This is a genomic window from Citrobacter sp. Cpo091, from assembly GCF_030332645.1.
GTDB lineage: Bacteria > Pseudomonadota > Gammaproteobacteria > Enterobacterales > Enterobacteriaceae > Citrobacter > Citrobacter portucalensis.
The window spans coordinates 259,689-316,671 of sequence record NZ_JAOWHL010000039.1 but is presented as its reverse complement, the minus strand read 5'-3'; the positions used below and the strand labels follow the sequence as shown (position 1 = coordinate 316,671).

Sequence of the window (56,983 nt, the reverse complement as noted above, 5' to 3'; positions counted from 1 at the left end):
GCGCTATTTGGATGGTGCCGTCAATACTTATTTGAAATAAACACCAAGGATAACAATTCACCCCGCTTATTGTTCGGAGTATTTTCCTGTGAGTTAAGATTATTAATCCTCCCGGGAGAATTTAATTAAGTACGATTGCGGACTGGTGAGTGTGGAGGGGATATGTTGCCAGGACGCTGCAAAAACGCAATTATTATTAGTAAATCACCGATTATACAAACTGGGCTTAAAGGTATAATGCAGGGAAAGTTCTCCGATTACGAACTTACCTACTGTCGTTCTGTTGAAGAGCTGACGTTATTACAGCTACGGTGTGCTGATTTGGTAATTGCTGACTTAACCGGAGACTGCAATCATCCACGTGCAGTTTGCGAACAATATTATTCTTTATTATCTCAATACCGTGATATTCACTGGGTATTTCTCGTATCTCGTATCTTTTATCCTCTGGCGGTTGAACTACTGATGTGTCCTGTCAGCTCGCTGCTCTCTGACGCCGAGCCGATTGAAAGTTTAGTGAATGTCATTCACGCGGGAAATACACGAGCAGAGAGAATAAGCAAGGCGCTGCTCTCTCCGCCTGCTATGCCGCAATTGTTAGACCATAGCGCACGATCTATCGTTCTCACTCTCTCTGAAAGAAAAGTATTGCGCCTCCTTGGGAAAGGATGGGGGATTAACCAGATTGCGGCGTTGCTGAAAAAAAGCAATAAAACAATCAGTGCCCAAAAGAATAGCGCTATGCGTCGCTTGTCGATAAATAGCAATGCAGAAATGTATGCCTGGATAAATAGTTCTCAAGGATCGCGAGAACTTAATTTACCTTCAGTTTATGGAGAAACCACGGAATGGAAAGCAGAATCATCAAAAGAAACGTTGCACTGGTAGAAAAGTGCACGATGAGCAGCGTGGGTATTAAGAGTTTATTTAATACCATGCCGGATGACCAATATAAACTTCATCTCTTTTCAAACCAGCCCGCTTTTAGCCAGGCAATGTTAAAGATGTCGTTTTCGGCAGTTATTTTTTCCCTCTCTGCAATCAGAACCGATCGAAGAGCAGGGTTGACCTATTTAACGGAGCTGGCGATAAATTATCCGCGGATTCGCCGTGTGGTGATTGCCGATGATGACGCTGAAGCGCGTTTAATTGGTTCCCTATCCCCCTTGCCGTTAGATGGCGTTGTGAGTAAAGCTTCTTCGTTAACGGTGTTGCAGGACGCGTTATTTACGGCGTTAAGCAGCCCTGGCCGGGGAACCGAAGGTACGAAAAACCATTGGTATATTAATCAAAGCCGTATGCTCAGCCCGACAGAACGAGAAATACTGCGCTTTATGTCGAATGGTTATTCGATGCCACAGATTGCTGTTCAGCTTGAACGGAACATCAAAACCATTCGGGCACACAAATTTAATGTGATGTCCAAACTGGGGGTCAGCTCGGATGCCGGGTTATTGGATGCCGCCGACATCCTGTTGTATCTGCGTGCCGGCGAGCCAGCGCCTTTTATGCAGGCGGTTTCGTGACGGGCAACGTTGACGTGTTTCTTGCCGGGCTTGGCAGCCGGTTTAGCGCGTGGAACATTACTGACACACGTCAACCCAGGTGGCAGAAGTCAGTTCAGCCATCCTTTCAGGCGTGATGCGAACCGCGCTGTGGATGGCACCAGCGGCAGGCAGCACTTCAGCGTAGTGTTTCAGAGAAACATCACAGTACACTGATATCGGTGTTTCTAATCCGAAGGGGCAAACGCCGCCAACGGGGTGCCCCGTCGCGTTCACGACCTCATCACTACTTAACATTCGGGCTTTGGCGCCGAACGTACTCTTTAGCTTTTTATTATCCAGTCGGGCATCGCCTTTTGCCACGACCAGGATGATATCGTTCTTCACCTTTAGTGAAAGTGTTTTAGCTATTTGGCCAGGTTCAACGTTATGGGCTTTTGCTGCCAGATCAACGGTTGCTGTGCTCTGGTTTAATTCGATGATCTCGATATCTGGTGCATGTTGCGCCAGGAATTGGCGTACTGATTGCAAACTCATTCTTCTCTCCCTATCGCTTACAGATAGCCCTGCACAGCAGAAAACTGCAGGATGTAATTTGTCATAGGGGCAACCACACTGTAAATATTTTATTGTAACAACATAGCAACATTAACAGTTTTTCGATCGTCTTCACAATCAAAGAAACCGGTTACAGTAACCGGTTGCAGAATGCTGAAATGACGATTAATACTGAAGTTGTCACTTCCTCTGTATCACATAATAAGAGCCATCTATGAAACTTAACTCGAAAAGCGGTAGCGCTGGTGTTCCTCCCGGCACGGTTGCGAAAAGTGGTAATGGGCTTTACGTGGTGGCGGTGTTGATGCCAGCGCGGTTGCAGGGTTTTGCACAACGGGAGAACGGCTATGTCTACTAACCATGCTGTGTTTAACGTGATTTTCCGCTTTGTTGAAAATTACGTCAGCCCTGTTGCCGGGCGCATCTCTTCACAACGACATGTAATGGCCATTCGCGACGGTTTTATTTCGGCGATGCCTTTTATGATTGTAGGCTCTTTTCTGCTGGTTTTTGCCTATCCGCCGTTTTCTCCGGATACCACCTGGGGATTCGCCCGCGCGTGGCTGGATCTGGCAAAACAGTTTGAAGGCCAAATCCTCACACCGTTTGATATGACGATGGGGATTATGTCGGTCTACATATGTGCGGCTATTGCTTATAACCTGGGTAAGCACTATGTGAAGTCGCATCAGTTAGATCCGTTTATGTGTGCGATGCTATCAATCATGGCTTTTTTGCTGATTGCCGCGCCAAAAACCAAAGGCACAATGCCGGTTGATAGTCTGGGAGGAACGGGGATTTTCACCGCCATCCTGGTGGCCATTTACTGTGTTGAAATGATGCGCTTCCTGAAGGCGCACAACATCGGCATCCGTTTACCCGATCAGGTGCCGCCGATGATCAAAAACTCTTTCGATCTGCTGATCCCGGTGCTGGTGGTAGTACTGACGCTGTACCCGCTGAGTCTGGTGATACAGTCGCAGTTTGACATGCTGATCCCGCAGGCCATTATGGCCATCTTTAAACCACTGGTGTCGGCTGCAGATTCTCTCCCGGCGATACTTCTGGCGGTATTGATTGGACACCTATTGTGGTTTGCGGGTATTCACGGTGCGGCAATTGTGTCTGGAATGCTGCAAATGTTCTGGCTAACTAATCTTGGGATGAACCAGTCGGCGCTGGCGCAGGGCGCGCCGTTACCGCATATCTTTATGGAAGCGTTCTGGACGTTCTTTATTGTGGTCGGAGGGTCAGGTGCAACGATGGGGTTGGTGATTTGCTATCTGCGTAGTCGTTCGGCTCATCTACGCTCGATTGGGCGTCTGAGCGTAGTCCCCAGCATTTTTAATATTAACGAACCGGTGATTTTTGGTACGCCGATTGTCATGAACCCGGTGTTTTTTATCCCCTTCCTGCTGGCCCCAATGGTGAATGCGGTACTGGCCTGGGCGGCGATGAAACTGGATTTAATTGGGCGGGTCATTTCAGTGGTTCCCTGGACAGCACCGGCACCGGTTGGCGCGGCATGGGCATTAGGCTGGGATTATCGTGCGGCTATTCTGGTGGTGCTGTTGGCGCTGGTGTCGGCCGTTATCTACTTCCCATTCTTTAAGGTCTACGAAAAGCAGCTATTGGCGCAGGAAAAAGAAGAAGCGCAGCGTATGGAAGAGGAAAACCAGCAGGTTGCATAAATATCTGGCGAGGGGCTACGGCTCCTCGCTTACTTCAGCGTGCAGTCTCCGCATTGCTGAACGTCAGGCAGGCGATAGCGTTGGCAGCAGGTTCTGCGTACTAACAGCCCCTCGCGCGGAACAACGGTTCGCCACAGAGGGTTATCCTGACCGCAGGAGAGTTGTTTCTCAAAAAAGCAGGTCTGGCGCAGCGTGGTCAGCAGTTCCTCACCTAGCAACGGCTTCATTTCCGTTAAATACCAGTGAATTAAATATCCGGTGTTGCTCCAGATAAGCTTCGCGTTGATCTCGCCTGTCGCTTCCAGCGCCTGCACAACCGGCGTCAGCGCTGAGAGAATCAGCGTTTCCATGCGTTGTTGAGGGGACAGAGCTGTTGCCTGGTGATCCTGATGGACGTCGATCCAGAAGCAGGCCGCACGGCCCGTTTCGTGAAACTCTACGCGCATATGTTCAGGAGAGACGTCGATAGCCTCTTTTTGCGTCAGTAGGGCCAGCATTAACGGAGGCATCATCAGGCCGATATACCATTGCGCCCAAAGAGAAATCAGGGGCTTATTTTCGCGGGGTAGCGTGGGCTGGTTGCGATAGATATGGTCTGAATAAACGGCCAGCAGCGAGCTAAGCGTCGCCGGTTGCGTCCATTCATGCAGCGTCATTGCACCTGGCACAGGCGTTTCGTCAAGACGAATGAAGTCCAGCAGGTGCTCGCGAGTTTTGGCTATCGTTGCGCGTACGGCAGCAGCCAGCGAGGGCATCTCTGAGGGGAGATGGCTACGCCAGATGACATCTTCAACGATCGGTGCGGAACGATAAGCCATGTCGATATAAGGATGTTAATCTTAATGATAATGATTGCTAATCCTATAATTGACATTGAGCGATGGCAAGATCTTTGTCGCCATCCCGAGCGGCAGCGCACAGAAAGCTCAGGTTGAGGGGCAGTTTACCCGCAGCTCATCGCTGACCAGCGTATTGTTACGTCCAAGATTCTTGGCCTCGTAAAGGGCTTTATCCGCTTTGGCGATAGCAGCATCAATATCCTGTTCTACCAGAGGTGCAATGCCGATACTGACGGTTACGTTGGTTGCCACGCTCTCATTAAACATGTGAGGGATTTTAAGATCGTACACTTTCTGGCGGATACGTTCGGCGGCAGCCTGGGCCTGCTGTGGATCGACCGCGGTCAGCAAAATCATAAACTCTTCACCGCCAAAACGCGCCACCACGTCCCGGGAGCGTACGGAGTCTCGGATGGCGGCAGAAACACGGATCAACGCCTGGTCGCCCATCATATGTCCGTAATGATCGTTATAGGATTTGAAATGGTCGATATCCAGCAGCAGAACGAAGTGCCTCGAATTACTCAGAGCCAACAGCGTATCGAGCCGGTGTTGCAGCCCCCGGCGATTATACAAACCGGTTAGCGGGTCGAGCATGCTGAGCCCGTTCAGGGTTTCCCTTTCCTCCAGCAGTTTGTACATCAGTTGCTGAGCGAATCCATCGTAGCGCTTTTGTATCACATGCTGAATGGCGATACCGGCCATAGGCAGCGCCATAAAATAGAAAATCCGCAAACCATGTTCGCTGCCGTTAAGCCATAAACAAACGGCGACGGAGGGGAGTGAGTGGAGCGTAAACGCGATGATATTATTGGCAAAAGCGATAGAGCCAATAAACAGTACGCTGAGCAGCGCTATTAACAGGAAATAATAATCATTCTGACCTAGATCATTATATTTCAAGAATATATGTAACGCCCATAACAAGCCAAAAACGATTGAAATAAAAGGGAGATTAATTCTTTTATCCGCGTATTTCCCATGCCATACCAGCAGCAGTGTACTCATCACCAGCATCAGCAACGCCGGTACTGATAAGGCTTTGACCGCAAACAGTGGGAAAAAAAGCGTAAACAGCGCGGAGACTGCGTTGAGCAGCAGAAACAGTCGTAAAGAGAGTTGGTATTTTTTTGTGCGCAGAGTTCGCCAGGATTGTACTGTCATAGGTAAATATTGTTAGTTATCTGCAATGTACGAAGGTGTGTTGGTAAATAAAACAAATAACGAACGGGGTATCATTCGCAGAGGTTTTTATTGTTTTTAGTTGAAGAGCAAACCGCTGAGCAATTTATCACCTTGGATTATTCATGTCATCAATCGTTAAGTAAAACTCATATAATTGATAGTGCTTCACGGCTGACAAATGAGAAATTTTATCATATGATATTGGTTATCATTATCAATGTCATAGGTGAAATCATGTTGCAACGTACGCTGGGCAGTGGATGGGGTGTTCTGCTGCCGGGAATGTTGATTGCCGGGATGGCATATAGCGACCTGTCGGTCTACGTATGGAAGGTGATGATTGTATTAGGATTACTGCTGACTTCGCTCATGCTGTACCACAAACGTTTACGGCACTTTGTTTTGTTACCTTCATGCGCGGCACTGATTGGTGGCATTGTTTTGGTAATGATGAACTGGAATCAGGGATGAACAAAACAGAGAAGGAAATCGAGAGGGAAATAAGATAATTGGTGCGAGGGGGGGGACTCGAACCCCCACATCCTAAGGACACTAACACCTGAAGCTAGCGCGTCTACCAATTCCGCCACCTTCGCACAGTCATCTTATTTTTTTGATATCGCCTCGTTGGTGCGAGGGGGGGGACTCGAACCCCCACATCCTAAGGACACTAACACCTGAAGCTAGCGCGTCTACCAATTCCGCCACCTTCGCCCAGTGCGAGCAATATCAACGTGGATTATGGTGCGAGGGGGGGGACTTGAACCCCCACGTCCGAAAGGACACTAACACCTGAAGCTAGCGCGTCTACCAATTCCGCCACCTTCGCATACCATCGACACTCAAAAAGTATCGTTACCACGGGGGCGAATTCTAGAGATTTTATGCAGGGCGTCAACAGTTAATTTTCGAACTTAACGTGATTGCCGAAAAAAAAGGCGTTTCTTCGGTTTTTGGCGTTTTATGCAGGCCGGATAAGCGATAGCGCCATCCGGCGTTGCTCGGTATCACGCCGGATGGCGGCGTAAACGCCTTATCTGGCCTACAGCCGTTAGACTTTTTTCGCCTGGCGCGTCATCACGGTGCGATAGACCTTGAAACGTCCGGTCTGCGCGATAACTTCATGGAAGCCAAACACTTCATCCAGTACCTTCGGATAAGGCAGGAAGGCGTTCGCCACAATACGCAGTTCACCACCGCTGTTGAGATGACGCACTGCGCCACGAATCAGCGTTTGTGCGGCATCAAGGCTGGTCTGCATACCGTCGTGGAACGGCGGGTTGGAGATGATCATATCAAAACGACCCGTTACGTCAGAAAAGACGTTACTGGCGATGACGTCACCTTCAATGCCGTTGGCTGCAAGCGTTGCGCGGCTGGCTTCAACGGCGGCGGCGCTAACATCGCACAGGGTTAAGCGCACTTTCGGCGAGTGGCTGGCTAAGGCGACGGAGAGAACGCCTGCGCCACAGCCGACATCCAGCACTTTGCCTTTGGTGTGCGGCGTCAGCGTGGAGAGTAGCAGTTGGCTGCCAACATCCAGACCGTCACGGCTGAAGACGCCCGGCAGCGTTTTGATGGTCAGATTTTCTGTCTGGTATTCATCCCAGTATTTTTCTGCATCAAAGACCGGCTGTTTTTCCAGACGACCGTGGTACAGGCCACAGCGACGTGCGCTGTCGACTTTGTTTAACGGTGCGTATTCGGCCAGCATCTGCTCTGCGCTACGTACGCCGCTGCGATTCTCGCCGACAACAAAAATATCGGTGCCCACCGGTAACAGCGACAGAATGTTCATCAACTGGAACTGGGCTTCTGGCTTATTCTTCGGCCAGTAGTAGATCAGCGTATCGCTATCGGCAACGTCATCGGCCTGCGCGACGAGGCTGAAACGGACGTTGTCGCCCATCTGGCGGTTAAGCACCTGCCAGTGGTGAAGTTGCTGGGTGTGCGCACGGCTGGCGGCGCTTTCAAAATGGGCAGGCAGGTCATCCTGCAAATCACCGGCAAACAGAATACGGCTTTGTTCGAAATCATCACTGTGGCGCAGCAAGACTTCACTTGCCGGGGTAAAAGCAGACATGGAATGCTCCTTAAATTGTACAGCGGGGGATTATAGTTGTTTGATGGCACGGATTCGACAAATTTGCTATATTTGCGCCCCTGATAGACAGGAGTGTTTCGCTATGACATCCCGACGAGACTGGCAGTTACAGCAACTGGGCATTACGCAGTGGTCCTTGCGTCGTCCTGGCGCACTGCAGGGCGAGATCGCGATTTCCATTCCTGCGCATGTCCGTTTGGTGATGGTTGCTGCACAGTTACCCGCGCTAACCGAACCGTTGATCAGCGATATTTTACGCGCATTAACCGTTAGCCCGGATCAGGTTTTACAACTGACGCCTGACCGTGTCGCCATGCTGCCGCAAGGCAGTCGCTGTAATAGCTGGCGGCTGGGAACCGAAGAGCCGCTGCTGCTGGAGGGCGCTCAGGTCGAGAGTCCTGCGTTTAATGAATTACGGGAAAACCCAGCGGCACGCGCCGCGTTATGGCAACAAATCTGCGCATATGAACACGATTTCTTCCCTCGAGCCGACTGATTTACCCGCAGCATTTCAGATTGAAAAACGCGCCCACGCTTTTCCGTGGAGTGAAAAAACATTTGCCAGCAACCAGGGCGATCGCTACCTCAATTTTCAGCTGAGGGTTGACGACGTGATGGCCGCCTTTGCAATTACGCAGGTCGTACTGGATGAAGCGACGTTGTTCAATATCGCCGTCGATCCTGACTTTCAGCGCCGGGGCCTGGGGCGTGAGCTGCTGGAGCATCTGATCGATGAGCTGGAAAAGCGTGGCATTTTGACCCTGTGGCTTGAAGTGCGCGCCTCGAATGCGGCCGCTATCGCGCTGTACGAAAGCTTAGGCTTTAACGAGGCGACGATCCGTCGCAACTACTATCCAACGGCCGATGGTCACGAAGACGCCATCATCATGGCGTTGCCAATCAGCATGTAAGATAAGGTGTAATGATGAAGAAGTGGGACTGGATTTTCTTTGATGCCGACGAAACGCTGTTTACGTTTGACTCGTTTACCGGCTTACAGCGGATGTTTCTCGACTATAGCATTACCTTTACCGCTGAAGATTTTCAGGACTACCAGGCCGTGAATAAACCGCTGTGGGTGGATTATCAAAACGGCGCGATTACCTCATTACAACTGCAGCATGCCCGTTTTCAGAGCTGGGCCGAACGCCTGAAGGTTGAACCGGGCCAGCTTAATGACGCATTCATCAATGCGATGGCGGAGATCTGCTCACCGTTGCCGGGGGCGGTTTCTCTGCTCAATGCGATTCGCGATAAAACGAAAATCGGCATCATTACTAACGGCTTTACCGCGTTGCAGCAAATCCGCCTTGAGCGGACGGGGCTGCGCGACTATTTCGACCTGCTGGTGATTTCTGAGCAGGTTGGGGTGGCAAAACCCGACCCCCGTATTTTTGACCATGCGCTGGAGCAGGCGGGTAATCCTGACCGTTCTCGCGTGCTGATGGTGGGTGACACCGCAGAGTCCGATATTCTTGGCGGCATTAACGCCGGGCTATCCACCTGCTGGCTAAATACGCACCACCGCGAGCAGCCAGCGGGCATTCAGCCGACCTGGACCGTAGCGTCATTAAGCGAACTGGAGCAGCTCCTGTGTAAACACTGATTGCCTCCCCCCCGTTGATGGGTAAAATAGCCGCAATTTTTCGTATTCAACTTGCCCGGCCTGTTGCCGTGCTTACCTAAGAAGATTTGACTATGACGTTGTCTCCTTATTTGCAAGAGGTGGCCAAACGCCGCACTTTTGCCATTATTTCTCACCCGGATGCCGGTAAAACGACAATTACTGAAAAGGTACTGTTATTCGGACAGGCCATTCAGACCGCCGGTACGGTAAAAGGCCGTGGCTCCAGCCAGCATGCAAAATCTGACTGGATGGAAATGGAAAAGCAGCGTGGTATCTCCATTACCACCTCTGTGATGCAGTTTCCGTATCATGACTGCCTGGTGAACCTGCTGGACACCCCGGGGCACGAAGACTTCTCCGAAGATACCTATCGTACTCTGACGGCGGTGGACTGCTGCCTGATGGTTATCGATGCCGCAAAAGGCGTCGAGGATCGTACCCGTAAGCTGATGGAAGTTACCCGTCTGCGCGATACGCCGATCCTGACCTTTATGAACAAACTCGACCGTGACATCCGCGATCCGATGGAGCTGCTGGATGAAGTCGAGAACGAACTGAAAATCGGCTGTGCGCCAATCACCTGGCCGATTGGCTGCGGTAAGTTGTTCAAAGGTGTCTATCACCTTTATAAAGATGAAACTTACCTGTATCAGACCGGTAAAGGACACACCATTCAGGAAGTGCGTGTTGTTAAAGGTCTGAACAACCCGGAACTTGATGCTGCCGTGGGTGAAGACCTGGCACAGCAGCTGCGCGACGAGCTGGAGCTGGTGCAGGGCGCGTCCAACGAGTTCGACCATGAGCTGTTCCTCGCGGGCGAAATCACCCCGGTCTTCTTCGGTACCGCGCTGGGTAACTTCGGCGTTGACCATATGCTGGACGGCCTAGTGGAGTGGGCGCCTGCGCCGATGCCGCGTAAAACCGACACCCGCGTCGTCGAAGCCTCAGAAGAGAAGTTCACCGGTTTCGTGTTTAAAATTCAGGCCAACATGGACCCGAAACACCGTGACCGCGTGGCGTTCATGCGTGTGGTATCCGGCAAGTATGAGAAAGGCATGAAAATGCGCCAGGTGCGCATTGGTAAAGACGTGGTGATCTCCGACGCACTCACCTTTATGGCCGGTGACCGTTCTCATGTGGAAGAAGCGTATCCGGGCGATATTCTCGGTCTGCATAACCACGGCACTATCCAGATCGGCGATACCTTTACCCAGGGCGAAATGATGAAGTTCACCGGTATTCCGAACTTCGCACCGGAGCTGTTCCGTCGTATTCGCCTGAAGGATCCATTGAAGCAGAAACAGCTGCTGAAAGGGCTGGTTCAGCTGTCAGAAGAGGGCGCAGTGCAGGTATTCCGTCCGATCGCCAATAACGATTTGATCGTGGGCGCTGTCGGTGTGCTGCAGTTTGACGTGGTGGTTTCACGTCTGAAGAGCGAGTACAACGTTGAAGCGATTTATGAATCCGTCAACGTGGCGACTGCGCGCTGGGTAGAATGTTCTGACGTGAAGAAATTCGAAGAGTTTAAGCGTAAGAACGAAATTCAGCTGGCGCTGGATGGCGGCGATAACCTCACCTATATCGCACCAACCATGGTTAACCTGAATCTCACCCAGGAACGTTACCCGGACGTTCAGTTCCGTAAAACACGCGAACACTAATCGACCTTCCAGGGCACGGTATCCGCCGTGTCCTGCAACTTTTCCTGTCTTTTAAATCCCTTGCGGAATGTTCTTAAAACCTCGCGTTTTTCTTTTGTTTGCCTGTTTTTTAATCAATTCTGACTGCGATCACGAAATCGTGAACTATATTTAACAATGTGATGACATAAATATCGGCGTTAAATGCTTTTTAGGCTGCCTGTTGCAGCGTCTATTGCTGATATTTATTCCACTTACAAGATTAGTTGCTGGTTCAGGCCGTGTAACGGCAGAGCATAGCTTTTAGCAAAACATACAGGAATACATCGATGACAATGACAGGACTTAAGATTTCTAAAACGCTGCTGGCCGTGATGCTGACCTCCGCTGTTGCAACGGGTTCTGCTTATGCAGAAAACGCCACGATGGATAAAGCGCAATCCGGCGTCGAAAGTGCGGGGCAGAAAGTCGATAGCTCTATGAACAAAGTCGGTAATTTCATGGATGACAGCACCATCACCGCGAAAGTAAAAGCCGCGCTGGTGGACCACGAAAGTATTAAGAGCACCGATATTTCCGTCAAAACAGATCAAAAGGTGGTGACACTAAGCGGGTTTGTTGAAAGCCAGGCACAGGCCGAAGAAGCGGTGAAAGTGGCGAAAGGCGTTGAGGGTGTGACCTCCGTTAGCGACAAACTGCACGTGCGTGATAGTAAAGAAACCTCCGTTAAAGGCTATGCGGGCGATACGGCAATCACCAGTGAGGTAAAAGCCAAGCTGCTGGCCGATGATATCGTCCCTTCCCGGAAGGTGAAAGTTGAGACCACCGAGGGCGTAGTGCAACTTTCAGGCACCGTCGATTCACAGGCTCAAAGCGATCGTGCTGAGAGCATCGCCAAAGCGATTGATGGCGTGAAAAGCGTCAAAAACGATCTCAAAACTCAGTAATTAGACTTAATTCGTCCTCCTGACGTTTGTCGGGAGGCGTGTTGTGCACCACACTGAAAATATCGCCGATGGGCAGCCTGAGCGCTCATATCAAGCGGTGAAATTAACTATGGTAAAGGAGAAGCATATGTTTCGATGGGGCATCATATTTCTGGTTATCGCGTTAATTGCCGCCGCACTCGGTTTTGGTGGACTGGCGGGTACTGCAGCCGGCGCAGCGAAAATTGTGTTTGTGGTGGGGATCATTCTGTTTTTGGTCAGCCTGTTTACCGGGCGTAAACGACCCTAGCCCATAGCCGTAAAGAAAAATTGCTACTAAGCCAGTCCATTGGACTGGCTTTTACGGTTTTAGCGTCAGGCAATTTGCGTTACTTTGTTGCTCTATTACAAAAACAACAGGAAGGCAGAGGTGGGGCAGAGAATACCCGTCACGCTCGGTAATATTGCGCCGTTATCGTTACGTCCGTTTCAACCAGGCAATATGGCGCTGGTGTGCGAGGGTGGGGGACAAAGAGGTATCTTTACCGCTGGCGTACTGGATGAATTCATGCGCGCGCAGTTTAATCCTTTTGAGCTCTTCTACGGGACGTCCGCTGGCGCGCAAAACCTTTCAGCCTATCTCTGTAACCAGCCCGGTTACGGCCGCAAAGTTATTATGCGATACACTACCCGACGCGAATTTTTTGACCCGGTGCGCTTTGTGCGCGGGGGAAACTTAATCGATCTCGACTGGCTGGTGGATTCGACTGCGTCCCAGATGCCGCTGGCAATGGATAACGCCGAGCGTCTGTTTGCCGCAGGGAAAGCGTTTTATATGTGCGCCTGTCGGGGCGATGATTACACGCCCGGCTATTTTTCGCCGAACCGGCAAAACTGGCTCGACCTCATTCGAGCCTCCAGCGCGATTCCCGGGTTCTACCGCACAGGGGTTGTATTGGACGGCGTGAACTATCTGGATGGAGGAGTTAGTGATGCCATACCTGTGCAGGAGGCAGCGAAGCAGGGGGCAAAAACGTTGGTAGTGATTCGCACTGTGCCTTCGCAAATGTACTACACCCCGCAGTGGTTCAAACGTATGGAGCGCTGGTTGGGTGAAAGTAGCCTGCAACCGTTTCTGAATCTGGTGCAGCATCATGAGACCAGCTATCGTGCTATCCAGAGTTTTATTGAGAAGCCGCCGGGCAAGCTGCGTATTTTTGAGATCTATCCGCCAAAACCACTCCATAGCATGGCGTTGGGCAGCCGTATTCCGGCACTGAGGGAAGATTACAAAACCGGACGCCTGTGCGGTCGTTACTTTCTGGCGACAGTCGGCAAACTGCTGGCGAAAAATGCGCCGCTGCCTCGTCAGACGCCGAAGATTGTGGTGCCGGGGCCGGTGGTAGTTCCTCCCGCGCCGGTGGCCAACGATGCCCATGTGCCAGTGGTGACCGATGCGCCTCAGGCGAACGACACAACGTTTGATAATGAGGATTTGGCGTGAGTTATCGTTTTATCGATACGCATTGTCACTTTGATTTCCCGCCGTTTACCGGCGATGAATCTGCCAGCATTCAGCGCGCGGCGGAGGTTGGTGTACAGAGCATTATCGTTCCGGCCACCCAGGCGGCGAATTTTCCCCGCGTACTGGCGTTAGTGAAAAATTATCCTCCATTGTTTTCCGCGCTTGGTCTGCATCCCATTGTTATTGAACAACATAGCGATGACTGCCTGGACCAGTTGCAACAGGAGCTGGATAAGCGCCCACAAAAGCTGGTGGCGGTAGGCGAGATTGGATTGGATCTGTATCGGGACGATCCGCAATTCGAAAAGCAAGAGCGGGTGCTGGAAGCGCAGCTAAAGCTGGCGAAGCGGTATGAATTGCCGGTGATCCTGCATTCGCGGCGTACCCATGACAAGCTGGCGATGCACCTGAAACGTCATACTTTGCCACGAACTGGCGTGGTGCATGGTTTTTCCGGGAGCGTGCAGCAGGCAGAGCGCTTTGTGCAACTGGGATACAAAATTGGCGTGGGAGGCACTATTACCTATCCGCGCGCCAGTAAAACCCGCGAGGTAATAGCGCAACTGCCGCTGGAATCGCTGTTGCTGGAAACCGACGCGCCGGATATGCCGCTCAACGGCTTTCAGGGGCAGCCCAATCGCCCGGAGCAGGTAGTCAGAGTCTTTGACGTCTTATGCGAACTGCGCCCGGAACCTGCGGACGTGATCGCTGACGCGCTGTATCGTAATGCCACGGCGTTGTTTAACATGTGATTGGATGGCGTACCCAGCCAACAAAAGTGTCCGCTTCGTAGGCCTGATAAGCAAAGCGCATCAGGCATATTTTTGCCGGATGGCGGCTGCGCCTTATCCGGCCTACAAAAGTATGCGCTCCGTAGGCCTGATAAGCGAAGCGCATCAGGCATAACTTCGTCGGATGGCAGCTGCGCCTTATCCGGCCTACAAAAGTGTGCGCTTCGTAGGCCTGATAAGCAAAGCGCATCAGGCATAACTTCGCCGGATCGCGGCTGCGTCTTATCCGGCCTACAAAAGTAGGCGCTCCGTAGGCCTGATAAGCAAAGCGCATCAGGTATAACTTTGCCGGATGGTGGCTGTGTTTTCTCCGGCCTGCAAATGATGTAGCCGCATCCGGCAATCACAGGTACAGCGCCGGGAAGATCAAATTATCCACCCCGCGCTCGCGCAATCTTTGCGCCAGGTGTTCCACATCCTTCGGCGTGGCGCTCGGCCAGTCCTTCGCTTCGCCATACACCCCGTGCGCATGAAAGGCATTCAGCCGTACCGGTACGTCACCGGTGCGTTTGATAAACGCCGCCAGCGCATCGATATGCTGTAGATAATCTTCCTGACCAGGAATAACCAGCAGGCGGAGTTCCGCCAGTTTTCGCTGCCCGGACAAAAAGGTAATGCTTTGTTTAATCAGCGTGTTATCGCGGCCGGTAAGCTGCCGATGACACGTGCTGTCCCAGGCTTTTAAATCCAGCATTACGCCGTCGCACACCGGCAGCAGCTTCTGCCAGCCGGTTTCGCTCAGCATGCCGTTGCTGTCGACCATGCAGGTCAGGTGTTGCAACTGCGGATCGGTTTTTATCGCGGTAAATAGCGCCACAATAAAGGGGAGCTGGGTAGTCGCTTCACCGCCACTAACGGTTATCCCTTCGATAAACAGTGACGCTTTACGAATATGTTGCAGCACTTCATCAACGCTCATACTCTGCGCCATCGGCGTGGCCTGCTGGGGGCACATGTGCAGGCAGGTGTCACACAGCTGACACACATCGGACTGCCACCACACTTTCCCCGCGCTCAGGTTCAGCGCCTCATGCGGGCAATGCAGCACACACTCCCCGCAGTCGTTGCAGCGTCCCATCGTCCACGGATTGTGGCAATTTTTACAGCGCAGATTACATCCTTGCAGAAACAGAGCCAGACGACTGCCCGGCCCATCGACGCAGGAGAAAGGAATCAGCCTACTGACTAAAGCGCATCTGCTGTTCATGGCTAATCACGCGAGGTTGTCGTTCCAGAATGCGCGTATTGCGCGCGGCTTCTTCGCCAAGCCAGGTGGTGTTGGTTCGTGACCCTTCGGCGCGATACTTTTCCAGATCTGACAGGCGCACCATGTAACCCGTAACGCGAACCAGATCGTTGCCGCTCACGTTGGCGGTAAACTCGCGCATTCCGGCTTTAAACGCCCCGAGGCACAACTGCACCAGCGCCTGAGGATTACGCTTGATGGTTTCATCCAGAGTGAGAATGTCGCTGATCCCGGCGTGATAAAACGCGTGATGTGGCGCGACGGTTTGCAGATGGGTGATCGGGTCCGGCTCATCGCCGTAAGGCAGGCGTGCCCCTGGCGTGGTGCCGATGTCAGAACTGATGCCCGACTGTGCATGCAGCATCGCGCGCTGCTTCCAGCCATATTTCACCGGGGTGTTTTCGACAAACTCCGCCAGGTAGGCGCTAATACGATAGCCGAGCTGATTGGCGAACTCATCTTTCCCATAGCGCGCATTCTGTCCCGACTTATCGCACAGCAGGTTAACCGCCTCCGCCAGTCCATACATCCCGAACATAGGCACAAAACGTTCGGGATCAATCAACCCTTCCTGCACGAGGAAGCTATTCTCAAAGAAATGTGATTTCTCATAGAGGAATTCACATCGTGAATCAATGATGGCGATTTGCTGCTGGCAGTAGTGCGGTAGGGTGCGCGTAAAGAAGTCATCGACAGAGGTGCTGCGCTCTGCGATGGCTTTCAGATTAAGCCTGACCAGCGTGCTTCCCCCCCCGGCGAGCGGCAAAGAGTTGTAACAACTGACGACGCCATACTGACCTTTTGTGAAAATTTTATCATTCTCAGGGCCGTTGGAAATATGCGGCTTACTGCACTCGCAGATATTTTGCGCCACGTTGAGCAGCAGATCGTCAGGTGTGATTTGCGGGTCATAAATGAATGTCAGATTAGGCGAAACCTGCTTTAACTCTGCATCTGCGCGTAAAATTGCACGAGTAACTGGTGTATCGGCGGGGCCGATATTGGCATGCATAAACGCGTCTGGCAGGGTTCTGTCGAGATAACGCCAGAAACGTTTTATTCGAATATCGATCTCGTCTTGTGTTAGAATTCTAACATACGGTTGCAGCAAGGCATCGAGCTGGCCGAGATAAACCGGCATCGACGTCACTGACGGAACATGGTGGTAAAGAATAGTGAGTAAGGATAATGCGTCATCAAGATCCCTGGCGCCTTCCAGCTCCAGCCACGATGAGCCATTGGCCAGAAAACGCGCGTAATCGGGTAAAACATAGCGCGGTTTGAACGGGGCATGACCTTCGTACATATCGCAGATTACCCCATCATCCAGCGCCTGACGTGCCTGTGCAGGCAGTTGCGGGTAAGGCAGCGCGTTCTCAGCTTCCAGCGCCAGAAAGTGGCGTTTCTGCTCAGGGCTGAGCACTGGGCTGGTCACGATTTGTTGGCAACGCTGTTGCAGCGCGAGTTCGCTTGAAGTGGGCATCGTTGATTCCTTTTTATCCCGAAGGTGTAACGCCATTGTAGAAAGCAACGCCGCCGCAACCTTTGATCCGGATGCGCCTGATGCCACCGCATCCCTTTAGAAAAGGTGATTTATTTGAAGTAGATCTCATTAGAGTAATGCAAATCTGTATGTGGTTTTCATTAACTGTGATGTATATCGAAGTGTAATAGCGAGCGGATGTTAGAATACTAACAAACTCGCAAGGTGAAATTTTATACGGCGATGCCGTTGGAGAATGTTATGACCGATTTAACAGCAAGCAGCCTGCGTGCACTGAAACTGATGGACCTGACTACCCTGAATGACGACGACACCAATGAAAAAGTGATCGCGCTGTGTCATCAGGCGAAGACCCCGGTTGGCAACACTGCCGCAATCTGTATCTATCCGCGTTTCATCCCTATTGCGCGTAAGACCCTGAAAGAGCAGGGCACGCCGGACATCCGCATTGCAACCGTAACCAACTTCCCGCACGGCAACGACGACATCGAGATTGCGCTGGCTGAAACCCGCGCGGCGATTGCTTACGGCGCAGATGAAGTTGACGTGGTGTTCCCGTACCGTGCGCTGATCGCCGGTAACGAGCAGATTGGTTTCGATCTGGTTAAAGCCTGCAAAGACGCGTGTGCGGCGGCAAACGTGCTGCTGAAAGTCATCATCGAAACCGGTGAGCTGAAAGAAGAAGCACTGATTCGCAAAGCGTCTGAAATCTCCATCAAAGCCGGTGCTGATTTCATCAAAACTTCTACCGGTAAAGTGCCGGTCAATGCGACGCCGGAAAGCGCACGCATCATGATGGAAGTGATCCGCGACATGGGTGTTTCTAAAACTGTAGGTTTCAAACCGGCTGGTGGCGTGCGCACTGCAGAAGATGCACAGCAGTTCCTGGCGATTGCCGATGAACTGTTTGGCGCTGACTGGGCTGATTCTCGTCACTACCGTTTTGGCGCATCCAGCCTGCTGGCGAGCCTGCTGAAAGCGCTGGGTCACGGCGACGGCAAGAGCGCAAGCAGCTACTAAGCCTTATATTGCCGGAGCTGTAGCGACGTAGGCCGGATAAGGCGTAGCCGCCATCCGGCATTAAGACGACTGCCGGGTGGCGCGTTGCTTACCCGGCCTACAACGGCCTTCTACTCTTTTCCCCTGGGGGTTACCGTGTTTCTCGCACAAGAAATTATTCGTAAAAAACGTGATGGTCATGCGCTGAGCGATGAAGAAATTCGTTTCTTTATCAATGGTATTCGCGACAACACCATCTCTGAAGGGCAAATCGCCGCCCTGGCGATGACCATTTTCTTCCACGATATGACAATGCCTGAGCGAGTTTCGCTGACCATGGCAATGCGTGATTCAGGAACCGTGCTGGACTGGAAAAGCCTGCAGCTGAACGGCCCGATTGTGGATAAACACTCTACCGGCGGTGTGGGTGACGTAACGTCACTGATGTTAGGCCCGATGGTCGCAGCGTGCGGCGGCTATATTCCGATGATCTCCGGGCGTGGCCTGGGGCATACCGGCGGTACGCTCGATAAACTGGAAGCGATTCCTGGATTTGACATCTTCCCGGACGACGCGCGCTTCCGTGAAATTATTAAAGACGTGGGTGTGGCGATTATTGGGCAAACCAGCTCGCTCGCACCGGCGGATAAACGTTTTTATGCCACCCGCGATATTACCGCGACGGTGGATTCCATCCCGTTGATTACCGGTTCCATTCTGGCGAAAAAACTGGCGGAAGGGCTGGATGCGTTGGTGATGGATGTGAAAGTGGGCAGCGGCGCCTTTATGCCGACCTACGAGCTTTCTGAAGCTCTTGCTGAAGCGATTGTCGGTGTGGCAAACGGCGCGGGTGTACGTACCACTGCGCTGTTAACCGATATGAACCAGGTGCTGGCCTCCAGCGCAGGTAACGCGGTCGAAGTTCGCGAAGCGGTGCAGTTCCTGACCGGTGAATACCGCAATCCACGTCTGTTAGACGTCACCATGGCGCTGTGCGTGGAAATGCTGATCTCCGGTAATCTGGCGAAAGATGACGCCGAAGCCCGTGCGAAATTGCAGACCGTGCTGGACAACGGTAAAGCGGCAGAGATTTTTGGTCGCATGGTTGCGGCGCAAAAAGGCCCGACCGATTTCGTCGAAAATTATGCGAAGTATCTGCCGACGGCAATGCTCAGCAAAGCGGTATATGCTGATACCGAAGGCTTTGTCAGTGCGATGGATACCCGCGCGCTGGGGATGGCGGTCGTTTCCATGGGCGGCGGTCGTCGTCAGGCTTCGGACACCATTGATTACAGCGTTGGCTTTAGCGATATGGCGCGTCTGGGCGACAGCGTAGACGGACAACGCCCGCTGGCGGTGATCCACGCGAAAGACGAAGCCAGCTGGCAGGAAGCGGCGAAAGCGGTCAAAGCGGCAATTAGCCTTGACGATAAAGCGCCAGAAATTACACCGACAGTCTATCGTCGTATTACCGAATAACTGTATACTGATCTGATCGCTTTTTTGCGGCGCAGATGTATGGAGAACAAGATGAAACGTGCATTTATTATGGTGCTGGACTCCTTTGGTATTGGTGCGACTGAAGATGCGGATCGCTTTGGCGACGTAGGTTCAGACACTATGGGACACATTGCAGAAGCCTGTGCGAAAGGTGAGGCTGACAATGGTCGCAAAGGTCCACTGAATCTGCCTAACCTGACCCGTCTGGGCCTGGTGAAAGCTCACGAAGGTTCTACCGGTAAAATTGCTGCTGGTATGAACGGTAACGCGGAAGTGATTGGTGCCTACGCATGGGCGCATGAACTTTCTTCCGGGAAAGACACGCCGTCCGGCCACTGGGAAATCGCGGGTGTCCCGGTTCTGTTTGACTGGGGATATTTCTCCGATCATGAAAACAGCTTCCCGCAGGAACTGCTGGATAAACTGGTAAAACGTGCCAACCTGCCAGGCTACCTCGGCAACTGCCACTCTTCCGGTACCGTGATCCTGGATCAGCTGGGTGAAGAGCATATGAAAACCGGCAAGCCGATTTTCTATACCTCCGCTGACTCCGTGTTCCAGATTGCTTGCCACGAAGAGACGTTTGGCCTGGATAAACTCTACGAGCTGTGTGAAATCGCACGTGAAGAGCTGACCGAAGGTGGTTACAACATCGGTCGTGTTATTGCACGTCCGTTTATCGGTGATAAAGCCGGTAACTTCCAGCGTACCGGTAACCGTCACGACCTGGCCGTTGAGCCGCCAGCACCGACCGTGCTGCAGAAACTGGTCGACGAAAAAGACGGTCACGTGGTTTCCGTCGGTAAAATCGCGGATATCTACGCTAACTGCGGCATCACCAAAAAAGTGAAAGCCACCGGTCTGGACGCGCTGTTCGACGCCACCATCAAAGAGATGAAAGAAGCAGGTGATAAGACCATCGTCTTCACCAACTTCGTTGATTTCGACTCTTCCTGGGGACATCGTCGCGATATCGCCGGTTATGCTGCGGGCCTGGAACTGTTCGACCGCCGTCTGCCTGAGCTGATGGAGCTGGTGGGTGAAGATGACATTCTGATCCTAACCGCTGACCACGGCTGCGACCCAAGCTGGACCGGCACTGACCACACCCGTGAACACATCCCGGTACTGGTCTACGGCCCGAAAGTGAAACCAGGTTCTTTAGGTCACCGTGAAACCTTCGCGGATATCGGTCAGACGCTGGCGAGCTACTTTGGTACGTCACCGATGGACTACGGTAAAAACATGCTGTAATACCCGTTGTCTTTCGCGCTGTAGATGCGTTGACTTCATTCGCTCACCCCGGTCACATAGTGAATCTATGCTCCCGGGGATTCACGAATTCGTCGCCTTCCTACAACGCGAAATCCTTAGGGTATTTCACTGTTTTGCATACGTTTTGTAGGCCTGATAAGGCGTAGCCGCCATCAGGCAATAACAACGAAATAAGGACAAAAAATGGCAACTCCACATATTAATGCAGAAATGGGTGATTTCGCTGACGTCGTATTGATGCCGGGCGACCCGCTGCGTGCAAAGCATATTGCTGAAACTTTCCTCGAAGATGTTCGTGAAGTGAACAACGTTCGCGGCATGTTAGGTTTTACCGGTACTTACAAAGGCCGTAAGATCTCCGTTATGGGTCACGGTATGGGTATCCCGTCCTGCTCCATCTACACCAAAGAGCTGATCACCGATTTCGGCGTGAAGAAAATCATTCGCGTAGGCTCCTGCGGCGCTGTGCGTATGGACGTTAAACTGCGTGACGTGGTTATCGGTATGGGCGCCTGCACCGACTCCAAGGTGAACCGTATCCGTTTTAAAGATCATGACTTTGCGGCTATCGCTGACTTTGACATGGTACGTAACGCGGTTGATGCGGCAAAAGCACTGGGTGTAGACGCGCGCGTAGGTAACCTGTTCTCCGCAGACCTGTTCTACTCTCCGGACGGTGAAATGTTCGACGTGATGGAAAAATACGGCGTGCTGGGCGTGGAAATGGAAGCGGCGGGCATCTACGGTGTTGCTGCGGAATTTGGTGCAAAAGCGCTGACCATCTGCACCGTTTCCGACCATATCCGTACTCACGAGCAGACCACTGCCGCTGAACGTCAGACGACCTTCAACGACATGATCAAAATCGCGCTGGAATCCGTTCTGCTGGGCGATAAAGAGTAAGGGTTGTTGTGGCCCGGTGGCGCTTCGCTTACCGGGCCTACGGAAATGCCGCTATTAATGCCTGATGGCGCTTCGCTTGTCAGGCCTACAGGAGCGGTCTTGTAGGCCGGATAAGGCGCAGCCGCCATCCGGCAATTCGCCACTAATCGCTTAACGCACGGCCTTCGCCACCCACGCTGCCAGTTCACGCAGCTCGTTTTCCTGATCCGCATATTCCGTAACCAGCGCTTCGCAAGTCTGCTGTAAAACATCGGCGCGATACTGGCAGCCCTGTAGCCGCTCCGTCAGCGCTTCTAACGGCGCGGGATTGAGACTGTCGGTAAACACCTGTGTGCGCGTGATATGACCTTTTTCGACGTCGAAATGCAGCTCAACGCCACCCCAGGTGAAACGCTCGTCCAGCAGATGCGAGAAAGCAGGTGCCTGACCAAAATTCCATTCCCAACTGCTCTGGCGGGCAAAGGTTTCGGCAAAATTTGGCAGGTCCGGCGTTTTATCTGGTGAGATCACTTCCGCTTCAACGCGTTCGCCATAATGAGCAAAAAAGGCTTCCGTGATGGCCTGACAGACCTGTTCATGGGTGATGCCCGGTAACAGCTCCGTCAAATTCGCCACCCGTGAACGGACAGAGGTGATCCCCTTTGCCGCGAGTTTCTTTTTGTCGGGATTGAGATAATTTGCCAGGCGGCTGAGATCGGCATTTAGCAGCAGCGTGCCGTGGTGGAAGCCGCGATCTTTCGTTTCCCGATAAGCAGAGCCTGAAACCTTGCGATCGCCGTCTGGCGTTTTCACAACCAGATCGTTACGCCCGGAGGCGTCCGCCGTCACACCCAGAGAATTCAATGCGTTGAGGACAATCGCGGTGGAAATGGTTTTGTCGTACTCCGGTTTACCGGCCATAAAGGTAAAGCAGGTATTACCTAAGTCATGGAACACCGCGCCGCCGCCGCTGCTACGGCGGGCGAGCCGCACGTTGTCTTCCTCCATACGGCGGGTATTACACTCTTTCCACGGGTTTTGCGCCCGGCCAATCACCACCGTATCGGCGTTACGCCACAAGAACAGGACGCGCTGCGTGGCGGGCATCTGGCGAAAAATGCACTCTTCGACCGCGAGGTTAAACCACGGATCGTAAGAGTCTGAGATAAGCAGGCGTAGTGTAGTCATGGTTGATTTCCCTTCTGTTTTACAGTTTTTACTGCTTTTACTCTTTTTTCTCGTTGTCTTCTTCCTGCACCGGTTTGTTGGCGGTCAGCAGGAAAGGGGATTGCTGCCAGCGGGTACGCTTGCCTTGCAATAAGGTACGGGTGAGCACGACGCCAATCGCCAGCGCCAGCAGCAGCATCAGGCGTAAGATATTGGTGGTGTTATCTACCTGCTTCGCCTCGGTGGCGAGGGTGTGGGTATCCAGCGTCAGACGCAAATAGCCCAGCGGACCATTTTTCCCCTGAATGGGTTCGACAATCTGCTGGTTAAAATAACCCCCGGCTTTTTTGCCGTCGAGCGCCAGTCGGTCACGAACGTTGACGCTCTCGCCGGTACGCGTAATCAGGTCTCCCTGTTCATCGTACACGCCAGCGTCCAGAATACGGCTACTTTCCGTCAGCTGTGTGAGTACCGCTTTGATGCGTTTTTCATCCGGCGTTTCGGTACGCATTAGCGGAGCAACATTTAGCGCCACCTGGCGGGCCAGCGTACGGGCCAGCTCTTCGAGCTGCGGATTACGCTGCTGCTGGTGACTTTGACTAAACCAGGATGCGCCCTGCATCAGGGCGACAAGCAGCGCAAGACAGAACAATACAATCACTGCACGATGAAGTCGGAATTTCAGTTTTGCGCGAGCCATATTCCACCTGCTGAAAATTTGAGACTTAATGTTGCCAGAAGCGCTGGTTACAGGGTAGCCTCATGCGTTATTTTCCCCTGATGATTCCGACCCGAACGATTTTACAGGAGCTTTAATGCCTAACATAACCTGGTGCGATCTACCTGAAGATGTTTCTCTGTGGCCAGGTCTGCCTCTCTCTTTAAGTGGCGATGAAGTCATGCCGCTGGACTACCACGCGGGCCGCAGTGGCTGGCTGCTGTACGGTCGTGGGCTGGATAAACAACGTTTAACGCAATACCAGAGCAAACTGGGCGCGGCGATGGTGATTGTTGCTGCCTGGTGCGTCGAGGATTATCAGGTGATTCGCCTGGCGGGTTCGTTAACGCCGCGCGCGGCAAAACTGGCGCATGATGCCAAACTGGATGTTGCGCCACTAGGTAAAATTCCGCATCTGCGCACACCGGGTTTACTGGTGATGGACATGGACTCAACGGCAATCCAGATCGAATGCATTGATGAAATTGCTAAACTGGCTGGAACCGGTGAGATGGTTGCGGAAGTCACGGAACGCGCAATGCGCGGCGAACTGGACTTTACCGCCAGCCTGCGTAGTCGCGTGGCGACGCTGAAGGGTGCTGATGCCAATATTCTGCACCAGGTGCGCGAAACGCTGCCGCTGATGCCAGGCCTGACACAGCTGGTGTTAAAACTGGAAACGCTCGGCTGGAAAGTGGCTATTGCCTCTGGCGGCTTTACCTTCTTTGCCGATTACCTGCGTAATAAACTGCGTCTGACGGCGGCTGTGGCAAACGAGCTGGAGATCATGGACGGTAAATTTACCGGCAACGTGATCGGCGATATCGTCGATGCCCAGTACAAAGCCAATACCCTGACCCGCCTGGCACAAGAATATGAGATCCCGATGGCGCAGACGGTGGCGATCGGCGACGGTGCTAACGATCTGCCGATGATCAAAACGGCCGGGCTGGGTATTGCGTATCATGCTAAACCGAAAGTGAATGAAAAGACGGAGATTACTATCCGCCACGCTGACCTGATGGGCGTGTTCTGCATTCTCTCCGGCAGCATGAACCAGAAATGATTAAATTGCCTGATGGCAGGGTGTCCGTATGCCGGATAAGCGCCTGCGCCATCCGGCAAAAGCGTTAACGAAAGAGGTAAAACGTGGCCAAAGCTCCAAAACGCGCCTTTGTTTGTAATGAATGCGGGGCCGATTACCCGCGCTGGCAGGGGCAATGCAGCGCCTGTCAGGCCTGGAATACCATTACCGAGGTGCGCCTTGCCGCATCGCCAACGGTGGCGCGTAACGAGCGGCTCAGTGGCTATGCCGGGAATGCGGGCGTGGCAAAAGTGCAGAAGCTGTCTGACATCAGCCTTGAAGAACTGCCGCGTTTTTCCACTGGATTTAAAGAGTTTGACCGCGTGCTGGGCGGTGGTGTGGTACCCGGCAGCGCTATTCTGATTGGCGGTAACCCCGGCGCGGGGAAATCAACGCTGCTGCTGCAAACGCTGTGCAAGCTTGCTGAGCAGATGAAAACTCTGTACGTCACCGGTGAAGAGTCACTGCAGCAGGTGGCGATGCGTGCGCACCGGCTCGGTTTGCCGACAGCGAATCTGAATATGCTGTCGGAAACCAGTATCGAACAAATTTGCCTGATTGCCGAAGAAGAACAGCCGAAGCTGATGGTGATCGACTCCATTCAGGTAATGCACATGGCGGATATTCAGTCTTCGCCGGGCAGCGTGGCGCAGGTGCGTGAAACGGCGGCTTACCTGACGCGCTTTGCCAAAACGCGCGGCGTGGCGATTGTCATGGTCGGCCACGTCACCAAAGACGGCTCGCTGGCCGGGCCGAAGGTGCTCGAACACTGTATTGACTGTTCGGTACTGCTCGACGGTGACGCCGATTCCCGTTTCCGTACTCTGCGTAGCCATAAAAACCGCTTTGGCGCGGTGAACGAACTGGGCGTCTTTGCTATGACCGAACAGGGCCTGCGTGAAGTCAGCAACCCTTCCGCTATCTTCTTAAGCCGTGGCGATGAGGTCACCTCCGGCAGTTCGGTGATGGTGGTCTGGGAAGGCACGCGCCCGCTGCTGGTAGAGATTCAGGCGCTGGTCGATCATTCGATGATGGCGAACCCGCGTCGCGTGGCGGTCGGTCTGGAACAGAACCGTCTGGCGATTCTGCTGGCGGTGCTGCATCGTCACGGTGGCTTGCAGATGGCGGATCAGGACGTGTTCGTTAACGTAGTCGGCGGCGTAAAAGTCACCGAAACCAGCGCCGACCTGGCGTTGCTGCTGGCAATGGTCTCCAGCCTGCGTGACAGACCGCTGCCACAGGATTTAGTGGTCTTTGGCGAAGTGGGGCTGGCGGGCGAAATCCGTCCGGTACCCAGCGGCCAAGAGCGTATTTCGGAAGCGGCGAAGCACGGCTTTCGCCGGGCGATTGTCCCTGCCGCTAACGTACCGAAAAAAATACCGGAAGGCATGCAGGTCTTTGGCGTTAAGAAGCTTGCGGATGCGTTAAGCGTGTTTGACGACCTATAATCAAATACCCGTACATACTGATTTTGTAGGCCTGATAAGCGAAGCGCCATCAGGCAGTGTTACGCGATTTTTCCAGCAGGAGGCTCTTGTGTCATTTGAATATCTGAAAACCGCCATAAAGCAAAAGGGCTGTACCCTGCAACAGGTGGCGGATGCCAGTGGCATGACCAAGGGATACCTAAGCCAACTGCTGAATGCCAAAATCAAAAGCCCCAGCGCGCAGAAGCTGGAGGCGTTGCACCGCTTTCTCGGTCTGGAGTTTCCGCGCCAGCAGAAAAATATCGGTGTGGTATTCGGCAAGTTTTATCCGCTGCACACCGGCCATATTTATCTTATCCAGCGCGCCTGTAGTCAGGTCGATGAACTGCATATCATCATGGGTTATGACGACACGCGCGATCGCAGCCTGTTTGAAGACAGTGCCATGTCGCAACAGCCTACGGTGCCCGATCGTTTACGCTGGCTGTTGCAAACCTTTAAGTATCAGAAAAATATCCGTATTCATGCCTTCAACGAAGAAGGCATGGAGCCGTATCCGCACGGCTGGGACGTGTGGAGCAACGGGATCAAAACGTTTATGCAGGAGAAAGGGATCCAGCCAAACTGGATCTACACCTCTGAAGAATCAGATGCCCCGCAGTATCTCGAACATTTGGGGATCGAAACCGTGCTGGTGGATCCTAAGCGGACGTTCATGAGCATCAGCGGCGGGCAAATCCGTGAAAACCCGTTTCGCTACTGGGAGTACATTCCGACCGAAGTGAAGCCGTTCTTCGTGCGCACCGTGGCGATCCTCGGCGGGGAGTCGAGCGGTAAATCGACGCTGGTGAACAAGCTCGCCAATATTTTTAATACCACCAGTGCGTGGGAATACGGGCGTGATTATGTCTTCTCCCATTTGGGCGGCGATGAGATGGCGTTGCAGTATTCTGACTACGATAAAATCGCCTTAGGACAAGCGCAATACATTGATTTTGCTGTTAAGTACGCCAATAAAGTGGCGTTCATCGACACCGATTTCGTGACCACTCAGGCCTTCTGTAAAAAGTATGAAGGGCGTGAACACCCGTTTGTGCAAGCGCTTATTGATGAGTATCGCTTCGACCTGGTGATCCTGTTGGAAAACAACACCCCGTGGGTGGCGGATGGCTTACGCAGCCTTGGAAGCTCAGTTGACAGAAAAGCGTTTCAGACGCTGCTGGTCGAGATGCTGCAGGAAAACAATATCAATTTTGTGCACGTTCAGGAGCCTGACTACGACGGCCGCTTCCTGCGCTGCGTGGAACTGGTGAAAGAGTTGATGGGCGAGCAGAGGTAGGTTTTAATGCCGGATGCGCTGCGCTTATCCGGCCTACAAGTCGCACTAACCTCATAGACAGGATGGCGCTGCGCTTGTCCGGCCTACAAGTCGCACTAACCTCATAGACAGGATGGCGCTGCGCTTTTCCGACCTACAAGTCGCACTAACCTCGTAGGCCGGATAAGGCGTTAAGCCGCCATCCGGCGCTTAACGCTAATTACTTAGAAATACGCTTGTACTTAATACGTTTCGGCTCCAGCGCATCGGCGCCCAGCGTACGTTTCTTGTACTCTTCGTATTCGGTAAAGTTACCTTCGAAGAACTCAACCTTACCTTCATCCTGGTAATCCAGAATGTGGGTGGCGATACGGTCGAGGAACCAACGGTCGTGTGAGATAACCATCGCGCAGCCCGGGAATTCCAGCAGGGCGTTTTCCAGCGCGCGCAGGGTTTCGATATCCAGGTCGTTGGTTGGTTCATCGAGCAGCAGCATGTTGCCGCCAACCTGCAGCAGCTTCGCCAGGTGCAGACGACCACGCTCACCACCGGACAGCTCGCCGACGCGTTTGCCCTGATCCACACCTTTGAAGTTGAAGCGGCCCACGTAGGCACGGCTTGGCATCTCGGTGTTGCCGATTCGCATGATATCCAGCCCGCCGGAAACTTCTTCCCACACGGTTTTGCTGTTGTCCATGGCGTCACGGAACTGGTCAACGGAGGCCAGTTTGACGGTTTCACCCAGCGTGATGGTGCCGCTGTCAGGCTGTTCCTGACCGGACATCATACGGAACAGGGTAGATTTACCCGCGCCGTTCGGACCGATGATGCCGACAATTGCGCCTTTCGGTACGGAGAAACTCAGATCGTCGATCAGAACGCGATCGCCGTAGGATTTACGCAGATTGGTGACTTCAACGACTTTATCGCCCAGACGTGCTCCAGGTGGAATAAACAGTTCGTTGGTTTCGTTACGTTTCTGGTATTCGGTGTTGTTCAGCTCTTCAAAGCGTGCCAGACGGGCTTTACCCTTAGACTGACGACCTTTAGCGCCCTGACGCACCCACTCCAGCTCTTTCTCAATGGATTTACGGCGAGCCGCTTCCTGAGAGGCTTCCTGGGCCAGACGCTGATCTTTCTGCTCCAGCCAGGAAGAGTAGTTACCTTCCCACGGAATACCTTCACCACGGTCCAGCTCCAGGATCCAGCCCGCAACGTTGTCGAGGAAGTAACGGTCGTGGGTAATCGCCACTACGGTGCCTTCGAAATCGTGCAGGAAGCGTTCCAGCCACGCGACGGATTCCGCATCCAGGTGGTTGGTCGGTTCGTCGAGCAGCAGCATGTCTGGTTTTTCCAGCAACAGGCGGCACAGCGCAACGCGGCGGCGTTCACCACCGGAGAGATTCTCAATTTTAGCGTCCCAGTCCGGCAGACGCAGGGCGTCAGCGGCACGCTCAAGCTGCACGTTCAGGTTATGGCCGTCGTGCGCCTGGATAATTTCTTCAAACTTGCCCTGTTGTGCGGCCAGTTTATCGAAGTCGGCGTCCGGCTCGGCGTACTTGGCGTAAACTTCATCCAGACCTTTCAGTGCACTAACCACTTCGGCAACCGCTTCTTCAACGGATTCACGAACGGTATGTTCTGGGTTCAGTTTTGGTTCCTGCGGCAGGTAACCGATTTTAATGCCTGGCTGTGGGCGAGCTTCACCTTCGATATCGGTATCAATACCGGCCATGATGCGCAGCAGGGTAGATTTACCCGCACCGTTCAGACCGAGAACACCGATTTTGGCGCCAGGGAAGAAGCTCAGTGAGATGTTTTTAAGAATATGACGTTTCGGCGGAACGACCTTGCCGACACGATGCATGGTATAAACGAATTGGGCCACGTTGGACTCGCCTCTATGTTTATCCCGTCATACTTCAAGCCGCAGATGCGTTGGCTGTGTCGTTCACCCCAGTCACGTATTTTTGTACGCTCAGGGGATTCACTTCCTCGCCGCCTTGGTGCAACTTGAATTATTTAGGGCTAATTATTGGTAAATAGTTATCAAAGGCGAAGTGTAGCCTTTTTCATTGCCCAATCCCAGCCAGCAGATCCCACTCGCAACAAAAGTAAAAAAGTGTCCGTGACGTGGCGCATTCTGCAATGTCTGGTTAGCATGAATTAATTAAGCGGCATGATGCTGCACAGACGTAACATGAGAAGAGGAAGAGCTTGTGGACAAAGCCAATCAATTTACCTGGCGCCTCCTGGCAGCCAGCGTATGTCTGCTGACGGTCAGTCAGGTGGCGCGAGCCGACTCCCTGGATGAGCAGCGCAATCGCTATGCGCAAATTAAGCAGGCCTGGGATAACCGACAGATGGATGTCGTAGAGCAGATGATGCCCGGCCTGAAGAACTATCCTCTGTATCCCTATCTGGAATATCGTCAGATCACTGACGATCTGATGAATCAGCCGACCATTACCGTCACCAATTTTGTGCGCGCCAACCCGACGCTGCCCCCGGCGCGTACTCTGCAATCGCGTTTTGTGAATGAACTGGCGCGCCGCGAAGACTGGCGTGGACTGCTGGCGTTCAGCCCGGAAAAACCGGGCACCACGGAAGCGCAATGCAACTATTACTTCGCGAAATGGAGTACCGGGCAAATCGAAGAAGCCTGGCGGGGCGCGAAAGATCTGTGGCTGACCGGGAAAAGTCAGCCGAACGCCTGTGACAAATTATTCGGCGTGTGGCGCGCCTCAGGCACTCAGGATCCGCTGGCGTATCTGGAGCGTATTCGTCTGGCGATGAAAGCCGGGAATACCGGTCTGGTGACGGCGCTGGCCGGACAGATGCCCGCACAATACCAAACCATTGCCTCTGCGATCATCTCGCTGGCCAACGATCCGAATTCGGTGATGACTTTTGCTCGCACCACTGGTGCCACGGATTTCACCCGACAGATGGCGGCGGTCGCCTTTGCCAGCGTGGCGCGTCAGGATGTGGAAAACGCCCGCCTGATGATCCCGTCCCTGGTACAGGCGCAACAGCTTAATGACGAGCAAACCCAGGAGCTACGCGATATTGTTGCCTGGCGTCTGATGGGCAATGACGTCACCGACGAGCAGGCCAAATGGCGTGATGATGCGATTATGCGCTCCAATTCCACCTCGCTTGTGGAGCGTCGCGTGCGCATGGCGCTGGGAACCGGCGATCGTCGTGGCCTTAATACGTGGCTGGCACGTCTGCCAATGGAAGCAAAAGAAAAAGACGAGTGGCGCTACTGGCAGGCTGATCTGCTGCTGGAGCGCGGACGTGATGCGGAAGCCAAAGAGATCCTGCACCAGCTCATGCAGCAGCGTGGTTTCTATCCGATGGTGGCGGCACAGCGCCTGGGCGAAGAGTACGAGCTGAAAGTGGATAAAGCGCCAGCGAACGTTGATTCTGCGCTGACTCAGGGGCCAGAAATGGCACGCGTACGCGAGCTAATGTACTGGAACATGGATAATACCGCGCGCAGTGAATGGGCGAATCTGGTAACCAGCCGTACCAAGTCCGAGCAGGCTCAGTTGGCACGTTACGCGTTCAACAATCACTGGTGGGATCTGAGCGTTCAGGCGACGATCGCCGGTAAGCTGTGGGATCATCTGGAAGAGCGCTTCCCATTGGCCTATAAAGATCTGTTTACCCGTTACACCAGCGACAAAGATATTCAGCCAAGCTATGCGATGGCGATAGCGCGTCAGGAAAGCGCCTGGAACCCGAAAGTGAAATCACCGGTCGGCGCCAGCGGGCTGATGCAGATTATGCCAGGCACGGCGACGCATACGGTGAAAATGTTCTCGATTCCAGGTTACAGCAGTCCGAGCCAGCTACTGGATCCTGATACCAACATCAACATTGGTACCAGCTATTTGCAGTACGTATATCAGCAATTCGGCAATAACCGCATCTTTGCGTCGGCAGCCTATAACGCCGGTCCGGGGCGCGTTCGCACCTGGCTTGGCAATAGCGCTGGCCGCATTGATGCTGTGGCGTTTGTCGAAAGTATTCCATTCTCAGAGACGCGTGGTTACGTGAAGAATGTGCTGGCTTATGATGCGTACTATCGCTATTTCCTCGGCGATAAACCGGAGTTGATGAGCGACGCAGAATGGCAACGTCGTTACTGATCGTGTCGATTGTGTTATGCTATCGTACTCGTTAAAGAGTACAAAAGGGGGGAGCAAGCACGCTTCCCCCGCAACGATGGCGATATCTTATGACTCAGCAATCACCCTATTCAGCAGAGATGGCAGAACAACGTCACCAGGAGTGGTTACGTTTTGTCGATCTACTTAAACACGCCTACGAACAAGATTTACACCTGCCGCTGCTCAATTTGATGTTAACGCCGGATGAGCGTGAAGCGTTGGGCACGCGTGTGCGTATCATTGAAGAGCTGCTGCGCGGCGAGATGAGCCAGCGTGAGCTTAAAAACGAGCTCGGGGCGGGAATTGCCACTATTACGCGGGGGTCGAACAGCCTCAAATCCGCACCGGTGGATTTGCGTCAGTGGCTGGAGCAGGTACTGCTAAAAAGTGTCTGATTCTCTCGTAGGCCGGATAAGGCGAAGCCGCCATCCGGCAATGGTGCGCGCTGCTTGCCTGATGGCGCTACGCTTATCAGGCCTACAAATTACAATGACTCATCGTATATCGCGTTATGAAACGGGGTGAGCGCCAGAATCACCGCCTGGTGATAGACGCTTGAGCGCGTCAGCTTGCCCGCGGTAAAAACGCCGATTGCGCCTTCTTTACGGCCAATTTCATCAATACCCGTATAGTCCGACATCACCGGGCCGAGAGCTTCACCTTTACGGACTCTGTCGAGAATGACAGTCGGCAATGGCAGCGTGGCTGAACGGGCTTCACCGCGCTGAATGCCGTTATCAATCACCACCCAACTAAAGGTGGCATCGTCGTCAATTCCTGCTTCAATGGCGACCCAGAAATCAGCCTGCGGGTGCAGGCGGCGAGCGTTATCAACGCGATTTCGTGCGCCAGTGCGCGTTTCCTGGTTTCCGAAAGGTTGTTCCGGCACGCCACTCTCGACGGCGACGGGTTCAATATGGCAGGATCCTTCCCCGAAAATCTCTTCAAATGCCCGCAGAATTGCCTGAATTTTGGCAGGATTGGTGGTCGCAGAGATAACCTTGTGCATAATTAAGCTCAGTTTGAAAATTCATCGCAGAGTCTACTCAAAGTATGACGAGTATATAACGGAAAAAAAGCATGTTACAGGTATACCTTGTTCGCCATGGCGAAACGCAGTGGAACGCCGAGCGACGTATTCAAGGCCAGTCAGACAGCCCACTAACCGCTAAAGGTGAACAACAAGCCATGCAGGTGGGAGAACGCGCCCGCTCGTTTGGTATTACGCATGTCATCAGTAGCGATCTTGGTCGTACACGACGCACCGCAGAAATCATCGCCCAGGCCTGCGGCTGTGATATCACCTATGATTCTCGTCTGCGTGAGCTGAATATGGGGGTGCTGGAAAAACGTCACATCGATACGCTGACGCCAGAGGAAGAGGGCTGGCGTCGCCAGTTGGTGAACGGCACGGTGGATGGTCGTATTCCGGAAGGGGAATCGATGCAGGAGCTGAGCGATCGCGTCAATGCGGCGCTGGCATCCTGTCTGGAGCTGCCGCCGGGAAGTCGTCCACTGCTGGTCAGCCACGGTATCGCGCTGGGTTGCCTGGTGAGCACAATTCTGGGATTACCGGCATGGGCTGAACGTCGCTTGCGTCTGCGCAACTGTTCAATTTCTCGCGTTGATTACCAGGAAAGCTTATGGCTGGCGCCGGGATGGGTCGTTGAAACGGCAGGGGACATCTCACATCTGGACGCCCCTGCGTTGGATGAACTACAGCGCTAGCGGCGAATCGGAATCAGGAATTCGCAGCGCAGGTTGATCGGGCGATCTCCCGCTTTGGCATCTTCTGCCGGGTAGTATCGCTCGATATCCTGTCCTTTACGGCGCGTCAGGTTCAGCATCGGCATGCATGTGCCGTAAACCGTCAGGATAAACTCTTGCACGCCGGTTCCCAGCCCTTCGTAGGTAAACATCACGTACTCGCCACCCTGTAACAGGATAGGCTGCGCCGACGGCACATAGCCATTGGCCTGTTCCGGCGTCAGTGCTGTGGTGTAAAACACTTCCTGTTCGTCGTCTTTTTCAATGCTCGGACGCGTTTCGTTAAGCCCGTACAGCACTGGCGGGATCGCCGGAGCCTGAGCAAGGAAGTCGCGCCAGAACTGAATACGCATTTCATGACGGAAATCTGAAATCTGTTCCAGCGAGCAGGAATAGCTTTGCGTGGTGCCGAGCAGTTGCGTATCTTCCAGCGTAACGAACTCGTGCGCAGGCATTGTAAATTCACCCAGTCGCATTGGCGGGCGAATACCGAATGCGCTCCATTCCGGTGAACGGCGATACAGCGCTGGTGTCTGCGAAAATTGTTTCTTGAATGCGCGAGTAAAAGTTTGTTGAGAGTCGAAGCGATATTGCAGCGCAATATCCAAAATTGGACGCGCAGTCAGGCGCAGCGCCACTGCGGATTTCGATAAACGACGGGCGCGGATATAGGCGCCAATAGCATGGCCCGTCACGTCCTTAAACATTCTCTGCAGGTGCCACTTGGAATAGCCCGCTTTTGCCGCCACATTGTCAAGCGACAAAGGCTGATCCAGATGACCTTCCAGCCAGATTAATAGGTCGCGAATAATGCCAGCCTGATCCATAAAATATCCTCATCCTTTCAACAACGAGTACCTGACGTCAGGTATGAGGATAATAGCATTTTTTGCTGTTTTAGCATTCAGTGTTTTTTTTGCTCATAAGTGCTTTTTTCGGACATACGAAAGCGTGATTATTGTAATCCTGTGATCTGTATACATTTTATCTTAGAATGTTTAATAATTACGCAGAACAACTTTTAAGAATGGTAACAATATGAAATATAAGAGCTTAGTCATTTCCTCAATTCTGCTGATGTTGGCGCAGGTCGCCCATGCGGAGCAGATTGGATCTGTCGATACGGTGTTCAAAATGTTTGGGCCGGATCATAAAATTGTGGTCGAAGCGTTTGACGATCCGGATGTTACCAATGTGACCTGCTACGTGAGTCGTGCGAAGACCGGCGGCATCAAAGGTGGACTGGGGCTGGCGGAAGATACCTCCGATGCCGCCATCTCTTGCCAGCAGGTTGGGCCGGTAGAACTGAGCGACAGAATCAAGAACGGTAAAGCTCAGGGCGAAGTGGTATTTAAGAAACGTACCTCGCTGGTGTTTAAATCTTTACAGGTCGTGCGTTTTTACGATGCGAAACGTAATGCGCTGGCCTATCTGGCCTATTCAGATAAAGTGGTCGATGGATCGCCCAAAAATGCCATTAGCGCGGTACCCATCATGCCGTGGCGGCAATAACAAGGAAGCACAATGCAACAGCCGTTGATCTGGTTGGTTGAGGATGAGCAGGGAATCGCTGATACGCTTATCTACATGCTGCAACAGGAAGGGTTTAGTGTAGAGGCGTTTGAGCGCGGATTTCCCGTGCTGGAGAAATCTCGCCAGCAATGCCCTGATGCCATCATTCTGGATGTCGGGCTACCGGATATCAGCGGTTTTGAACTGTGCCGACGTTTACTGGAACGCCACCCGGCGTTGCCGATCCTCTTTCTGACCGCGCGCAGCGATGAAGTGGATCGCCTGTTGGGGCTGGAAATTGGCGCAGATGACTATGTTGCCAAGCCTTTCTCGCCGCGCGAGGTGTGCGCTCGTGTGCGTACGCTGCTGCGGCGGGTGCAAAAATTCTCCACGCCTTCATCGATGACCCGCTGTGGGGATTTTGAACTTAATGAGCTGGCCGCGCAGATTACCTGGTTCAGCATACCGTTGAACCTGACGCGTTATGAATTCCTGCTGCTGAAAACATTGCTGATGTCGCCGGGACGTATTTACTCTCGCCAGCAACTGATGGATTTAGTCTGGGCAGACGCACAGGATACCTTTGACAGAACGGTTGATACTCACATCAAAACGCTGCGCGCCAAGCTGCGGGCTATCAATCCGGAGCTTTCCCCCATCAATACACATCGCGGTATGGGATACAGCCTGAGGAATTGCTGATGCGCATTGGCATGCGTTTGCTGCTCGGCTATTTTCTGATTGTCGCGGTCGCCGCCTGGTTTGTTCTGTCGATCTTTGTGCAGGAAATTAAGCCAGGCGTTCGTCGGGCGACCGAAGGTACTCTAATTGATACCGCCACGCTGCTGGCTGCACTGGCGCGTGATGACGTGCTCTCTGACTCACCGGCTAACGGCAAGCTGGCGCAGGCATTTGCGCAGCTGCATAACCGCCCATTTAACGCCAACATCAGCGGCATTAACAAAGTGCGTAATGAATACCATGTCTACATGACGGACGCGCAGGGCAAGGTGTTGTTTGATTCAGCTAACCAGGCCGTCGGTCAGGACTACTCCCGCTGGAACGATGTGTGGTTAACGCTGCGTGGGCAGTATGGTGCCCGCAGCACGCCGCAAAACCCGAACGATCCGGAAAGCTCAGTGATGTACGTTGCCGCGCCGATCGTAGACGGTGGGCGTATTATCGGCGTGCTCAGTGTCGGCAAACCAAATGCGGCGATGGCACCGGTGATTAAACGCAGTGAACGGCGAATGCTGTGGGCCAGCGCCGTATTGCTGGGCATTGCCCTGGTGATTGGCTTCGGGATGGTATGGTGGATAAACCGATCCATTGCCCGGCTGGCGCGTTATGCCGACTCCGTTACCGAGAATCGCCCCGTCCCACTGCCTGATTTAGGCAGCAGCGAGTTACGCAAACTGGCGCAGGCGCTGGAAAGTATGCGTCTGAAGCTCGAAGGCAAGAACTACATTGAGCAGTATGTCTACGCGTTAACGCATGAGCTGAAAAGTCCGCTGGCGGCTATTCGTGGCGCGGCAGAGATATTGCGCGAAGGCCCGCCGCCAAACGTGGTAGCGCGTTTTACCGATAATATTCTGACGCAAAATGCGCGCATGCAGGCGCTGGTCGAAACTTTGCTGCGCCAGGCGCGACTGGAGAATCGACAGGACATTACGTTGACGGCGGTGGAGGTAGATACGCTTTTTGCTCAGCTCAAAGAGGCGCGTAGCGTGCAGCTGGCGGCAAAAAACATTACGCTGACCATTCTGCCTTCATCGCTTAGCGTCGCTGCCGATCCCGCGTTACTGGAGCAGGCATTGGGGAACTTGCTCGACAACGCTATCGACTTCACGCCACAGGGCGGGACGATTACGTTGAGCGCGCATCAGCAGGAGGAGCTGGTCACATTGCAGGTTACCGACAGCGGTAGCGGGATCCCTGATTTTGCGTTGCCGCGTATTTTTGAGCGCTTCTACTCGCTGCCCCGCGAGAATGGACACAAGAGCAGCGGTTTGGGGCTGGCGTTTGTCAATGAAGTTGCACGACTGCATGAAGGTACGGTGACATTATCTAACCGACCAGAGGGCGGCGCCCAGGCCTCGTTTACGCTTCACCGTCACTTCACATAACTTCAAATTCTCCGCACATAGCTGTTCTACCTTACTGATATTGCAAAGGAGAACGCTATGTTTAAATCACCCCTGTTTTGGAAAATCGTCACCTTAGGCGGCGCAATATTACTGCTGTTAATTCCACTGACGATGGTCAGGCAGATAATCGTTGAGCGATCGGATTATCGTGATGAAGTCGAAGATGCTATTCGTCAGAGCACCAGCGGGCCGCAAAAGATGGTCGGGCCGCTGATTGCCGTCCCGGTGACGGAACTGTATATCGAGCTGGAAGGCGACAAACAGATCCAGCGTAAGCGCAGCTATATCCATTTCTGGCTGCCGGAGTCGCTGGTGGTTGAGGGGAATCAGAACGTTGAAGCGCGTAAAATCGGTATTTACGAAGGCCAGGTCTGGCACAATGACCTCTCGGTGAAGGCTGAGTTTAACGCCGAACGCTTGCGCGATTTAAACCATCCCAATGTCAGCGTCGGCAAACCGTTTATCGTGGTTGGCGTGGGGGATGCGCGCGGGATTGGTGTGGTGCAAGCGCCGCAGGTCAATGGGGAATTGCTGGCCGTTGAGCCAGGGACGGGGCTGGATGGGGGAGCTCAAGGGATCCACATACCGCTACCTGACGCGAGCTGGGCGGAGCAAAACCTGAGCATGGTGCTGTCGTTGAATTTGAGCGGAACCGGAGATTTCTCCGTTGTTCCGGTTGGCCGTAACAGTGAAATGACTTTAACCAGCAACTGGCCGCATCCCAACTTTCTGGGGGATTTCCTCCCGGCGAAGCGCGAAATCAGCGAATCAGGATTTAAGGCCCAGTGGCAAAGCAGCTGGTTCGCGAATAACCTCGGCGAACGCTTTGATGGCGAAAAGATTGGCTGGAAGGGAATACCTGCATTTAGCGTTGCCGTCGCCACGCCAGCGGATCAGTATCAGTTAACGGACAGGGCTACCAAGTATGCCATCCTGCTGATTGTACTGACCTTTATGTCTTTCTTCGTGCTTGAAAGTATGACCAGCCTGCGTCTGCACCCGATGCAGTATCTGCTGGTGGGGCTATCGCTGGTGATGTTTTATCTGCTGCTGCTGGCATTGTCTGAGCACATTGGGTTTACGGCGGCGTGGATTACGGCAAGCCTGGTAGGCGCGTTAATGAACGGGGTGTATCTGCAGGCGATATTACAGAGTTGGCGGAACAGTATTTTATTCACCGTGGCGCTGCTGGGGTTGGATGGGGTGATGTGGGTGCTGCTACGTTCACAGGACAGCTCTTTACTGCTGGGAACCGGCGTGCTGTTGGTCGCGTTGTGTGGCGTGATGTTCTTGACGCGTCATCTTGACTGGCACTCGCTGGCACAGCCAAAACCAAAGCCGACAGAAATTCCGGAGCCTCTGCCTGCGCAGAGTGACGAGTTTCGCTTATGGAAATAGGGCGGTGGGGAAATGAAAAACGGCGCATAACGCGCCGTTTTTTTACCTGTGAGGATTGAATTAATCCTGCAGGTCGCCGCAGAAACGGTAGCCTTCACCGTGAATGGTGGCGATGATTTCTGGCGTATCCGGCGTAGATTCGAAATGTTTACGAATGCGGCGGATAGTCACGTCAACGGTACGGTCATGCGGCTTCAGTTCGCGACCGGTCATTTTTTTCAGCAGTTCTGCGCGAGACTGGATTTTGCCCGGATTCTCACAGAAGTGAAGCATTGCACGGAATTCGCTGCGTGGCAGTTTATACTGCTCGCCGTCAGGACCAATCAGAGAGCGGCTGTTGATGTCCAGCTCCCAGCCGTTGAACTTGTAGCTTTCGACGCTACGGCGTTCTTCGCTGACAGTACCCAGGTTCATGGTACGGGACAGCAGGTTACGAGCACGGATAGTCAGTTCGCGCGGGTTAAACGGCTTGGTGATGTAATCGTCTGCGCCGATTTCGAGGCCGAGAATTTTATCGACTTCGTTATCACGGCCCGTCAGGAACATCAGCGCAACGTTAGCTTGTTCGCGAAGTTCGCGCGCTAACAGGAGGCCATTTTTCCCAGGCAGATTGATATCCATAATCACAAGGTTGATGTCATATTCAGAGAGAATCTGATGCATTTCCGCGCCATCTGTCGCTTCGAATACATCATAGCCTTCTGCTTCGAAAATGCTTTTCAACGTGTTGCGTGTTACTAACTCGTCTTCAACGATAAGAATGTGCGGGGTCTGCATGTTTGCTACCTAAATTGCCAACTAAATCGAAACAGGAAGTACAAAAGTCCCTGACCTGCCTGATGCATGCCGTAAATTAACATGATCGGCGTAACATGACTAAAGTACGTAATTGCGTTCTTGATGCACTTTCCATCAACGTCAACAACATCATTAGCTTGGTCGTGGGTAGTTTCCCTCTGGACCCGACAGTGTCAAAAACGGCTGTCATCCTAACCATTTTAACAGCAACATAACAGGCTAAGACATGCCGGACACCCAATAAAACTACGCTTCGTTGACATATATCAAGTTCAATTGTAGCACGTTAACAGTTTGATGAAATCAACGTATCCAAATGTTTGCTTTCATCACAAAATTGCAATATTACAACTAGTTGCACGAGCTAATTAATAAATGTAATGAATCCAACCAATGCGATCCATTTTAAAATAAATTATCATGGATAAACAGAGGGATATACAACTTTTGTTAACATAAAAAGCAATAGTACAGTTTGGAAATAGTTTAGCATTTTTTACTGGATGCGAAATCCTTTTTCAGTGACTTCTGTTAAAAAAATGTAAATTCGCGCTGCGTAATATGTTGACGTGCGTCACATTATTACTTGCAGACTGACCAAAAAGAGTATCGAAATGCGTTTAACAATTATTCTGGTTGCCCCTGCCAGAGCGGAAAATATTGGTGCGGCTGCCCGTGCGATGAAGACCATGGGATTCACTCAATTACGTATCGTTGACAGCGAGGCGCACCTGGAACCCGCCACGCGATGGGTCGCGCATGGATCTGGCGACATTATTGATAATATTAACGTTTTTCCAACGTTAGCCGATGCGCTTCACGACGTTGATTTTACCGTTGCGACCACCGCGCGTAGCCGGGCGAAGTTCCATTATTACGCCACCCCGGTCGAACTGGTTCCCCTGTTACAGGAGAAATCCACGTGGATGGAACATGCAGCGCTGGTGTTTGGTCGTGAAGATTCGGGGCTGACCAATGAAGAATTAGCGCTGGCAGATGTACTCACTGGTGTACCGATGGTCGCTGACTATCCTTCACTCAATTTGGGGCAGGCGGTGATGGTGTATTGCTATCAATTAGCAGGTTTAATACAACAACCGGCCAAAAACGTTGAGGTGACGGATGAACTTCAGCTGCAGGCATTGCGCGCACGCGTTTTGCGTTTATTAGCCACGCTGAACGTTTCTGACGACATCAAGCTGACGGACTGGTTGCAACAGCGAATGGGTCTGTTGGGGCAGCGAGACACGGCAATGTTGCACCGTTTTTTACATGATATTGAAAAAAATATCACAAAATAAAATGTCGAACAATTTTTGTTGTGCAGTGTTTTGTTCTTGGTTCAAGTGGGCTCAACATGCTGTATTGGTTGAAAGTAAAAGGGCAAGCAGTCGCTCATGAACAAGTTTCGGAATGTGATCAATTTAAAAATTTATTGACTTAGGTCAGCAGATACTTTAACCCTAAAAGAATACAGCACAGACAGATAATAATTACAGAGCACACAACATCATGAAACGCATCAGCATCACTATTACCACAACCATCACCATTACCACAGGTAACGGTGCGGGCTGACGCGTACAGGAAACACAAGAAAAAGCCCGCACCTAAACAGTGCGGGCTTTTTTTTCGACCAAAGGCAATGAGGTAAACCATGCGAGTGTTGAAGTTCGGCGGTACATCAGTGGCAAATGCAGAGCGCTTTCTGCGGGTTGCCGATATTCTGGAAAGCAATGCCAGACAGGGGCAGGTCGCGACCGTTCTCTCTGCCCCCGCAAAAATTACCAACCATCTGGTGGCAATGATTGAGAAGACCATCGGTGGTCAGGATGCTTTAGCTAATATCAGCGACGCCGAACGCATTTTCTCCGAGCTGCTGGTGGGTCTTGCCGCCGAGCAACCAGGTTTTCCGCTGGCGCAGCTCAAAGCCTTTGTTGAACAAGAATTTGCTCAGATTAAGCACGTCCTGCACGGCATCAGCCTGCTGGGACAGTGCCCGGACAGCATCAATGCCGCGCTTATCTGCCGTGGTGAAAAAATGTCGATTGCTATCATGGCCGGCCTGCTGGAAGCACGCGGGCATAACGTAACGGTCATCGACCCGGTGGAGAAATTGCTGGCTGTCGGCCATTACCTCGAATCTACCGTTGATATCGCCGAATCTACGCGCCGCATCGCCGCCAGCCGTATTCCTGCGGACCACATGATTCTGATGGCAGGGTTTACCGCTGGAAATGAAAAAGGTGAGTTAGTGGTGTTGGGGCGTAATGGCTCTGACTACTCTGCCGCCGTACTGGCCGCCTGTTTGCGTGCCGATTGTTGTGAAATCTGGACCGATGTCGACGGTGTATATACTTGCGATCCGCGTCAGGTACCCGACGCCCGACTGCTAAAGTCGATGTCTTATCAGGAAGCGATGGAGCTTTCTTACTTCGGCGCTAAAGTGCTGCACCCGCGCACCATTACCCCTATTGCCCAGTTCCAGATCCCGTGCCTGATTAAAAATACCGGCAATCCGCAAGCGCCCGGTACGCTGATCGGTGCCAGCAGTGATGACGATGATTTGCCGGTAAAAGGTATTTCTAACCTCAATAACATGGCGATGTTTAGCGTTTCCGGCCCTGGAATGAAAGGCATGGTGGGCATGGCGGCGCGCGTTTTTGCCGCGATGTCGCGTGCGGGCATCTCGGTAGTGCTGATCACCCAATCCTCTTCTGAATACAGCATCAGCTTCTGCGTCCCGCAGGGCGACTGCACGCGTGCACAACGCGCCATGCAGGATGAATTCTACCTCGAGCTGAAAGAAGGCCTGCTGGAGCCGTTGGCGGTGACTGAGCGTCTGGCCATCATCTCTGTTGTTGGCGATGGTATGCGCACCCTGCGCGGCATCTCGGCGAAGTTCTTTGCCGCGCTGGCTCGTGCGAACATCAATATTGTAGCGATCGCCCAGGGCTCGTCTGAGCGTTCTATTTCGGTGGTGGTGAATAACGATGACGCGACCACCGGCGTACGCGTGACCCATCAGATGCTGTTCAACACCGACCAGGTGATTGAAGTGTTTGTGATTGGCGTAGGCGGCGTGGGCGGTGCGCTGCTGGAGCAGCTTAAACGTCAGCAAACCTGGCTCAAAAAGAAGCATATCGATCTGCGCGTGTGCGGCGTGGCGAACTCGAAGGCCCTGCTGACCAACGTCCACGGTCTGAATCTGGAAAACTGGCAGTCGGAGCTGGAGAGCGCGAAAGAGCCTTTCAACCTTGGGCGCTTAATTCGTCTGGTGAAAGAATACCATCTGCTCAATCCGGTGATTGTCGACTGTACGTCAAGCCAGGCGGTAGCGGATCAATATGCCGACTTCTTGCGTGAAGGCTTCCACGTGGTTACGCCGAACAAAAAGGCCAACACGTCGTCGATGGATTACTATCATCAGCTGCGTTTTGCCGCCGCGAAGTCTCGTCGTAAATTCCTGTACGACACCAACGTGGGCGCGGGCTTGCCGGTTATTGAAAACCTGCAAAATCTGCTCAGCGCAGGTGATGAACTGCAACGTTTTTCAGGCATCCTTTCTGGCTCACTGTCGTTTATTTTCGGCAAGCTGGATGAAGGCATGAGCTTCTCGCAGGCCACCACCCTGGCGCGTGAGATGGGCTATACCGAACCCGATCCGCGTGACGATCTTTCCGGTACGGACGTGGCGCGTAAGCTGCTGATCCTGGCCCGTGAAACTGGTCGTGAGCTGGAGCTTTCTGACATTGTCATTGAGCCGGTCCTGCCAAAAGAGTTTGATGACTCCGGTGATGTTTCCGCGTTTATGGCGAAATTGTCGCAGCTGGATGACGTCTTTGCCGCGCGCGTGGCGAAAGCCCGTGATGAGGGAAAAGTATTGCGCTATGTTGGCAATATCGAAGAGGACGGTGTTTGTCGCGTGAAAATTGATGCAGTAGACGGCAACGATCCGCTGTTTAAAGTGAAAAACGGTGAAAACGCGCTGGCGTTCTATAGCCACTATTATCAGCCGTTGCCGTTGGTTCTGCGCGGATATGGCGCGGGTAACGATGTGACGGCGGCGGGCGTCTTTGCCGACCTGCTACGCACCCTTTCATGGAAGTTAGGAGTCTGACATGGTGAGAGTTTATGCCCCGGCTTCCAGTGCCAATATGAGCGTCGGGTTTGATGTACTCGGTGCGGCGGTAACTCCGGTGGACGGTTCGCTGTTGGGTGATGTGGTGTCCGTTGAGGCGGCTGACCAGTTCAGCCTGAACAACCTTGGGCGCTTTGCCAACAAACTGCCGTCCGAGCCACGTGAAAATATTGTCTACCAGTGTTGGGAGCGATTCTGCCAGGAGCTGGGTAAAACCGTTCCGGTGGCGATGACGCTGGAAAAAAATATGCCGATTGGCTCCGGGTTAGGCTCCAGCGCCTGTTCCGTCGTGGCGGCGTTAGTCGCTATGAACGAACATTGCGGTAAGCCGCTCAACGATACGCGCCTGTTAGCGATAATGGGCGAACTTGAAGGGCGTATCTCCGGCAGCATTCATTACGATAACGTCGCTCCGTGCTTTTTGGGCGGTATGCAGTTAATGATTGAAGAAAACGGCATTATTAGCCAGCAGGTGCCAGGCTTTGATGAGTGGCTGTGGGTACTGGCGTATCCAGGGATTAAAGTGTCGACGGCTGAAGCGCGGGCGATTCTCCCAGCGCAGTATCGCCGTCAGGACTGTATCGCTCACGGGCGGCATCTGGCGGGATTCATCCATGCCTGCTATTCCCGTCAGCCTCTTCTGGCCGCGAAGCTGATGAAAGATGTCATTGCTGAGCCGTATCGTACCCGCTTGCTGCCAGGCTTTAGCCAGGCGCGTCAGGCGGTCGCAGAAATTGGCGCGCTGGCCAGCGGTATATCTGGGTCTGGGCCGACGCTGTTCGCTTTGTGCGATAAGCCGGATACGGCACAGCGCGTAGCAGATTGGCTGGGTAAAAATTACCTGCAAAATCAGGAAGGCTTTGTTCATATTTGCCGGCTGGACACGGCGGGCGCACGGGTACTGGGATAATCAATGAAACTGTATAATCTGAAAGATCACAACGAACAGGTCAGCTTTGCACAGGCTGTTACGCAAGGACTAGGCAAGAATCAGGGATTGTTTTTTCCGCACGATCTACCGGAATTCAATCTGACAGAAGTGGATGAGATGCTGAACCAGGACTTCGTTAGCCGCAGCGCGAAGATCCTGTCCGCATTTATTGGTGATGAGATCCCTCAGGAAATTCTGGAAGAGCGCGTGCGTGCGGCATTTGCCTTTCCGGCTCCGGTTGCCCAGGTTGCCGCGGATGTCGGCTGTCTGGAACTGTTCCACGGCCCTACGCTTGCATTTAAAGACTTTGGCGGGCGCTTTATGGCGCAGATGCTGACGCACATCAGTGGCGACAAACCGGTAACGATTCTGACGGCGACCTCCGGAGACACCGGGGCGGCGGTTGCGCATGCCTTTTATGGCCTGAAAAATGTGCGCGTGGTGATCCTCTACCCGAACGGCAAGATCAGCCCATTACAGGAAAAACTGTTCTGTACGCTGGGCGGTAACATTGAAACTGTGGCGATTGATGGCGATTTTGATGCCTGCCAGGCGCTGGTGAAACAGGCGTTTGATGACGAAGAGCTGAAGGTAGCCCTGGGACTGAACTCGGCTAACTCAATTAACATCAGCCGTCTGTTGGCGCAAATCTGTTACTACTTTGAGGCTGTGGCCCAACTGCCGCAAGAGGCGCGTAATCAACTGGTGATTTCCGTTCCCAGCGGTAACTTTGGCGATCTGACCGCCGGGCTGCTGGCGAAATCACTGGGCTTGCCGGTGAAGCGTTTTATCGCGGCGACTAACGTTAACGATACGGTTCCGCGTTTCCTTGCAGAAGGTGAGTGGGCGCCGAAAGCGACCCAGGCAACGTTGTCGAATGCGATGGATGTCAGCCAGCCGAACAACTGGCCGCGCGTGGAAGAACTGTTCCGCCGTAAAATCTGGCGTCTGAATGAGCTGGGTTATGCCGCTGTTGACGATGCGACAACTCAGGACACGATGCGTGAGTTACATGAGATAGGCTACACCTCAGAACCGCATGCGGCGGTGGCTTACCGAGCGCTGCGTGACCAACTGAATCCTGGCGAGTACGGCCTGTTCCTTGGTACTGCGCATCCGGCGAAGTTTAAAGAAAGCGTTGAAGAGATTCTTGACCTGACGCTGGCGTTGCCAAAAGAACTGGCGGAACGCGCGGACCTGCCGCTGCTTTCTCATCACCTGCCAGCTGATTTTGCTGAACTGCGCAAGCTGATGATGACCCGCGGTTAACGGTTGCGCCCGCTGGCGCTTTGCATAGCGGGCCGACAAAACCTGTAGGCCGGATAAGGCGTTAGCCGTCATCCGGCCTTTTTACTATTGCTCGTGGCGTTTAAACACCAGTTCGCCGTTTCCTGATGCTTCTTCATCAAAGAAGTAGCCTTCGCTGTTAAATGCGGTCAGCTGTTCCGGTTGCGTTAAGCGGTTCTCAATAATGTAGCGACTCATCAGGCCGCGCGCTTTTTTGGCATAGAAGCTGATGACTTTAAACTTGCCGTTCTTCTCGTCGAGGAAGACCGGTTTGATAAGCTCAGCGTTGAGTTTTTTCGGCTTCACGGATTTAAAATACTCATCCGAGGCGAGGTTGATCACCACGCTGTCGCCTTGCGCTTCCAGCGCTTCGTTAAGTTTATCGGTGATGGTATCTCCCCAGAACTGGTAGAGATCTTTACCCTTCGCATTGGCCAGACGAATGCCCATCTCCAGACGGTATGGCTGCATCAAATCCAGCGGACGCAAAACGCCGTACAACCCGGACAGCATCCGTAAATGCTGTTGAGCGAAGTCGAAATCCGCCTCGCTGAAGGTTTCAGCCTGCAACCCTGTATAGACGTCGCCTTTAAACGCCAGAATGGCCTGACGTGCATTGTCCGGCGTGAAGTCAGGCTGCCAGTCATGGAAACGGGTGGCGTTCAGATCCGCCAGCTTGTCGCTAATCCCCATCAGCTTGCCAATCTGCGGTGCAGAGAGCTGGCGTGCCACGTGAATAAGCTGCTGAGAGTGATCCAGCAACTCGGGCAGCGTATGACGTGTCGTTGCCAGCGGGCTTTGGTAGTCGAGCGTTTTTGCAGGTGAAATCAGAATCAGCATATCCAGTCCTTGCAGGAAATTTACTGCGACTTTAGCAAAAAAAACGACTGAATTGATCGATGGTTGCGATTGCCGCGCTATTCGCGCGGCGTTTCATCCCAGCTATCGGGCGCAAGCTGTTGTCTGATATCAGGATAACGGCGCGGATCGAATTCCGGGCGCACCCCGAGTTTTCGCTGGCGCAGATAGTCGCTGGCGATGGTATGTACAACCGGAGAAAGCAGCAGAATCGCCGTCAGGTTAGTAATGGCCATACAAGCCATGATGATGTCGGCAAGTTGCCAGACCAGCGGAAAACTGATTAATGTACCACCAATGACGGTGCAAACGGTGGCGATTCGTAATAGCCAGATAACCCGGATGTTGTCCAGTTTCAGGAATATGAGGTTGTTTTCCGCATAAATGTAGTTGGCGACGATAGAGCTAAAGGCAAACAGAATCACTATTAAGGCAACGAATCCGGCCCCCCATTCACCCGTCAGCGAGACCATGGCTCGTTGCAGCAACTGGATGCCTTCCATTGGCACATAAGTGGTGCCATTACCCGCCAGTAAAATGATCATTGCGCTGGCAGTACAAAGAATTAGCGTATCGCCCAATACACCAATCATTTGCACAATGCCTTGTGCTGCAGGGTGTGGCGGCCAGGATGCTGCCGAGGCAGCCGCGTTCGGAGTTGAGCCCATTCCGGCTTCATTAGAGAACATACCGCGCTGAAAACCGCTGGCAATGGCCTGGCTTAGCGTATACCCGGCTGCACCGGCCGCGGCTTCCTGCCAGCCAAAGGCGCTTTTTATGATGGTCATGATAATGCCGGGGAGCTGTCCGAAATGCCAAAGGCAGATGACGAGGCTACAACCGATCCACAGCAGCGCCATCATCGGAACAAACCATTGCATCAGGCGGGCAACGCCTTTAATGCCGCCGACAATGACCAGTAATGACACTATTGCCAGTGCGATACCGGAGAAGAGGGGAGGGATGTCAAAAGCAAAGGTCAACGCACGAGAGACTGAGTTTGCCTGCACGCTGTTAAAAATCAGGCCATAGGCAATGAGTAAAAAGATGGCAAACAGTACGCCCATCCAGCGCATGCCCAATCCACGGGCCATATACCATGCAGGACCGCCGCGAAACTGTCCCTTGCTGTCGCGCTCTTTATACAGCTGGGCAAGGGAACATTCGGCGAATGAGGTTGCCATACCAATGACCGCCGAGACCCACATCCAGAAAATGGCTCCTGCGCCGCCGGCGGCGATCGCCAACGCCACACCCGCCAGATTTCCGCTACCGACGCGCGCGGCAAGACTGGTGCACAGAGCCTGAAAAGAAGTTAAACCGCCCGGCTGCGGGCTGATGCTGTTTTTAAGACTTTTGCCAAACTGGCGAATATAGCGGAACTGCACGAACCCTGTACGCCAGGTGAACCAACATCCTGCGCCAAGCAGGAGGTAGATCATCACCGATCCCCAGAGTATTTCATTAATAAATGAGAAAAAATCAGGCATTAACATCCCTCTTGTTGATGCCGGTAAGCGCGAATAATCCCGTGTAAGCGCTACCAATTATCGACCAGTATATACCTTATAAGGTGATTGATTGCGGGAGTTTACCATAACAATGGGTATATCCTTAATTGCGCATCACGGGCTGTGAGATGCGTAATCAGGGCTGAGCGGCGGGTCGGACAATCCAGGCGGTTGCGCTGAGAGTGCGTCGTGCTATCATCAGGGAAGATCGGTTACATCCCCCTAACAAGCTGTTTAAAGAGAATCGCTATCATGACGGACAAATTGACCTCCCTTCGTCAGTTCACCACAGTAGTGGCCGACACCGGAGACATCGCGGCAATGAAGCTGTATCAGCCTCAGGATGCCACAACTAACCCTTCTCTCATTCTTAACGCAGCGCAGATCCCAGAATACCGCAAGCTGATTGATGACGCTGTAGCCTGGGCTAAGCAGCAGAGCAACGACCGCGCACAGCAGATCGTCGACGCGACCGACAAACTGGCAGTAAATATCGGTCTGGAGATCCTGAAACTGGTCCCGGGTCGTATTTCTACTGAAGTTGACGCTCGTCTGTCCTACGACACCGACGCGTCCATCGCGAAAGCAAAACGTCTGATCAAAATGTACAACGATGCTGGCATCAGCAACGATCGCATTCTGATCAAACTGGCTTCAACCTGGCAGGGCATCCGTGCCGCTGAGCAGCTGGAAAAAGAAGGTATCAACTGTAACCTGACTCTGCTGTTCTCCTTCGCGCAGGCGCGCGCATGTGCAGAAGCTGGCGTATACCTGATTTCTCCGTTTGTTGGTCGTATTCTGGACTGGTACAAAGCCAACACTGACAAGAAAGAGTATGCACCGGCAGAAGATCCGGGTGTGGTTTCCGTAACGGAAATCTACGAGTACTACAAACAGCACGGTTACGAAACCGTGGTGATGGGTGCGAGCTTCCGTAACGTCGGCGAAATCATTGAGCTGGCAGGCTGCGATCGTCTGACGATTGCACCGGCACTGCTGAAAGAACTGGCGGAAAGCGAAGGCACTATCGAACGTAAACTGTCCTTCTCTGGTGAAGTGAAAGCGCGTCCTGCACGCATCACCGAAGCTGAGTTCCTGTGGCAGCACAACCAGGATCCGATGGCTGTAGACAAACTGGCGGACGGTATCCGTAAGTTTGCTGTAGACCAGGGTAAACTGGAAAAAATGATCGGCGATCTGCTGTAATCATTAATGCGTGGCCCTGATATGGGTCACGCTACCTCTTCTGAAACCTGTCTGTCCTTCCCTTCGCAGTGTATCATTCTGTTTAACGAGACTGTTTAAACGGAATAATCATGAATACTTTACGCATTGGCCTGGTTTCCATTTCTGACCGTGCTTCCAGCGGCGTTTACCAGGATAAAGGTATCCCGGCCCTTGAAGAGTGGCTGGCATCTGCCCTTACCACCCCTTTTGAGCTGCAAACGCGACTGATCCCGGATGAACAGGCGATCATCGAACAGACCTTATGTGAGCTGGTGGATGAAATGAGCTGTCATCTGGTGCTGACTACCGGCGGAACGGGTCCGGCCCGCCGCGATGTAACGCCTGATGCCACGCTGGCCGTAGCCGACCGCCAGATGCCGGGCTTTGGCGAGCAGATGCGCCAGATAAGCCTGCACTTTGTGCCAACGGCTATTCTCTCCCGCCAGGTTGGTGTGATTCGCAAACAGGCGTTGATTCTGAATCTGCCAGGGCAGCCGAAATCGATCAAAGAAACGCTGGAAGGCGTGAAAGATGCCGACGGTAAGGTTATCGTGCCGGGTATTTTTGCAAGTGTACCGTATTGTATACAGTTACTGGATGGGCCGTATGTGGAAACCGCACCGGCTGTTGTAGCATCTTTTCGTCCTAAAAGCGCAATCCGCGATACAAACGCCTGAAAGTAGCCCGATCGTGACATAAGTGCCAATGACAGTGGAGTATTGAATTGTTTACGATATAGTAATTTTTGCTTTACATATATCGACAGACATATTCAATAACTCCACTGACTCATGGTTTGCTATGTCACAACACACTCGACCGCTGAATCGCCAGGATTATAAAACTCTTACGCTTGCTGCCCTCGGCGGTGCGCTTGAGTTTTATGATTTCATTATCTTCGTCTTCTTTGCCGCTGTTGTTGGCGAACTCTTCTTCCCGGCAGACATTCCTGAATGGCTACGTCAGGTGCAAACCTTCGGCATTTTTGCCGCCGGATATCTGGCGCGTCCACTGGGGGGCATCATCATGGCGCACTTTGGCGATCTGGTCGGGCGTAAGAAAATGTTCACCCTGAGCATTTTGCTGATGGCGATACCGACGCTGGCGATTGGTCTTTTGCCTACCTACGCCTCAATGGGGATCCTCGCGCCGCTGCTGTTACTCCTGATGCGCATTTTGCAAGGCGCTGCCATCGGCGGAGAAGTGCCGGGCGCGTGGGTGTTCGTGGCAGAGCACGTACCGGAGCGCCGCATCGGCATTGCCTGTGGCACGCTGACCGCCGGGCTGACGGTGGGGATTCTGCTGGGATCGGTGGTTGCGACGCTGGTGAATACCAGCCTGACGCAGCAGGCGGTGCATGACTACGGCTGGCGTATCCCGTTCCTGCTGGGGGGCGTGTTTGGGCTGGTGGCGATGTACCTGCGTCGCTGGTTGCAGGAAACGCCCATTTTCCTCGAAATGCAGCAGCGTAAAGCGCTGGCGCAAGAGCTACCGGTGAAGTCGGTGGTGAGCAAACATAAAAAAGCGGTGGTTATTTCCATGCTGCTGACCTGGCTGTTATCGGCCGGGATTGTGGTGGTGATCCTGATGTCGCCAGTCTGGTTGCAGAAGCAGTATGGTTTTGCACCGGCGTTGACGTTACAAGCCAACAGTGTCGCGACCATTATGCTGTGCGTCGGCTGTCTGCTGGCCGGGTTTATTGTCGATCGGGTCGGCGCCAGCAAAACCTTTATTGTCGGCAGCCTGCTGCTGGCCTGTTCAAGCTGGTTTTTCTATCATCTGACCGGCAGCCATCCTCAGCACTTGTTCTTGTTATACGGGCTGGTAGGGTTGTGCGTTGGCGTGGTGGGGGCTGTGCCTTATGTGATGGTGCGGGCGTTTCCGGCGGAGGTCCGCTTTACCGGAATCTCCTTTTCTTACAACGTGTCGTACGCCATTTTTGGTGGTCTGACGCCAATCGCCGTGACGATGTTAATGAGCGTGTCGCCAATGGCTCCGGCCTGGTATGTGCTGGCGTTATCGCTGGTGGGGCTAGGTCTGGGGGTTTGGCTGCGACAGGATATTTATCATCGCGATACGAGCGTGCAGGGAGAGTTACAGCGCTTGTAAGGAATATCCCCCCGTTTGGGGGGATAGCGTCAGATTAGTGCGCTTCACCGATCGGCAGGATGGTACGGCCAAACTGTTCGTTCAGCACTTCACCCATCGCCAGGTAAATGGCGCTTGCGCCACACACTAAGCCAATCCAGCCAGCAACGTGAATGATCGCTTCGTTACCTGCAATGTTGCCGACCGCCAGCAGTGCGAACAGCACTGTCAGGCTCAGGAAGACAAACTGCAACGCGCGGTTAGCTTTCAGCGTGCCGAAGAACATGAACAGTGTGAACACGCCCCACAGACCCAGGTATACGCCCAGGAACTGACCATTGGTTGCATCCGCCAGGCCCATTTTCGGCATGATTAGGATTGCAACCAGCGTCAGCCAGAACGAACCGTAGGAGGTAAAGGCGGTTAAACCGAAGGTATTGCCCTTTTTATATTCCAGCAGACCGGCAAATATTTGCGCGATACCGCCGTAGAAAATGCCCATCGCCAGAATAATAACGTCAAAGGCGAAGAAACCCGCGTTGTGCAGGTTAAGCAGAATGGTGGTCATGCCAAAGCCCATCAGGCCCAGCGGTGCCGGATTAGCCAACTTAGTGTTGCCCATAATTCCTCAAAATCATCATTGATTGAATGGTGAAATAGTTTCCCCAAATAACGATCACTGTCTTCGGGGCGCGGCATGATAATCAGGGGAGAGGGCACTGTCTATGATCTAACGAAGGGAAAATGAATTATTTTCCCTGTGATGGGCATCACGCTTATGCATGGTTGAACATTTTGCTAAGACAGACGATTTGAAGTACCACCGGGAACTGAGGGATTTGGTGGACGATCTGGTGAGAAATACCCATCGCCAGATGGCGCTGCTTCATGGGCGCGGCAGTGGTTATTCCAGTTCAATGGCTTTCACATCAACCGCGTGTCTGCCCCGCATATTTTCTATGGCTTCTGAATCAAAATGTGCAGAATTAATCGTCGCCAATAACTTTCAGAGTTGCCATGTCAGAGGAGTTTACTGACTGGCCTGAGAAGGTGATTTTAGACACGCAGCGTTTATTGTCGTTGTCGCTATTAATAGAGATCCAGTTGGTCGTTTGTCCCTCTTTAATGGATGACGGGACGTTCAGGCTTTGGCTGGAAGTGCGTACTGCTTTGAAGTAGACGGATGCGCCGTTAAGTTTAATATCGCCGCGATCGGCGGTGAGCTGAATGCGCTTCACTACCCGGCAAACGGGAATTCTCAGCGTGAGATCGTTGGTTGCGTTGCGGGGCATCGCAATCATACCCAGAACTTTATGATCGTTAGCGTGCGCGGCGCTGCTCAGCAGCAGGCCCATAAGCAGGCTGGTGGAAAGGGTTAACACGGATTTCATGGAATTTCTCTTTGACGGCTGTAAAAGTGTGTGACATCAGACCATCTTACCGCCGACGGGAAACCGTTTCATGGTCGTAATCTTTTCTTTTTATTACAATTTTCACATGAATGGCCGTGCTGGTTTTGATTTGTTTTGTGAATTGATTTTGATTGGAAACTATTCGTTTTTTTGCCTTTCTGCCTTTTTACCTTAATTTTATCGCCACTGTGCTAAAAAAAATTTTCATGCCCCCCTTGATGACGTGGGTTACGACCCCATCTTGTAGACAACCGCAGTGGTGAGTCTGAAAAAAAACGATTCAGGGTAGTTGAAACCGCACGTTTCGCCCTTATTACAGATTCACAACCACATGATGACCGAATTTTTAGTGGAGACGTTTAGATGGGTAAAATTATTGGTATCGACCTGGGTACTACCAACTCTTGTGTAGCGATTATGGATGGCACTACTGCACGTGTGCTGGAGAACGCCGAGGGCGATCGCACCACGCCTTCTATCATTGCTTATACCCAGGATGGTGAAACTCTGGTTGGTCAGCCGGCTAAACGTCAGGCAGTGACAAACCCGCAAAACACCCTGTTTGCGATTAAACGCCTGATTGGCCGCCGCTTCCAGGACGAAGAAGTACAGCGTGATGAAGCCATCATGCCGTACAAAATCATCGGTGCTGACAACGGTGATGCATGGATTGACGTAAAAGGTCAGAAAATGGCACCGCCGCAGATTTCTGCTGAAGTGCTGAAAAAAATGAAGAAAACGGCTGAAGATTACCTGGGCGAACCGGTAACTGAAGCGGTTATCACCGTACCTGCATACTTCAACGATGCTCAGCGTCAGGCAACCAAAGATGCTGGCCGTATCGCAGGTCTGGAAGTAAAACGTATCATCAACGAACCGACCGCAGCGGCACTGGCTTACGGTCTGGATAAAGAAGTCGGCAACCGTACTATCGCGGTTTATGACCTCGGTGGTGGTACTTTCGATATCTCTATTATCGAAATCGACGAAGTTGACGGCGAAAAAACTTTCGAAGTTCTGGCAACCAACGGTGATACCCACCTGGGTGGTGAAGACTTCGACAGCCGTATGATCAACTACCTGGTTGACGAATTTAAGAAAGATCAGGGTATCGATCTGCGTAATGACCCGCTGGCGATGCAGCGTCTGAAAGAAGCCGCTGAGAAAGCGAAGATCGAACTGTCTTCCGCTCAGCAGACCGACGTGAACCTGCCGTACATTACTGCAGACGCGACTGGTCCGAAACACATGAACATCAAAGTGACCCGTGCGAAACTGGAAAGCCTGGTTGAAGACCTGGTTAACCGTTCTATCGAGCCGCTGAAAGTTGCTCTGCAGGATGCTGGTCTGTCTGTTTCCGACGTTCAGGACGTTATCCTGGTCGGTGGTCAGACTCGTATGCCGATGGTACAGAAGAAAGTTGCTGAGTTCTTCGGTAAAGAGCCGCGTAAAGACGTTAACCCGGACGAAGCAGTGGCAATCGGTGCTGCCGTTCAGGGTGGTGTATTGACCGGTGATGTGAAAGACGTGCTGCTGCTGGACGTTACCCCGCTGTCTCTGGGTATCGAAACCATGGGTGGCGTGATGACTCCACTGATCGCGAAAAACACCACTATCCCGACCAAGCACAGCCAGGTGTTCTCTACCGCTGAAGACAACCAGTCTGCGGTAACCATCCACGTGCTGCAGGGTGAACGTAAACGCGCCGCTGATAACAAAGATCTGGGTCAGTTTAACCTGGATGGTATCAGCCCGGCTCCGCGCGGTATGCCGCAGATCGAAGTTACTTTTGACATCGATGCCGACGGTATTCTGCACGTTTCCGCGAAAGACAAAAACAGCGGTAAAGAGCAGAAGATCACCATCAAGGCTTCTTCTGGTCTGAACGAAGAAGAAATTCAGAAAATGGTTCGCGAAGCAGAAGCGAACGCAGAATCTGACCGTAAGTTTGAAGAGCTGGTTCAGACTCGTAACCAGGGTGACCATCTGCTGCACAGCACTCGTAAGCAGGTTGAAGAAGCAGGCGACAAACTGCCAGCTGACGACAAAACTGCCATCGAGTCTGCACTGACCGCGCTGGAAACTTCTCTGAAAGGCGAAGACAAAGCGGATATCGAAGCGAAAATGCAGGCGCTGGCACAGGTTTCCCAGAAACTGATGGAAATCGCTCAGCAGCAGCACGCACAGCAGCAGGCTGGTGCAGCAGGCGCTGATGCTTCTGCAAACAACGCGAAAGATGACGACGTTGTCGACGCCGAGTTTGAAGAAGTGAAAGACAAAAAATAATCGCCCTTTGAACGGGTAATTACTGGCACGGGCGAAGAGGTTTCCTCTCCGCCCGTGCACGCATGTTAGGGGCAGATAAAAAGAGATGGCTAAGCAAGACTATTACGAGATTTTAGGCGTTTCCAAGTCAGCGGAAGAGCGTGAAATCAAAAAGGCCTACAAGCGCCTGGCCATGAAATTTCACCCGGACCGCAACCAGGGTGATAAAGAGGCCGAAGCCAAGTTTAAAGAGATCAAAGAAGCGTACGAGATCCTGACCGATGCGCAAAAACGTGCGGCTTACGATCAGTACGGTCATGCTGCGTTTGAGCAAGGCGGCATGGGCGGCGGCGGCGGTTTTGGCGGCGGGGCTGACTTCAGCGATATCTTTGGTGACGTGTTTGGCGATATCTTTGGCGGCGGTCGTGGTCGTCAGCGCGCCTCACGTGGTGCTGATTTACGTTACAACATGGATCTCACTCTGGAAGAAGCCGTGCGTGGCGTCACCAAAGAGATCCGTATTCCGACTCTGGAAGAGTGTGACGTCTGCCACGGTAGCGGTGCGAAGGCAGGTACTCAGCCACAGACCTGTCCTACCTGTCACGGTTCTGGTCAGGTACAGATGCGTCAGGGCTTTTTTGCCGTACAGCAGACCTGTCCACACTGCCAGGGCCGCGGTACGCTGATCAAAGATCCGTGCAACAAATGCCACGGTCATGGTCGCGTTGAGAAAAGCAAAACGCTGTCCGTTAAGATCCCGGCAGGGGTTGATACCGGCGACCGCATTCGTTTAGCGGGCGAAGGTGAAGCCGGTGAACATGGTGCGCCAGCAGGTGATTTGTACGTTCAGGTGCAGGTAAAACAGCACCCAATTTTCGAACGTGAAGGCAATAACCTGTACTGCGAAGTACCGATTAACTTTGCGATGGCTGCGCTGGGCGGCGAGATTGAAGTCCCAACGCTGGACGGTCGCGTGAAGCTAAAAATTCCGGGCGAAACGCAAACTGGCAAACTTTTCCGCATGCGTGGAAAGGGCGTCAAGTCTGTACGCGGTGGCGCTCAGGGCGACCTGCTGTGCCGCGTGGTGGTTGAAACCCCAGTGGGCCTGAACGACAAGCAGAAGCAACTGCTCAAAGATCTGCAGGACAGCTTTGGCGGCCCGACCGGCGAACAAAACAGTCCGCGCTCCAAAAGTTTCTTCGACGGTGTGAAGAAGTTCTTTGACGATCTGACGCGCTAATTCACAGTTTTATCTCGAATAAAAAGCCTGGGACTGAAAAGTCTCAGGCTTTTTTATTTCTGTTTTCCGCTCGGAAAATCTTTATCGACTTACTCTGTATAGATCGTAAAAACCGATTTATCCATCATGAATAATCTAATTTTAACGAGCTTTTTGAGGGTGTAAGATAGTATTTACGAAGTATTCACCCAATAGAGAGAATAAAAGTGAAACATCTGCATCGTTTTTTTAGTAGTGACGCCTCGGGGGGCATCATTCTGATCATCGCAGCCGTGGTCGCTATGCTGATGGCAAATATCGGGGTTACCAGTGGATGGTACCACGCCTTTTTGGAAACGCCCGTTCAACTGCGGGTTGGCGCGCTTGAGATCAACAAAAATATGCTGTTGTGGATCAACGACGCGTTGATGGCGGTGTTCTTCCTGTTGATTGGTCTGGAAGTAAAGCGCGAGTTAATGCAAGGTTCGCTGGCCAGTCTGCGTCAGGCGGCGTTCCCGATCATTGCTGCTATCGGGGGCATGATTGTCCCGGCGCTGCTGTACCTGGCATTCAACTATGCCGATCCCATCACCCGTGAAGGGTGGGCGATCCCGGCGGCAACGGATATTGCTTTTGCGTTAGGTGTGCTGGCGTTGTTGGGCAGTCGTGTACCACTGGCGTTGAAAATCTTCCTGATGGCGCTGGCGATTATTGATGACCTCGGCGCTATCGT

General features: G+C 52.9%; 55 protein-coding genes, 3 tRNA genes and 1 other annotated feature (1 of these 59 running past the window's edge). Of the genes, 39 read left to right on the top strand and 19 right to left on the bottom strand.

Annotated elements, in window-relative coordinates; all coding sequences use genetic code 11:
* Window positions 1–162 precede the first annotated feature (162 nt).
* Together OGY04_RS17900 and bglJ are read left to right on the top strand one after the other, a co-directional pair.
* Window positions 163–888, top strand: a complete 726-nt coding sequence (locus OGY04_RS17900) for a helix-turn-helix transcriptional regulator (protein WP_008786119.1) — start codon at window positions 163–165, stop codon at window positions 886–888.
* Window positions 849–1,526: a DNA-binding transcriptional activator BglJ gene (gene bglJ, locus OGY04_RS17895; RefSeq protein ID WP_008786120.1), complete on the top strand. Its 678-nt coding sequence runs from the start codon at window positions 849–851 to the stop codon at window positions 1,524–1,526. The genes OGY04_RS17900 and bglJ overlap by 40 nt, the downstream gene beginning before the upstream one ends.
* Window positions 1,527–1,583: 57 nt before the next feature.
* Here bglJ and OGY04_RS17890 read toward each other — a convergent pair whose 3' ends face one another.
* Entirely contained in the window at window positions 1,584–2,042 is a 459-nt protein-coding gene (locus OGY04_RS17890) for a YbaK/EbsC family protein (RefSeq protein WP_003830001.1), read from the bottom strand.
* A gap of 235 nt (window positions 2,043–2,277) precedes the next feature.
* Between OGY04_RS17890 and OGY04_RS17885 the strand changes: the two genes are divergently transcribed.
* Both OGY04_RS17885 and OGY04_RS17880 read left to right on the top strand, forming a co-directional pair.
* The gene (locus OGY04_RS17885; RefSeq protein ID WP_020996240.1) at window positions 2,278–2,421 is read left to right on the top strand and encodes a hypothetical protein; all 144 of its coding nucleotides are present in this window, start codon (window positions 2,278–2,280) and stop codon (window positions 2,419–2,421) included.
* Complete coding sequence (locus OGY04_RS17880; protein ID WP_003829998.1) at window positions 2,411–3,754, top strand: PTS cellobiose transporter subunit IIC; 1,344 nt, start codon at window positions 2,411–2,413, stop codon at window positions 3,752–3,754. The genes OGY04_RS17885 and OGY04_RS17880 overlap by 11 nt, the downstream gene beginning before the upstream one ends.
* 29 nt (window positions 3,755–3,783) lie before the next feature.
* Here the strand turns inward: OGY04_RS17880 and fhuF are convergent, their stop codons facing one another.
* Window positions 3,784–4,572: a siderophore-iron reductase FhuF gene (gene fhuF / locus OGY04_RS17875; RefSeq protein WP_286585760.1), complete on the bottom strand. Its 789-nt coding sequence runs from the start codon at window positions 4,570–4,572 to the stop codon at window positions 3,784–3,786.
* A gap of 108 nt (window positions 4,573–4,680) precedes the next feature.
* Window positions 4,681–5,757, bottom strand: coding sequence for a GGDEF domain-containing protein (locus tag OGY04_RS17870; protein ID WP_279850923.1), 1,077 nt, complete (start codon window positions 5,755–5,757; stop codon window positions 4,681–4,683).
* Between the two features lie 255 nt (window positions 5,758–6,012).
* Between OGY04_RS17870 and OGY04_RS17865 the strand changes: the two genes are divergently transcribed.
* Window positions 6,013–6,249, top strand: coding sequence for a DUF1435 domain-containing protein (locus OGY04_RS17865; RefSeq protein WP_003019100.1), 237 nt, complete (start codon window positions 6,013–6,015; stop codon window positions 6,247–6,249).
* Window positions 6,250–6,288: 39 nt separating this feature from the next.
* Here the strand turns inward: OGY04_RS17865 and OGY04_RS17860 are convergent.
* The 4 genes from OGY04_RS17860 to rsmC all read right to left on the bottom strand — a co-directional run bounded on the left by OGY04_RS17860 (window position 6,289) and on the right by rsmC (window position 7,861).
* Window positions 6,289–6,374 (bottom strand) — tRNA-Leu (locus OGY04_RS17860).
* A 32-nt stretch (window positions 6,375–6,406) separates the two neighbouring features.
* Window positions 6,407–6,492, bottom strand: a tRNA-Leu gene (locus OGY04_RS17855).
* Window positions 6,493–6,520: 28 nt separating this feature from the next.
* A tRNA-Leu gene (locus OGY04_RS17850) sits at window positions 6,521–6,607 on the bottom strand.
* 222 nt (window positions 6,608–6,829) lie between these two features.
* Entirely contained in the window at window positions 6,830–7,861 is a 1,032-nt protein-coding gene (gene rsmC, locus OGY04_RS17845) for a 16S rRNA (guanine(1207)-N(2))-methyltransferase RsmC (protein WP_071446015.1), read from the bottom strand.
* 103 nt (window positions 7,862–7,964) lie between these two features.
* Between rsmC and holD the strand changes: the two genes are divergently transcribed.
* The 8 genes from holD to OGY04_RS17805 all read left to right on the top strand — a co-directional run bounded on the left by holD (window position 7,965) and on the right by OGY04_RS17805 (window position 14,352).
* The gene (gene holD, locus OGY04_RS17840; RefSeq protein WP_003829988.1) at window positions 7,965–8,378 is read left to right on the top strand and encodes a DNA polymerase III subunit psi; all 414 of its coding nucleotides are present in this window, start codon (window positions 7,965–7,967) and stop codon (window positions 8,376–8,378) included.
* The gene (gene rimI, locus OGY04_RS17835; RefSeq protein WP_003829985.1) at window positions 8,347–8,793 is read left to right on the top strand and encodes a ribosomal protein S18-alanine N-acetyltransferase; all 447 of its coding nucleotides are present in this window, start codon (window positions 8,347–8,349) and stop codon (window positions 8,791–8,793) included. Before holD ends, rimI begins: the two co-directional genes overlap by 32 nt.
* A gap of 14 nt (window positions 8,794–8,807) precedes the next feature.
* Window positions 8,808–9,488, top strand: coding sequence for a pyrimidine 5'-nucleotidase (yjjG, locus tag OGY04_RS17830; RefSeq protein ID WP_008786125.1), 681 nt, complete (start codon window positions 8,808–8,810; stop codon window positions 9,486–9,488).
* Between the two features lie 92 nt (window positions 9,489–9,580).
* A complete protein-coding gene (gene prfC / locus OGY04_RS17825; protein WP_003829982.1) occupies window positions 9,581–11,170 on the top strand; it encodes a peptide chain release factor 3 in 1,590 nt (529 codons plus the stop codon).
* Window positions 11,171–11,478: 308 nt separating this feature from the next.
* Window positions 11,479–12,096 carry a molecular chaperone OsmY gene (gene osmY, locus OGY04_RS17820; protein ID WP_048214994.1) on the top strand — a complete coding sequence of 206 codons (618 nt, stop codon included), beginning with the start codon at window positions 11,479–11,481 and terminating at the stop codon, window positions 12,094–12,096.
* 127 nt (window positions 12,097–12,223) lie between these two features.
* Window positions 12,224–12,385 (top strand): DUF1328 domain-containing protein, encoded by a 162-nt coding sequence (locus OGY04_RS17815; protein WP_003019081.1) that lies wholly within the window; start codon window positions 12,224–12,226, stop codon window positions 12,383–12,385.
* A gap of 120 nt (window positions 12,386–12,505) precedes the next feature.
* Window positions 12,506–13,579, top strand: coding sequence for a patatin-like phospholipase family protein (locus OGY04_RS17810; protein WP_008786128.1), 1,074 nt, complete (start codon window positions 12,506–12,508; stop codon window positions 13,577–13,579).
* Window positions 13,576–14,352 carry a metal-dependent hydrolase gene (locus tag OGY04_RS17805; RefSeq protein WP_267454149.1) on the top strand — a complete coding sequence of 259 codons (777 nt, stop codon included), beginning with the start codon at window positions 13,576–13,578 and terminating at the stop codon, window positions 14,350–14,352. Before OGY04_RS17810 ends, OGY04_RS17805 begins: the two co-directional genes overlap by 4 nt.
* 382 nt (window positions 14,353–14,734) lie before the next feature.
* Here OGY04_RS17805 and OGY04_RS17800 read toward each other — a convergent pair whose 3' ends face one another.
* Window positions 14,735–15,598, bottom strand: coding sequence for a YjjW family glycine radical enzyme activase (locus OGY04_RS17800; protein WP_286585757.1), 864 nt, complete (start codon window positions 15,596–15,598; stop codon window positions 14,735–14,737).
* Window positions 15,570–17,120: a YjjI family glycine radical enzyme gene (locus OGY04_RS17795; protein ID WP_100271540.1), complete on the bottom strand. Its 1,551-nt coding sequence runs from the start codon at window positions 17,118–17,120 to the stop codon at window positions 15,570–15,572. The genes OGY04_RS17800 and OGY04_RS17795 overlap by 29 nt, the downstream gene beginning before the upstream one ends.
* 261 nt (window positions 17,121–17,381) lie before the next feature.
* Here OGY04_RS17795 and deoC point away from each other — a divergent pair, with 261 nt between their 5' ends.
* The 4 genes from deoC (at window position 17,382) to deoD (ending at window position 21,818) form a co-directional block, all read left to right on the top strand.
* Window positions 17,382–18,161, top strand: a complete 780-nt coding sequence (gene deoC / locus OGY04_RS17790; RefSeq protein ID WP_003019042.1) for a deoxyribose-phosphate aldolase — start codon at window positions 17,382–17,384, stop codon at window positions 18,159–18,161.
* Window positions 18,162–18,296: 135 nt separating this feature from the next.
* Window positions 18,297–19,619, top strand: a complete 1,323-nt coding sequence (gene deoA, locus OGY04_RS17785) for a thymidine phosphorylase (protein WP_003845626.1) — start codon at window positions 18,297–18,299, stop codon at window positions 19,617–19,619.
* Between the two features lie 51 nt (window positions 19,620–19,670).
* Complete coding sequence (gene deoB / locus OGY04_RS17780; protein ID WP_286585756.1) at window positions 19,671–20,894, top strand: phosphopentomutase; 1,224 nt, start codon at window positions 19,671–19,673, stop codon at window positions 20,892–20,894.
* Window positions 20,895–21,098: 204 nt separating this feature from the next.
* Window positions 21,099–21,818 carry a purine-nucleoside phosphorylase gene (gene deoD / locus OGY04_RS17775; RefSeq protein ID WP_000224864.1) on the top strand — a complete coding sequence of 240 codons (720 nt, stop codon included), beginning with the start codon at window positions 21,099–21,101 and terminating at the stop codon, window positions 21,816–21,818.
* Window positions 21,819–21,968: 150 nt separating this feature from the next.
* Here the strand turns inward: deoD and lplA are convergent, their stop codons facing one another.
* Window positions 21,969–22,985, bottom strand: coding sequence for a lipoate--protein ligase (gene lplA / locus OGY04_RS17770; RefSeq protein ID WP_286585755.1), 1,017 nt, complete (start codon window positions 22,983–22,985; stop codon window positions 21,969–21,971).
* Window positions 22,986–23,022: 37 nt separating this feature from the next.
* On the bottom strand, window positions 23,023–23,664 hold the full coding sequence (locus tag OGY04_RS17765; protein WP_003829948.1) for a YtjB family periplasmic protein: 642 nt from the start codon (window positions 23,662–23,664) through the stop codon (window positions 23,023–23,025).
* A 115-nt stretch (window positions 23,665–23,779) separates the two neighbouring features.
* Between OGY04_RS17765 and serB the strand changes: the two genes are divergently transcribed.
* The 3 genes from serB (at window position 23,780) to nadR (ending at window position 27,532) form a co-directional block, all read left to right on the top strand.
* Window positions 23,780–24,748, top strand: coding sequence for a phosphoserine phosphatase (gene serB, locus OGY04_RS17760; RefSeq protein WP_003829946.1), 969 nt, complete (start codon window positions 23,780–23,782; stop codon window positions 24,746–24,748).
* An 83-nt stretch (window positions 24,749–24,831) separates the two neighbouring features.
* Entirely contained in the window at window positions 24,832–26,214 is a 1,383-nt protein-coding gene (gene radA / locus OGY04_RS17755) for a DNA repair protein RadA (protein ID WP_286585752.1), read from the top strand.
* A gap of 88 nt (window positions 26,215–26,302) precedes the next feature.
* Window positions 26,303–27,532, top strand: a complete 1,230-nt coding sequence (gene nadR, locus OGY04_RS17750; protein ID WP_003829942.1) for a multifunctional transcriptional regulator/nicotinamide-nucleotide adenylyltransferase/ribosylnicotinamide kinase NadR — start codon at window positions 26,303–26,305, stop codon at window positions 27,530–27,532.
* A gap of 199 nt (window positions 27,533–27,731) precedes the next feature.
* Here nadR and ettA read toward each other — a convergent pair whose 3' ends face one another.
* Window positions 27,732–29,399: an energy-dependent translational throttle protein EttA gene (gene ettA / locus OGY04_RS17745; RefSeq protein WP_003829940.1), complete on the bottom strand. Its 1,668-nt coding sequence runs from the start codon at window positions 29,397–29,399 to the stop codon at window positions 27,732–27,734.
* 331 nt (window positions 29,400–29,730) lie between these two features.
* On the opposite strand from ettA, the gene sltY reads away from it, so the two are divergent.
* Both sltY and trpR read left to right on the top strand, forming a co-directional pair.
* On the top strand, window positions 29,731–31,668 hold the full coding sequence (gene sltY, locus OGY04_RS17740; protein ID WP_286585750.1) for a murein transglycosylase: 1,938 nt from the start codon (window positions 29,731–29,733) through the stop codon (window positions 31,666–31,668).
* Window positions 31,669–31,757: 89 nt separating this feature from the next.
* A complete protein-coding gene (gene trpR, locus OGY04_RS17735; protein ID WP_032934222.1) occupies window positions 31,758–32,084 on the top strand; it encodes a trp operon repressor in 327 nt (108 codons plus the stop codon).
* A gap of 89 nt (window positions 32,085–32,173) precedes the next feature.
* Here trpR and yjjX read toward each other — a convergent pair whose 3' ends face one another.
* On the bottom strand, window positions 32,174–32,698 hold the full coding sequence (gene yjjX / locus OGY04_RS17730) for an inosine/xanthosine triphosphatase (protein ID WP_286585748.1): 525 nt from the start codon (window positions 32,696–32,698) through the stop codon (window positions 32,174–32,176).
* A 71-nt stretch (window positions 32,699–32,769) separates the two neighbouring features.
* On the opposite strand from yjjX, the gene gpmB reads away from it, so the two are divergent.
* The gene (gpmB, locus tag OGY04_RS17725; RefSeq protein ID WP_003019006.1) at window positions 32,770–33,417 is read left to right on the top strand and encodes a 2,3-diphosphoglycerate-dependent phosphoglycerate mutase GpmB; all 648 of its coding nucleotides are present in this window, start codon (window positions 32,770–32,772) and stop codon (window positions 33,415–33,417) included.
* Here gpmB and robA read toward each other — a convergent pair.
* Window positions 33,414–34,283: an MDR efflux pump AcrAB transcriptional activator RobA gene (robA, locus tag OGY04_RS17720; RefSeq protein WP_003829933.1), complete on the bottom strand. Its 870-nt coding sequence runs from the start codon at window positions 34,281–34,283 to the stop codon at window positions 33,414–33,416. The two genes, gpmB and robA, sit on opposite strands and share 4 nt — an antisense overlap.
* Window positions 34,284–34,494: 211 nt before the next feature.
* Between robA and creA the strand changes: the two genes are divergently transcribed.
* Genes creA through creD form a run of 4 tightly spaced genes read left to right on the top strand, consistent with a single transcriptional unit; the run spans window position 34,495 to window position 38,513 of the window.
* Window positions 34,495–34,968 (top strand): protein CreA, encoded by a 474-nt coding sequence (gene creA, locus OGY04_RS17715; protein WP_003018998.1) that lies wholly within the window; start codon window positions 34,495–34,497, stop codon window positions 34,966–34,968.
* Between the two features lie 12 nt (window positions 34,969–34,980).
* Window positions 34,981–35,670: a two-component system response regulator CreB gene (creB, locus tag OGY04_RS17710; RefSeq protein WP_008786140.1), complete on the top strand. Its 690-nt coding sequence runs from the start codon at window positions 34,981–34,983 to the stop codon at window positions 35,668–35,670.
* Window positions 35,670–37,094 (top strand): two-component system sensor histidine kinase CreC, encoded by a 1,425-nt coding sequence (gene creC, locus OGY04_RS17705; RefSeq protein ID WP_032942324.1) that lies wholly within the window; start codon window positions 35,670–35,672, stop codon window positions 37,092–37,094. The genes creB and creC overlap by 1 nt, the downstream gene beginning before the upstream one ends.
* A gap of 57 nt (window positions 37,095–37,151) precedes the next feature.
* Window positions 37,152–38,513 carry a cell envelope integrity protein CreD gene (gene creD / locus OGY04_RS17700; protein WP_286585746.1) on the top strand — a complete coding sequence of 454 codons (1,362 nt, stop codon included), beginning with the start codon at window positions 37,152–37,154 and terminating at the stop codon, window positions 38,511–38,513.
* Between the two features lie 60 nt (window positions 38,514–38,573).
* Here the strand turns inward: creD and arcA are convergent, their stop codons facing one another.
* Complete coding sequence (gene arcA, locus OGY04_RS17695) at window positions 38,574–39,290, bottom strand: two-component system response regulator ArcA (RefSeq protein WP_001194359.1); 717 nt, start codon at window positions 39,288–39,290, stop codon at window positions 38,574–38,576.
* A 95-nt stretch (window positions 39,291–39,385) separates the two neighbouring features.
* On the opposite strand from arcA, the gene yjjY reads away from it, so the two are divergent.
* From yjjY to thrC, 6 genes are all read left to right on the top strand, one after another.
* The gene (gene yjjY / locus OGY04_RS17690; protein ID WP_042998021.1) at window positions 39,386–39,526 is read left to right on the top strand and encodes a YjjY family protein; all 141 of its coding nucleotides are present in this window, start codon (window positions 39,386–39,388) and stop codon (window positions 39,524–39,526) included.
* A 399-nt stretch (window positions 39,527–39,925) separates the two neighbouring features.
* Complete coding sequence (locus OGY04_RS17685) at window positions 39,926–40,612, top strand: tRNA/rRNA methyltransferase (protein ID WP_003829762.1); 687 nt, start codon at window positions 39,926–39,928, stop codon at window positions 40,610–40,612.
* A 206-nt stretch (window positions 40,613–40,818) separates the two neighbouring features.
* Window positions 40,819–40,945: a sequence feature (Thr leader region), on the top strand.
* Complete coding sequence (gene thrL, locus OGY04_RS17680; RefSeq protein ID WP_032337689.1) at window positions 40,824–40,889, top strand: thr operon leader peptide; 66 nt, start codon at window positions 40,824–40,826, stop codon at window positions 40,887–40,889. Its footprint overlaps the feature before it by 66 nt.
* Before the next feature lie 23 nt (window positions 40,946–40,968).
* Window positions 40,969–43,431, top strand: a complete 2,463-nt coding sequence (gene thrA, locus OGY04_RS17675) for a bifunctional aspartate kinase/homoserine dehydrogenase I (RefSeq protein ID WP_191215183.1) — start codon at window positions 40,969–40,971, stop codon at window positions 43,429–43,431.
* Window position 43,432: 1 nt separating this feature from the next.
* Entirely contained in the window at window positions 43,433–44,362 is a 930-nt protein-coding gene (gene thrB / locus OGY04_RS17670; protein ID WP_008786144.1) for a homoserine kinase, read from the top strand.
* Between the two features lie 3 nt (window positions 44,363–44,365).
* The gene (gene thrC / locus OGY04_RS17665) at window positions 44,366–45,652 is read left to right on the top strand and encodes a threonine synthase (protein WP_008786145.1); all 1,287 of its coding nucleotides are present in this window, start codon (window positions 44,366–44,368) and stop codon (window positions 45,650–45,652) included.
* Between the two features lie 84 nt (window positions 45,653–45,736).
* On the opposite strand, the gene yaaA is transcribed toward thrC, so the two are convergent.
* Together yaaA and OGY04_RS17655 are read right to left on the bottom strand one after the other, a co-directional pair.
* Window positions 45,737–46,510: a peroxide stress protein YaaA gene (gene yaaA, locus OGY04_RS17660; RefSeq protein WP_032942329.1), complete on the bottom strand. Its 774-nt coding sequence runs from the start codon at window positions 46,508–46,510 to the stop codon at window positions 45,737–45,739.
* Between the two features lie 77 nt (window positions 46,511–46,587).
* Window positions 46,588–48,018: an alanine/glycine:cation symporter family protein gene (locus OGY04_RS17655; RefSeq protein ID WP_020996236.1), complete on the bottom strand. Its 1,431-nt coding sequence runs from the start codon at window positions 48,016–48,018 to the stop codon at window positions 46,588–46,590.
* Window positions 48,019–48,291: 273 nt separating this feature from the next.
* On the opposite strand from OGY04_RS17655, the gene tal reads away from it, so the two are divergent.
* The 3 genes from tal (at window position 48,292) to OGY04_RS17640 (ending at window position 51,375) form a co-directional block, all read left to right on the top strand.
* Complete coding sequence (gene tal / locus OGY04_RS17650; RefSeq protein WP_003829752.1) at window positions 48,292–49,245, top strand: transaldolase; 954 nt, start codon at window positions 48,292–48,294, stop codon at window positions 49,243–49,245.
* Between the two features lie 110 nt (window positions 49,246–49,355).
* Window positions 49,356–49,943 (top strand): molybdopterin adenylyltransferase, encoded by a 588-nt coding sequence (gene mog, locus OGY04_RS17645; protein ID WP_003018973.1) that lies wholly within the window; start codon window positions 49,356–49,358, stop codon window positions 49,941–49,943.
* A gap of 124 nt (window positions 49,944–50,067) precedes the next feature.
* Complete coding sequence (locus tag OGY04_RS17640) at window positions 50,068–51,375, top strand: MFS transporter (protein ID WP_032942331.1); 1,308 nt, start codon at window positions 50,068–50,070, stop codon at window positions 51,373–51,375.
* 34 nt (window positions 51,376–51,409) lie between these two features.
* On the opposite strand, the gene satP is transcribed toward OGY04_RS17640, so the two are convergent.
* Window positions 51,410–51,976 (bottom strand): acetate uptake transporter, encoded by a 567-nt coding sequence (gene satP, locus OGY04_RS17635; RefSeq protein ID WP_003829744.1) that lies wholly within the window; start codon window positions 51,974–51,976, stop codon window positions 51,410–51,412.
* A gap of 364 nt (window positions 51,977–52,340) precedes the next feature.
* Window positions 52,341–52,745, bottom strand: a complete 405-nt coding sequence (locus OGY04_RS17630; protein WP_008786150.1) for a DUF2541 family protein — start codon at window positions 52,743–52,745, stop codon at window positions 52,341–52,343.
* 384 nt (window positions 52,746–53,129) lie between these two features.
* Here OGY04_RS17630 and dnaK point away from each other — a divergent pair, with 384 nt between their 5' ends.
* From dnaK to nhaA, 3 genes are all read left to right on the top strand, one after another.
* Complete coding sequence (gene dnaK, locus OGY04_RS17625) at window positions 53,130–55,052, top strand: molecular chaperone DnaK (RefSeq protein ID WP_003829739.1); 1,923 nt, start codon at window positions 53,130–53,132, stop codon at window positions 55,050–55,052.
* A gap of 85 nt (window positions 55,053–55,137) precedes the next feature.
* Complete coding sequence (gene dnaJ / locus OGY04_RS17620) at window positions 55,138–56,271, top strand: molecular chaperone DnaJ (protein WP_003829737.1); 1,134 nt, start codon at window positions 55,138–55,140, stop codon at window positions 56,269–56,271.
* Window positions 56,272–56,477: 206 nt separating this feature from the next.
* On the top strand, window positions 56,478–56,983 hold the 5' end (the start) of the coding sequence (gene nhaA, locus OGY04_RS17615; protein WP_008786152.1) for a Na+/H+ antiporter NhaA. 661 nt of this gene lie beyond the right edge of the window; 506 of the gene's 1,167 nt are visible here — the first part of the coding sequence; the start codon lies at window positions 56,478–56,480; its stop codon lies beyond the right edge, outside the window.

Excerpts from the sequence above, each read along its gene's own strand:
- arcA (WP_001194359.1), bottom strand. The coding sequence starts at position 39,290 with ATGCAGACCCCGCACATTCTTATCGTTGAAGACGAGTTAGTAACACGC.
- rimI (WP_003829985.1), top strand. The coding sequence starts at position 8,347 with ATGAACACGATTTCTTCCCTCGAGCCGACTGATTTACCCGCAGCATTT.
- mog (WP_003018973.1), top strand. The coding sequence starts at position 49,356 with ATGAATACTTTACGCATTGGCCTGGTTTCCATTTCTGACCGTGCTTCC.
- robA (WP_003829933.1), bottom strand. The coding sequence starts at position 34,283 with ATGGATCAGGCTGGCATTATTCGCGACCTATTAATCTGGCTGGAAGGT.
- OGY04_RS17890 (WP_003830001.1), bottom strand. The coding sequence starts at position 2,042 with ATGAGTTTGCAATCAGTACGCCAATTCCTGGCGCAACATGCACCAGAT.
- osmY (WP_048214994.1), top strand. The coding sequence starts at position 11,479 with ATGACAATGACAGGACTTAAGATTTCTAAAACGCTGCTGGCCGTGATG.
- yjjY (WP_042998021.1), top strand. The coding sequence starts at position 39,386 with ATGACTAAAGTACGTAATTGCGTTCTTGATGCACTTTCCATCAACGTC.
- OGY04_RS17815 (WP_003019081.1), top strand. The coding sequence starts at position 12,224 with ATGTTTCGATGGGGCATCATATTTCTGGTTATCGCGTTAATTGCCGCC.
- yjjG (WP_008786125.1), top strand. The coding sequence starts at position 8,808 with ATGAAGAAGTGGGACTGGATTTTCTTTGATGCCGACGAAACGCTGTTT.
- serB (WP_003829946.1), top strand. The coding sequence starts at position 23,780 with ATGCCTAACATAACCTGGTGCGATCTACCTGAAGATGTTTCTCTGTGG.
- deoC (WP_003019042.1), top strand. The coding sequence starts at position 17,382 with ATGACCGATTTAACAGCAAGCAGCCTGCGTGCACTGAAACTGATGGAC.
- OGY04_RS17640 (WP_032942331.1), top strand. The coding sequence starts at position 50,068 with ATGTCACAACACACTCGACCGCTGAATCGCCAGGATTATAAAACTCTT.
- thrB (WP_008786144.1), top strand. The coding sequence starts at position 43,433 with ATGGTGAGAGTTTATGCCCCGGCTTCCAGTGCCAATATGAGCGTCGGG.
- dnaJ (WP_003829737.1), top strand. The coding sequence starts at position 55,138 with ATGGCTAAGCAAGACTATTACGAGATTTTAGGCGTTTCCAAGTCAGCG.
- deoB (WP_286585756.1), top strand. The coding sequence starts at position 19,671 with ATGAAACGTGCATTTATTATGGTGCTGGACTCCTTTGGTATTGGTGCG.
- creB (WP_008786140.1), top strand. The coding sequence starts at position 34,981 with ATGCAACAGCCGTTGATCTGGTTGGTTGAGGATGAGCAGGGAATCGCT.
- OGY04_RS17870 (WP_279850923.1), bottom strand. The coding sequence starts at position 5,757 with ATGACAGTACAATCCTGGCGAACTCTGCGCACAAAAAAATACCAACTC.
- thrA (WP_191215183.1), top strand. The coding sequence starts at position 40,969 with ATGCGAGTGTTGAAGTTCGGCGGTACATCAGTGGCAAATGCAGAGCGC.
- OGY04_RS17685 (WP_003829762.1), top strand. The coding sequence starts at position 39,926 with ATGCGTTTAACAATTATTCTGGTTGCCCCTGCCAGAGCGGAAAATATT.
- creC (WP_032942324.1), top strand. The coding sequence starts at position 35,670 with ATGCGCATTGGCATGCGTTTGCTGCTCGGCTATTTTCTGATTGTCGCG.
- yaaA (WP_032942329.1), bottom strand. The coding sequence starts at position 46,510 with ATGCTGATTCTGATTTCACCTGCAAAAACGCTCGACTACCAAAGCCCG.
- dnaK (WP_003829739.1), top strand. The coding sequence starts at position 53,130 with ATGGGTAAAATTATTGGTATCGACCTGGGTACTACCAACTCTTGTGTA.
- thrC (WP_008786145.1), top strand. The coding sequence starts at position 44,366 with ATGAAACTGTATAATCTGAAAGATCACAACGAACAGGTCAGCTTTGCA.
- OGY04_RS17880 (WP_003829998.1), top strand. The coding sequence starts at position 2,411 with ATGTCTACTAACCATGCTGTGTTTAACGTGATTTTCCGCTTTGTTGAA.
- OGY04_RS17900 (WP_008786119.1), top strand. The coding sequence starts at position 163 with ATGTTGCCAGGACGCTGCAAAAACGCAATTATTATTAGTAAATCACCG.
- OGY04_RS17795 (WP_100271540.1), bottom strand. The coding sequence starts at position 17,120 with ATGCCCACTTCAAGCGAACTCGCGCTGCAACAGCGTTGCCAACAAATC.
- OGY04_RS17655 (WP_020996236.1), bottom strand. The coding sequence starts at position 48,018 with ATGCCTGATTTTTTCTCATTTATTAATGAAATACTCTGGGGATCGGTG.
- OGY04_RS17765 (WP_003829948.1), bottom strand. The coding sequence starts at position 23,664 with ATGGCTCGCGCAAAACTGAAATTCCGACTTCATCGTGCAGTGATTGTA.
- OGY04_RS17630 (WP_008786150.1), bottom strand. The coding sequence starts at position 52,745 with ATGAAATCCGTGTTAACCCTTTCCACCAGCCTGCTTATGGGCCTGCTG.
- holD (WP_003829988.1), top strand. The coding sequence starts at position 7,965 with ATGACATCCCGACGAGACTGGCAGTTACAGCAACTGGGCATTACGCAG.
- creA (WP_003018998.1), top strand. The coding sequence starts at position 34,495 with ATGAAATATAAGAGCTTAGTCATTTCCTCAATTCTGCTGATGTTGGCG.
- yjjX (WP_286585748.1), bottom strand. The coding sequence starts at position 32,698 with ATGCACAAGGTTATCTCTGCGACCACCAATCCTGCCAAAATTCAGGCA.
- rsmC (WP_071446015.1), bottom strand. The coding sequence starts at position 7,861 with ATGTCTGCTTTTACCCCGGCAAGTGAAGTCTTGCTGCGCCACAGTGAT.
- trpR (WP_032934222.1), top strand. The coding sequence starts at position 31,758 with ATGACTCAGCAATCACCCTATTCAGCAGAGATGGCAGAACAACGTCAC.
- satP (WP_003829744.1), bottom strand. The coding sequence starts at position 51,976 with ATGGGCAACACTAAGTTGGCTAATCCGGCACCGCTGGGCCTGATGGGC.
- OGY04_RS17865 (WP_003019100.1), top strand. The coding sequence starts at position 6,013 with ATGTTGCAACGTACGCTGGGCAGTGGATGGGGTGTTCTGCTGCCGGGA.
- OGY04_RS17800 (WP_286585757.1), bottom strand. The coding sequence starts at position 15,598 with ATGAACAGCAGATGCGCTTTAGTCAGTAGGCTGATTCCTTTCTCCTGC.
- lplA (WP_286585755.1), bottom strand. The coding sequence starts at position 22,985 with ATGACTACACTACGCCTGCTTATCTCAGACTCTTACGATCCGTGGTTT.
- prfC (WP_003829982.1), top strand. The coding sequence starts at position 9,581 with ATGACGTTGTCTCCTTATTTGCAAGAGGTGGCCAAACGCCGCACTTTT.
- tal (WP_003829752.1), top strand. The coding sequence starts at position 48,292 with ATGACGGACAAATTGACCTCCCTTCGTCAGTTCACCACAGTAGTGGCC.
- fhuF (WP_286585760.1), bottom strand. The coding sequence starts at position 4,572 with ATGGCTTATCGTTCCGCACCGATCGTTGAAGATGTCATCTGGCGTAGC.
- gpmB (WP_003019006.1), top strand. The coding sequence starts at position 32,770 with ATGTTACAGGTATACCTTGTTCGCCATGGCGAAACGCAGTGGAACGCC.
- bglJ (WP_008786120.1), top strand. The coding sequence starts at position 849 with ATGGAAAGCAGAATCATCAAAAGAAACGTTGCACTGGTAGAAAAGTGC.
- OGY04_RS17885 (WP_020996240.1), top strand. The coding sequence starts at position 2,278 with ATGAAACTTAACTCGAAAAGCGGTAGCGCTGGTGTTCCTCCCGGCACG.
- deoD (WP_000224864.1), top strand. The coding sequence starts at position 21,099 with ATGGCAACTCCACATATTAATGCAGAAATGGGTGATTTCGCTGACGTC.
- creD (WP_286585746.1), top strand. The coding sequence starts at position 37,152 with ATGTTTAAATCACCCCTGTTTTGGAAAATCGTCACCTTAGGCGGCGCA.